This is a genomic window from Jannaschia halovivens, from assembly GCF_046452375.1.
In the GTDB taxonomy this organism is placed as follows: domain Bacteria; phylum Pseudomonadota; class Alphaproteobacteria; order Rhodobacterales; family Rhodobacteraceae; genus Jannaschia; species Jannaschia halovivens.
The window spans coordinates 1-45,169 of record NZ_JBKFDJ010000003.1; the positions used below are offsets into that span (position 1 = coordinate 1).

A 45,169-nucleotide genomic window follows, 5' to 3' on the forward strand; every position below is an offset into this window, starting at 1 on the left:
GCGGGGCGGCCCCCCCCCCCCCCCCCCCCCGCGCGGGGGGGGGCCCCCTCCGCCGGGGGGCCAGCCCCCCGGACCCCCCGGCATGTTTGCCGAGCAAAGACGGGCAAGGCGGCGGGGTCGCCCAGCCGGTGGCGCCCGCCCGATCAGTTGATCTTGACCCAGTTCTGCCGGGCGCAGATAAGGCCGCCGGCGACGCAGCCGCGCAGCGCCATCTGGTTGCCGCTGAGCTGGACCTTGCCGAGATAGACCTTGTCGTTCGACGGGCGCCAGACGCGGCCCTCGTAGGCACCGCCGCCCTGGGCAGCCATGTTGCGGACGATCTGCTTGCCCTTGTTGGGCGAGTTGTATTCGCCGCCGTTCTGGAACGTGCGGGTGATGGTGCCGCAGAAGTTGGCGCCGCAGGGCGCGATGGTCACGTGGGCGTAGGAGCCGTCGTCGACCTCGGTCTGCCACACGCCCTCGATCGGGTCGGCATGGGCGGCGCCGGTCAGCGCGATGGCCGCGATGGCGGTCAGGATAAAGCGTTTCATGGTCTGGTGTCCTCCCAAAGACTGCGCGCTTGGTGCCGTGCGGGAGGACCTCGTGGCAAGCGTGACGTTTCGGCACGGGGTTTCCTGCGGGCCCCGTGTGTTGCAGAACGCGCGCGACCCTGAGCCGCCGGAGTGCCCGCCATGATCCTCTATCCCGCGATCGACCTGAAGGACGGACGGGCCGTGCGCCTCGTCCATGGCGAGATGGAGAGTGCTACGGTCTTCAACGACGATCCGGCGGCCCAGTCGCGCCAGTTCGCGGATGCGGGTTGCGAATGGGTGCACCTCGTGGACCTGAACGGCGCCTTCGCGGGCCAGCCCGTCAACGGGGCGGTGGTCGAGGCGATCCTGGGCGCGGTCGACGTGCCCTGCCAGCTGGGCGGGGGCATCCGCGACATGAGCGCCATCGAGGGCTGGCTGGAGAAGGGGCTCGCGCGCGTGATCCTCGGGACCGTGGCGGTGGAGGAGCCCGACCTCGTGCGCGCGGCGGCGCGGGCCTTCCCCGGACAAGTCGCCGTCGGCATCGACGCGCGGGGCGGCATGGTGGCCACGAAGGGCTGGGCCGAGACGACGGACGTGACCGCGAGCGACCTCGCCCGCCGGTTCGAGGACGCGGGCGTCGCGGCGATCGTCTATACCGATATCGACCGGGACGGCGCGATGGGCGGGCCGAACGTGGCCGCGACGGATGCGCTGGCGCAGGCCGTGTCCATCCCCGTCATCGCGAGCGGGGGCGTGTCGTCACTGGCCGATCTGCACGCGCTGGCCGCGACGGGCCGGATCGCGGGCGCGATCTCGGGGCGGGCGCTCTATGACGGGGCGATCGATCTGGCGGAGGCGCTGGAGGCGCTGCGGGCCTGACCGCGCGGGAGCGTGACGATGACCACACTCGTTTTCTACCTCTCGATCCTCGCCATCGGCGTCGCGCTGTCCTTTCGGATGCGGTCGCGGGTGGGCCGGACGGTCCTGCGATTGGGCAGCGTGCTGCTCGCAGTCGCCTTCGTGGCACTCGCCCTGCTGACGCGCCACTGCGGCGGCGGGCTGGGGTACGGGATCTATGCCTGCGACGAGCCGACGGTCGACCGGCTGGCCGCGCTCTTCCTGCCCTTCCTGACCTTCCCGATCATCGCGCTCGTGGCGCTTGTCGTGCTCGGCGCGATGGAATGGCGCGCGCGGCGATGAAGGCGGGCGGACGCATCCTGCTGGGCCTCCTGGCGGCGGTCGGGGCCTTCGTGGTGATCACGTTCGGGGTAAGCGTCCTCATGGAGCGGGGTGAATGCGCGCTCGGGTGGTTGCCGGGCTGGTGGCCCGACTGGGCGTCGGGCTGCGCCGACGATCCGGCGGTGCAGACCGCGCGCAGCCTTCGGGCGGCGGATTGGCACCTCGCCTTGCCGTGGATGGCGGCGGCGCTGACATTCCTCGCCGTCGCCTATCCGTGGCGCTGGCGCTGATCTATTCGGCGACCGCCGCATCGGTGAGATTGCCGAGCGCGCCGTCGATGCGGGCCGCCGCCTCGCCCGCGGGGTCGATATCCATCCCGGCGAACAGATCCTCGGCCGTCTGGTAGGTCACGGCGGTCCCGTCGCCCGCGGCGTGGACCAGGACCCGGAGCGGCAGCACGAGACCTGCGCGCAGGTCTTCCTGCATGACGGGCGTGCCGGCCTTGGGATTGCCGAAGATGACGAGCTCGGCCTCGGGAAGCTCCATGTCGACGCTGGCGGCGGCCTTGGTGTGCGGCACGCGGGCGACGATGGAGGCGCCCGCCCCTTCGGCGGCGGCGACGAGGCGGTCGGCGGTCTCGGCCACGGAATGGGGCGAGGGCTTGGTAACCATCTCGGCCAGCGCTGGCCCGGCGGTCAGGGCGAAGACGGCGATTGCGGTGCGGATCATGGGAAAACCTCCTCGGGGTTGGTGGCGCACAACCTGTGGCAGGCGGGGGTGCTGTCCAATGCACGTGCGCGTGATCGCGCGCGCCGGTTGCCAAACCGGCCATTCCTCGCCAAACCGCGCCCATGCTGAAGACGCGGATCATCCCCTGTCTCGACGTGGCCGATGGCCGCGTGGTCAAGGGCGTGAACTTCGTGGACCTGATCGACGCGGGCGACCCGGTCGAAAGCGCGCGCGCCTACGATGCGGCGGGCGCGGACGAGCTGTGCTTTCTCGACATCCACGCCACGCACGAGAACCGGGGCACGATGTACGACCTCGCCACCCGGACCGCCGAGGCGTGCTTCATGCCGCTGACCATCGGCGGCGGCGTCCGGAATGTGGACGACGTGCGCAACCTGCTGCTGGCCGGGGCGGACAAGGTGTCGTTCAACTCGGCCGCCGTCGCGGACCCGGACGTGCTGGCGCGGGCGGCGGACAAGTTCGGCAGCCAGTGCATCGTCTGCGCCATCGACGCGAAGACCGTGGCGCCCGGCAAATGGGAAATCTTCACCCATGGCGGGCGCAAGCCCACCGGCATCGATGCGGTGGCCTTCGCGCGGACGGCGGCGGAGCGGGGCGCGGGGGAGATCCTGCTGACCTCGATGGATCGCGACGGGACGCGGGCGGGGTTCAACCTCGCGATGACGCGGGCGATCAGCGATGCGGTGCCGGTGCCGGTGATCGCGTCGGGCGGCGTCGGCAATCTGGATCATCTGGTCGAGGGCGTGACCGAGGGCGGCGCGTCCGCCGTGCTGGCCGCGTCGATCTTCCATTTCGGCGACTACACCATCGCCCAGGCCAAGGCGCATATGCAGGCCGCGGGCATCCCCATGCGGATGGAGGACTGACCATGCACCCGCTCGACGCACTGTGGCAGACCGTGCAGTCGCGCCGCGATGCCGACCCCGAGGAGAGCTGGACCGCGAAGCTTCTGTCCCGCGGACCGGCGAAATGTGCCGAGAAGTTCGGCGAAGAAGCGGTCGAGACGCTGATCGAGGCGGTGCGCGGCGACCGCGAGAAGCTGGCCGAGGAAGGCGCGGACATGCTGTATCATTTTTGCGTCATGCTGGCGGCGGCGGATGTCGATCTGGCGGACGTGATGGCGCGGCTCGAGGCGCGGGCCGGCATATCGGGAATCACCGAGAAGGCCGCACGGCCCGACTAGCCGGCCTCGGTCGACGCGCGATCGGCGCGGCGGGCGCCGCCCACGCCGCTGCCGCGCACCCGTTGTTAACGCGACATTTTTCATCGACCGGAAGAAAGCTGCAAGGCGACGCTCCGGGTGCGGAACCATCGCGTCGCCTTGCGTGTTGCCTTAATGACCAACCTGCAAACAGGTCACCGCGACAACGATCAGGAGACTAAGATGAAACCCGTCCTTGCGTCCACTGCGATCGCGTGGGCGGCCTTCGGCGTGGCCGGAGCCCATGCCCAGGTTGCCGCGAACCCCGCCTTCGTTGCCGGATACGATAGCCCGGCCCTGCGCGCCTCGATGCTCGACGACATGGCGATCTACGCCTCCGAGACGCGGATCGACCCGTCGGCCAGCCTGCCCCCGGGCTTGGAGCGGCTGGGCGAGGTTGACGACATCGTGCTCGGGCCGAATGGCGGGGTCGATGCCGTCATCGCCGACATTGGCGGCTTTCTGGGGATCGGCGACCGGGAGGTCGCGTTCGATATAGATCAACTCGTGATGGTGCCCGCGGCCGAAGGTTCGGACGAGATGGTGCTCGTCGTGATGGCCGCGCGGGACGAGATCGAAAACGCCCCGATGTTCGAGAACACGGCCACCGGCAGCCGCACCGATGGCGCGCGCGCGATCACCAATGAAGGGTCCGGCGTCACCACCGCCGCGTCGGCCAGCGTCGTGACCGTCGAGACGGGCAGCACCGCCAGCCCCCGGTCGGACGGTGCGATGGAAGGGACGGATACCGACACCGCCACGCTCGATGCGGGCACGGTGGTCGCCAACCCGCAGACGCCCGCGACGGCGATCGTCACCGGATCGGGGGTGCAGACGACCGCGCCGGGCACCGATCTCGGCGAGGGCGATGCCGAGATGGCGAGCGGCGCGAGCAGCGACACGCCGCCGGTGACCTATATTCCCGGTGTCGAGTTCGAGAACGAGGCCCCGGCGGTCGCGCGCGACGGCTACACCCCGCGGATGCAGAACACGTTGACCCTGCCCGAGCTCGAGGGGGTGCCGGTCTTCGACGTGACGGAAGAGGAGATCGGCGTAATCTCGTATGCCTTCTCGCCCGGCACCCGGAGTAGCGACGTCACCGTCGTGGTCGTGTCCATCGGTGGCTTTCTCGGGATCGGCGATCACGAGGTCGCGATGCACGCCAAGCGGATGTCCTTCCTCGACGGCGAAAGCGGCATCCGGGCCTATGTGGACGCCACGCGCGACCAGCTCGAGGCGCTTCCGGAATACGACGACTGACAATCCTGACGGCCCGCCCCACCGGCGGGCCGTTTCGCGTCAGAGCTTCGAGCTGATGATGCCGGTGGCGAATCCGCCCTGCCGGAGTTCCCCGAAGAGTCGCTGGTATTCGATCTTGGGACAGCGGTCCTGAATGATCGTCACACCCGCCGCATCGCACATCGCCTCGGCCTCGGGACTGACGACGCCGACCTGCAGCCAGACACACCAGAGCCCGTCGAGGACACCTAATCCTTCCTCGACGAGGGCCGGTACCGCTTCGGGCCGGCGAAACACGTCGAGCACGTCGACCGGCCCCGAAACCGAACCGAGATCGGGAACGACCGTCTCGCCGAAGAGCGTGGTGCCCGCATGGATCGGGTTGACCGGCACGACCCGGATGCCCCGCCGCGCGAGGTAGCGCGCGACGTAGTGGCTGGGCCGGATCGGGTTCGGCGACACGCCGACGAAGGCGAAGGTCTTCGCGCGCGTCAGGACGTCCCGCAGGAGTGCATCGGATGGGGTCGTGGTCATGTGCCAGATTGGGCAGAAAAAAAGGCCCGCGGCAATGAAGACGCGGGCCCGAGGTATGGAACGAGGGACAGTGAACGGAGGGTGGGTGTTCCGAACCCATCTTCCACAGACAATCGGGTAACTGCCCCTCGCCCCAGTTGGTTCCGCCTGGGTCACGACTTTTTTTTCGTGCCAGCGGGTTACGCATCGGCGCGTCAGTCGAAGATGTCCTCGATCTCGTCCCAGATCTCGGACGCGACGGCGCGCCAGATGGATTTCGTCTTCTTGGTCTTTCGTCTTGTCCCCGGCCTCTTCGGCGTCCGCTTCACCTTGGGTGAGGCATCCGCAACCTGGGCCATTTTCAGGGGCTTCATCACGTGGAGCGGTGCACCGCAAGACCCGCAGGCCAGCTCGTGTCCGCCATGGGCGGTATTCCGCAGGATGGTCCGGCGCCCGCAATAACAGCAGGTCGCCTTCTTGGGCTCAAACATCGCGGCCCTCTCGCAGGGCAAAAAGGGCGACCGCCGCCGCGTTCGACACGTTGAGCGAGCCGAAGCCGCCCGCGGGGTCGATCCGGACCATCCGGTCGCAGAGACTGCGGGTGCGGTCGCGCAGGCCAGGCCCCTCGGCGCCCAGAACGATGGCGACGGGCGCGTCGCGAAGACCGGGCGCGGCCTCGCCCAGCGTCTCGGGCGCCTCGCCGTCGAGCCCGACGCAGAGATAGCCCATCTCCTTTAACCGCTCCATCGCGTCGCCCAGGTTGCCGACCCTGAGATAGGGCTGGCGTTCCAGCGCACCGGACGCGGTCTTGGCCAGCGCGCCCGTTTCGGGGGCGGCATGGCGCTGGGGTGCGATCACGGCCCTCGCGCCGAAGACCTCGGCCGAGCGGAGGATCGCGCCCGCGTTATGCGGGTCGGTGACGCGGTCGAGAAGGACCATCAGGGGCGCCCCGCCGCCGGGCCGCGCCACGTCGTCGAGCCGTCCCCAGTCGAGCGCGCGCACCTCGAGGGCCGCGCCCTGGTGGACCGATCCGGGGTCGAGCGGGACCGGGAACTTGCGCGGATCGGCGATCTCGGGCGTCATCCCCGAAGCGGGCACGGCATCGCCCAGCCGGTCGGCGGCGTTCTTCGTCAGCACCAGTCGCAGCCGGTCGCGCAGCGGGTTCTGCAGCGCGTCGCGCACGGCATGCAGGCCGAAGAGCCAGACCGTTTCGCGGGCCGAGGCGCGGCGATCCCGCTCCTTCTCGACCACCCATTTCGGCTTCTGCGCCATGTCCGATCCCCTCGTGCGACCCGAGGCTTATCGCGCGCGTCCGGCCGCTCCACAACACCGCTTGACCCCACCCCATGCCGCCGCTATCCCGCCCGCCAGTGGGCGACAGGCCGCAAGGTGTGGCAGGGGACTGTAACTCCCTCGAGGCGACTCACGCCTGGTTCGATTCCAGGGTCGCCCACCATCGAACATCCGACATCACGAAACCACCGCCCCGGGCGGGCGCGGCACCGGAGGCCCTTCGGTCTGGCGGCAATGGTTCGCCGGATGTTACCGTTCCCCGACACGAAGACTGGGGGGACATCATGCTGAAACTCATCACCTGCGCCGCGGCGGCGTTGCTGGCCGGGGCGACCGTCGTGGCGGCCTGCCCGGATTGGCGCCAGAACGGGGCGGTCGGGCGTTTTTCGGGGGCCGATCTCTGGGAGCCGCGGCTCTTCGACATCACGGCGGGCGGGACCAACAACCTGCGGGCGCAATGCGGATCGATCTACAAGAGCCTGAAATCCGACCGGGGCGACGGCTATTTTCCGACGCCGCCCGACTTCACGATCGAGACGCCGGGGATGTCGGGTTACACGCTGGAGATCGCGGTGGTCAGCGAATGCGACAGCGCGCTGCTGGTGAACACGCCAGCGGGTAACTGGTATTACGACGATGACGACAATGGGAATCTCGACGCGAAGATCACGCTGACCTCGCCGTCCTCGGGCATTCTCGACATCTGGGTCGGTACCCATGACGGGCAGTTCTGCGACGCGGAACTGCGGCTGGAGACCTTCAAGTAGGCGGTCTCGCCGGCGGTCAGGTCACCGCCAGCCCGGTCAGAGCATGGGCCAGCGCGGCGCCGTGCATGTCGCGGTCGCGCGCGCTGCCCTGCACCGCCGGGCGCGGCAGCGACAGCTTCACGACGTGCAGCGCAGGCAGGTCGAAGCGCTTGATCTCCGCCCCGCCGAGACGGGCGGCGAACGTCTCCGTCGGGAGGGCCGCGACGCGGTCGTAGGTCGCGGCGTCGCAGAAGATGTCGATCGTGATCCAGAAGGGCCCCGCGTTTTTCGAACGGACGCGGGCAAGGTCGCCCAAATCAGACATCGAGGATCTCCAGCCGGAAGCCGTCCATCGGGTCATCCAACGCCAGAACATGATGCAGCACGAATTCGTAGCGCGGGCCGAGATCGACCTCGGGCGGCGAGAAGGGGAAGGCGAATGTGGGCATCGGTTCTTCGGGGGTGAGCGGATGGTGGAGGAGGAGCGGGTTCACCAGCTTGGCCACCTCCTGCGCGGTGGCGGCATCGGGGGCGATCACCTGCGCCATGACACCGATCTCGTTGGGGCGGGCCGCGCCGGGTTCGAGCGCGCCGAGTGCGGCGTCGAGACCGATCCGCCGCAGCTCCAGATCGTAGGCGGCACCGGGCATCTGCCGCCCAATGCGGGCGCGGGCACGAGCTTCCAGCGAGGCGCACCAGTCGTCGATTTCCGCCACGTAGCGCGGGTCGCGGATGAGGACGAGGCTCATCACGCCATGCCCGGCGACGCGCGCGGCCTCGAGCTTCACGGTATAGGGCGCAGGCATCCAGACCGCGCCCTCGACCCGCACGGCGCGGCCCTCGGCGCGGTAGGTCGCGGCGGAGGTGTCGAGCGCGCCGCCGGGTTCGTGCAGGACGATCGGGTCGGAATTCTCGTAGAGGAGATGGGCGGCAACCGTCCGCTCGGTGGCGACGCTGATCTCGGCCATGGGGGTCACGGTGAAGCCCGTCCCGTCGAACAGGATCTCGATGACGCCGGTGTCGGGATGCGTGCAGCAGAGTGCCCCGCATTCGCCCACCTTCGCGCCGTGCCAGGCCCCGCCCGCGTCGCAACCCCGCGCCAGCGGCAGGGCCGCGAGGATGGCGGTGTCGGTGGTGCGTCCGCAGATGACGATCCCGGCGCCCGTGTCGAGGGCCGCCTGCACCTGCTCCGCCCCGGCCAGTGCGACGATGTTGGTGCACTCGGCCAAGGCGTCGGCCTCGACGTCCGGCGCGCCCGGCAGGGGTGACACGCGGTTCCATTCGGCGGCCAGCCGATCCGCATCGCGGTCGCAGTAGAGCACGGCGATCTTCGCCCCCTGCCCTGCCTCGGCCAGGACCTCGCGCGTGATCTCGACCAGCCAGTCGACGGCCGTCCCCGCGCCGCAGGTGCCCGCCGTGCCGATGACCAGCGGCACGCCCGCGCCGAGCGCCGCGCGGACCAGCTCGCCCCAGTCGGACTTGACCTGCGCGCGGGAATACTTGGAGACGCCGCGTCCCAGATAGGCCGGCCCGCTATCGGTCGAGCCGCCGTCTATGGCGATGAGATCCGGCCCGCGCGCCAGCCCCGCGGCCAGCGCGTCGCCATCCCAGCCGAGGCCCAGAGCGCCTGCCGGCACGAGGACGCGGCAGGTCGGCCCGGCGGCCTCAGTCGAGGGGCTTGGCATGATCCGGCACCTCGGGCTTGCGGATGATTCGGCGCAGGAACATCGGGGCGATGAACCCGAGGAACGCCGCCACCAGAAGGCCGATCGCGATGGGCGAGGAGACGAGGTAGGTCCAGTCGCCGTCCGAGAGCACCATCGCGTCGCGGAGCTGCTTTTCCATCTTTCCGCCGAGGAGAATCCCGAGGATCACGGGCACCGTCGGGATGTCGAGCTTGCGCAGCACGTAGCCCAGCACGCCGAAGGCGGTGACGAGGAGCAGGTCGAAATAGCTGCCCGTGAGGGCGTAGATGCCCACGAAGCTGACCATCGTGACGCCCGGCATCAGGATCGCAGGCGGGACTTGCAGGACCTTCACGAAGACCTTCACCATCGGCACGTTCATCGCGAGGAGGACGAAATTCGCGATCAGGAGCGAGGCGATCAGGCCCCAGACCACGTCCGGCCGATCGGTGAAGAGCGTCGGCCCCGGCGTGATGTTGAGCGTGACCAGCACCGCCAGCAGCACCGCCGTCGTGCCCGAACCGGGCACCCCCAGCGTCAGCATCGGGACAAGCGCGCCGCCCGCGGCGGCGTTGTTGCCGACCTCGGGGGCCGCGATGCCCTTGGCGACCCCGGTGCCGAAGCCGCCCTTCTCGCCCGCGATGGACTTTTCGGTCACGTAGGTCAGGAACGAGCCGAGCGACGCGCCCGCCCCCGGCAGCACGCCCGCGATGAAGCCGATCACCGAGGAGCGCATCATCGTCCAGCGGGTCGACCAGATCTCGCGCCACGGGACGGTGACGCGGCCCAGCACCATGTTGAGCGCGCCCTGAGCGCCGTGTTTCTCGATGAAGAAGAACACTTCGGAGACCGCAAAGAGGCCGACGATGGCCACGAGGAAATCGACGCCGTCATAGAGATGCAGGTTGCCGCCGGTCAGCCGCGCCATACCCGAATTGGGATCGAGGCCGATCATCGCGATGCCGATGCCGAGAACGCTGGCGAAGGCGGCCTTGGCCTGGTTCTTCGAGGCGACGCCGCCCAGCGTGCAGAAGGCCAGCAGATAGAGTGCGAAATACTCGGCCGGGCCGAACTGGTACGCGATGTTCGACAGGATCGGCGCGAGGAACATCAGCCCGATGGTCGAGAGCGTGGCGCCCACGAAGCTGGCCACGCCCGAGATCACCAGCGCGTCGCCCGGCCGACCGTTCCGGGCCATCGGATGGCCGTCGAGGCAGGTCATCATCGCGGGTTCGTCGCCGGGAATATTGAGGAGGATCGAACTGATCCGACCGCCATACATCGCGCCGTAATAGATCGAGGTCAGCAGAACGAGCGCCGCGACCGCGTCGAGCCCCATGGTGAAGGTGATCGGGATCATGATCGCGACCCCGTTCGACGGCCCGAGCCCCGGAAGGGCGCCGACGATGGTGCCGATGAAGCACCCGAGGACAGCGAGGGCCAAGGTGAACCATGTCAGGACGGAGAAGCCGCCGATCAGGTTGTTGAGGATGTCCATGTCAGAAGAGCCCCCGCGGCAGGCCGAAGAGGCTGAGGCCGAGGACGAAGCGGAAGAGGACGAAGAGCCCGATGCTGAGTGCGAGCCCGGTGACGATCGCCGCCTTCCAGCGGGGCGCGATCTGGAACGAGAGGACGCCCGCGACGATCGCGGTGGGCAGAAGGAAGCCCAGCGGCTTCAGCGCGTAGGCGTATCCGACCAGCATGATCGTCGCGATGGCGAGGGCGCCGACGGATCGCAGCGGCGGCCATTCCGGTTCGTCGTCGGGCTTGAGCACCATGACCACGCCGCAGATCGCCGCGACGATGCCGACCGCCATTGGGAAGGCGCGCGACCCGAGCGGATCCGAGAAGAAGGGCGCGGCGATCTGGGCCGCGCTGGCCACGTAGGCCAGCGCGCCGACGATCACGATCGCGCCGAAGATACGGTCGCTTGCGAGCATGGTGACTATCCCCCGATATCGTCTGTGCGACGGCGGGCCCGTGCGGGCCCCGCACCGGTCGCGGAGGCCCATCCCGTCGGGACGGGATGGGCGGAGGAACGGGCGGTGCGCCCGTTCGGTTGTCGCCGCGAACGGCCCTTACTGGATGACGCCGATTTCCTGGCTCAGCGTGCGGACGTCCTCGATGTTCTGGGCGATGAACGCCTCGAAATCGCTGCCGGTCACGTTGAAGGGCGCCAGACCGTTGGCTGCCATCGCCTCGGCCCATTCTTCGCTCTCGCCGACGGCCTGAAGCTTGGCGACCCAGTCGTTGAAGGCCTCGTCCGAGATGTCCTTCGGAACGTAGAGCCCGCGCCAGTTGACCGCGACGACGTCCACGCCCTGCTCGACGGCGGTGGGGATGTCGTCGAAGCCGGGCACCCGCTCGTCCGAGAGGACGGCGAGGACGCGCACGTCACCGGATTCGATGAAGCCCACGACCTCGGACATGTCGCCCGTCATTCCCTGGGTGAAGCCCCCCACCGTCTGGGTGATCGCGTCCGCGCCACCATCGACACCGATATACTTGATCTGGCGCACGTCCTCGACGCCATGCGCTTTGGCCAGCTGCAGCACCTTCAGGTGGTCGAAGCCGCCCGCAGCGGATCCGCCCGCGAAGGCCACGCTGCCGGGATCGGCGGCGATAGCGTCGAGCATGTCGCCCAGGGTCTGGAAGGGGCTGTCGGCGGCGACGACGATGACGCCCGGATCGGCGCCGATCGCGCCGAGGAAGCGCACCTGGTCGGCGGTAGCGCCGCCATAGGCGTCCTGCGCGAGACGGGTCGCGGTCGCCTGGCTCGCGGCGACGATCAGCTCGGCGTCATCGGTGCGCTCGTTGGCCACGGTCTGATAGGCCAGACCGCCACCGCCACCGGCCATGTTGGTGACCTGCACGGGGCCGTCGACGACGCCGATATCGGTCATGATCTTGCCGATCTGGCGGCAGGTGAAATCCCAGCCGCCGCCAGGATTGGCGGGCGCGATGCACTCGGCCGCGGTGGCGGCCCCGCCGACAAAGAGGGCGATCCCGGTCAGGGCTGCGCGAAACGTGTAGGTCATGGTCTTCCTCCCTTGGGCGCCGACCCTCTCCCGGGGTGGGCGACATGGGGAGCCTAGACGCCTCGCGCGTAACCGCAAGACGTCTCGCGCGAGGGGGACTCAGGCGCGCTTCTCGCCCGGCACGAAGCCTTCGGCGTCGCCGAGGAACAGCCCGACCTTCCGGAACTTGGGGATTGCGTCGCAGATGACCTTCACGACGATCAGCATCGGGACCGCCACGACCATGCCCATCACCGACCAGGTCCAGGCGAAGAACGCGACCGAGAGGAACACCATCGTGACGTTGAGGCGCAGGCGCGTCCCCACGAGCGCCGGGGTCACGAATTGCCCCTCGAGCGAGGTCAGCGCGTAATAGGTGCCGAACACCCCGAGCCCGGCCCAAGGGTCCATGAAGGTCACGAAGGCAATGGTGCCCGCGATCCCCGCGCCGATCACCGCCCCGACGAAGGGGATGAAGTTGAGGACGGTCGCCATCAGGCCGATCAGCCAGGGCGACGGCAGGTCCCACCACCACATCGCAGCCCCGATCACGACGCCGAGGCCGATATTGATCAGCGTGATCGCGCCAAGATAGTTGCCCAGCCGCGCCTCGATGGTGCGGATGGTCTGGACGGTCGTGCGCTTGTCCTCGAACCGGTCGACGACCTGCACGGCCTTCTGTATGAAGAGATCGCCCGAGGCGGTCAGGAAGAACAACAGGCACATCGCGAAGACGACCTGGCTGAGGAGCGCGGGCGCGATGGCGAAGACCGTACTGGCGAGCCCGGAATCCGAGACGACTTCGACCTGCATCGGCCGCTCGGCCCCGGCTTCGGCAAGGACGTCACCCGTTGCGTCGGCGGCGACGGTGAAGGCTTCGAGCGGACCGCCGGGGCCTGTCAACTGGCCCATGACCTGGCTCAGGAGACCCGGAATGTCGGTCACGAACTCCTGGATCGGGTCGGCCGCCATCATGCCCCCGAACACCAGGGCCACGCCGATCGTCACGGTGAACAGCGCCGCCGCGACGGGTGCGGGCACGCCGATCCGGCCGAGACCCCGGCGGGGCGCATTGAGGATGAAATATCCCAGCACGGCGCTGGTGACGGGGATCAGGAACTCGGCCGCGAAGAAGAGGGCCTGGATCAGCAGGAGGATGAAGATGCCGGTGATCGGCACCGCGAGCGGGTGACGCTTGGAGCGCGCGGGCCCACGGATCGCCTCGGTCGGTTCGGCGTCACCGCGGATCGAGTCGACCCGTTCGGGAGTGGCGGTCACGCCACCGGGGTCATCGCGCGGCGCCAATGGTGTCGGCCTTCACGGCCCCCCTGTGGCCCAACGGCTCGCGGTGTCCGGTGGTGGTGTCGCGCGCAGTCTGCGCCTCGATCTCGGAATTGAGCTCGGCCCCGATCAGGATGACCGCCGCCGAGAGCCACATCCACATCAGGAGGACGACGACCCCCGCGATGGACCCGAACGTCTCGTTGTAGGAGCCGAAATTCTGCACGTAGATCGAGAAGGCCACCGACGCGATCAGCCAGACGAGCGCCGCGATGACCGTCCCCGGTGCAATCCAGCGCAACTTGGCGTCGTCGCGGTCGGGGCCGTAGCGGTAGAGGATGCCGAGGCCCAAGGTCACGATGATCGCCAGCGGAACGTAGGAGAGCCATTGCAGAAGCGTCTCCATCGTGGGGCTCCAGGCCAGGAACTCCAGCGCCACGGGCACCGCGATGATGAGCAGGGCTGCGATGAGCACGCCGAGGATCATCGCCAGTGTCAGGCCGATGGTCATCAGCTTGACGCGCACGAAGCCGCGCGTCTCCGTCTCGTCGTAAGCGAGGTTGATGCCTTCGATCAGGCTGCCGACGCCCGCCGAGGCCGACCAGAGCGCGAGACCCAGCCCGACGATCAGGCCGAGCGTCAGCCCACCCTCCTGCGATCCGGCCACGGCTTCGGCCTGATCCAGCATGATCTGGCTGACATCGGGCGGCACCACGGCGGTGATCCCTTCGAGTGCGGCCACCAGTTCGGTCGGCTCGTAGATCAGCCCGGTAATCGACATCAGCGCGGTGATGGCGGGGAAGACCGCGAGCAGGCCGTAGAACGCGACGCCCGCGGCAACGAGGAGCACGTGGTCCGCCGAGATCTCGTCCTTCACGCGAACCGCGATGTCGAGCCATCCGGCCTTGGGGATCTCGGTCGGGCGCGTCGCGTCGCGGCCGCGACCCGGCTGGGCCTCGGCGATTTCGGCCGCGATCGCGTGGCGTCCGGCTTCGGAGATGTCCTCCAGCCGTTCAGACCTGCCCATGGCGTTCTCCAGACGTGATTGTGCGACGGATCAACGCAGGCGGATGACCGCCGGTTCCCGTCCGGGTATGCGAAACTCAGGGCCCCGCGCGGACCCGCAGCAGGAGCGGCAGGTGGTCCGAGCCGACCTCCGGGCCGAGGCGCTTGTCGTGGAGGATGACGTCTTCGGTCACCAACGCCTGGTCGATCGGAAAGCGCAGGATCGGATGGGTTACGTCGAAAGTGGTCATGAGCCCCCGCCCCTCGCGCGTATCCTTGAGGCCCCCCGCCTCGCGCAGTCGGCTGCCGCGCCGCGAGAACGGCACGTCGTTGAAATCGCCGACGGCCACGGCGGGCATGTCGACCCGGCGCATCAGCGTGGCCATCGCCGCAAGCTGGCGGTCGCGGTCATCGGTGGAATTGCCGGGCACGGGCGGCCGGGGATGAAGCCCCGTGACAAGCAGCGGGCCGTCGGACGTGGTGAGGACTGCAGTGGCGATGGGGACGTCCGTGCCCTCGAGCTGGCGCAACTCCGCGCTTTCGACCGGAACGCGCGTGGCGAAGATCATGCCGTAATGGTCGTCGCGGATCTCCTCGCGGCGGGTGTCGTAGCGCGCCAGTTCCTCCGACAATGCGTCGGCCCAGACCTGATCGACCTCCATCAGAAGCAGCACGTCGGGGTCTTCTTCGCGGATCAGGGCGCGCACCGCGTCGTGATCCTCGTTTTCCTGCAAGACGTTGAGTGCCATGATCCCCACGCCACCCTCGCCCGCGACCTGCGGCACGGCGACCGGCATACCAGGCAGGTAGCGCCAGAGCCACGAGCCCTGCCAGCCGATGACTGCGACCATCGAAAGGACGATCGCGCCGCGCCATGTCCCGGTCAGGACGACAGCGGCGACAACGCCGATGACCACGGCGAGCGCGAAGATATGAAGGCGCGGGAACTCCCATCCACGGATCCACCACGCACCGGAGTCGCGCAGCGGCAGAAGCGTGACGACCACCAGCGCCAGCGCCAGCAATCCGAGAATTGCGCGGAGCATCCCGAGCGACCCGGCTCAGGCCACGGTCGGGTCGTCAGGCGCGGCGGGCAGGCCAAAATGCGACCGCAGCAGCGCGACGTTCCGGCGGTTCGCCTTCAACCCGACATCGAAGATATCGCCCACCAGCGGGATCGTCCCAACGACCCAGTCGATCCCGGTATTCGCCGCCATCCTCGCCTTCACATGCGTCGGCGCACCCATCCGGTGCGCCTCGAGCCAGATGTAGCCTGCAGGCGCCAGCGCCGCGACATCGCCGAGACCGGGCACAAGGCCCAGAAGCACGTCCCAACCGAAGCGGATCTGCGTCCCCGGCAGGCGGTAGCGGCTGTCGAGGTTCCAGGCCAGCCGGTCGAGCCGGTCCAGACGGGCAGCATGGTCCGGGGTGGTCTCAGCGTCCCGATGCAACGTTTCGGGTCGGCTCCGCGCCGGGGCCCGTCCGGGGGTGCGGGCGGTGGCGCGGTGCGGCGTGTCGGGCGTGCGGTCCAGATGTTCCATACCCCACCTACGCATGCGCCCCGCACCGGGTTCCCGTACCTGCACCGCGCCGTTAGGGTCGCGGCGAGCAGTCGAGGGGACGGATATGGCGTTGGGAATGGACGGACAGGTCGCGGTGGTGACCGGCGGGGCGCAGGGAATCGGACTGGCGGTGTTGCACCGGCTTCAGTCCGAGGGCGTGCGGGTGGCCAGCTGGGATGCCAATGGCGACACCAATGCCGCAATGGCCGCCGAGACCGGGGCCGTCGCCGTCACCTGCGACGTCTCGGACCTCGCATCGGTCGATGCCGCCTATGCCGAAACGGTGGCGGCGCTGGGCGCGCCCCAGATCCTCGTGAATTCGGCGGGCATCGCCGGGCCGAACCGCCCGGTCGCCGAATACGACCCCGGCGACTGGTCGCGGATCGTGGCGATCAACCTGACGGGCACCTTCCTCGTGAACCGCGCCGTCGTGCCCGCGATGACCGAAGCCGGCTACGGCCGCATCCTCAATATCGCATCCATCGCCGGCAAGGAGGGCAACCCGAACGCCTGCGCCTATTCGGCGTCCAAGGCGGGGGTGATCGGGTTCACCAAATCGCTCGGCAAGGAACTGGCGGGGCACGACATCGCGGTGAACTGCGTCACACCCGCCGCCGCGCGCACGCCGATCTTCGACCAGATGAGCCAGGAGCATATTGACTACATGCTCTCGAAGATCCCGCGCCAGCGCTTCCTCGAGGTCACCGAAGCCGCCGACATGATCGCCTGGTGCGTCTCGCCCCAGAACGCATTCACCACGGCGGCCGTGTTCGATTTGAGCGGGGGACGGGCGACGTATTGACCTGCGCGCGGTAGGGGATCGGGGTGGTGCCCCCACACGGACTCGAACCGCGGACCTACTGATTACAAATCGGTTTTCGCAGGTTCCCATAAATCTTCATTTCAGAACTTTTTTCGCTTCTATATCAGTGCTTACGCTGTATCATGAGAACATGGCTGACTACTGATTGTCACTTCTACGCACGCGATTTATGAGCCTAAAATGAGCCTAACGGACCTACAGATTAAGCGCTTGAAGGTCCCTGAGAGGGGGCAGAAGACATACTACGACCCCTCGCTGCGAGGCTTCGGGGTACGTGTCTCGCAAGGGGGCACCAAGACTTTTGTCGTTCTATTTGGTCCAGATCGCCGCCGCCGATCGCTGGGTCGCTATCCGGACATTTCACTGGCTGAGGCACGGGTGCTTGCAAAGCAGGCTCAGCTTGATATCGCGCTCGAAGCATTGCATCCGAAGGTCTCGGTACCGAAGCTGACTTTCCCCATAGCCAGAACGAAGTTCCTATCTGACTGCGAGACGCGCACCAAGCCGCACACCGTGGGAGAATATCGCCGCCTGTTGAACCGTCACTTTGATTTCGAACAGGAGATCTCCGCCCTGACGCGGCGCGACATTGGATCGGCCATAGACAGTATCAAGAAGCCCTCCGAGCAGCACCACGCTTATGTTGCCATCCGCACGATGCTTAATTGGTGTGTGAAGCGCGGCTTTCTGAATGCTTCACCAGTACCACCAATGACGTTCAGGGCCCGCGCCCGAGAACGAGTGCTGTCCGAACAGGAGCTGGCCCTGGTCTGGGATCGGGCTGAGCACTTCGGGTATCCTTACGGTGCAATCGTGCAACTGCTTATCCTCACCGGTCAACGCAAGGGGGAAGTGGTGGGACTACGAGCCAGTTGGATCTCGGATGATAGGATTGTCTACCCATCTGAATTTGTTAAGAATCAGCGGTCCCATACTGTTCCCTTGGGAAGGCGGGCATTAGACTTGATCGCCGCCCTCCCCGGCCAAGCTGACGTACTTTTTCCGTCTCGTCTGGACGATGAGAAGCCATTTAACGGATTTTCGAAGTGCAAAGCAGCGTTCGATCAGGACTTGGAAGTCGAGCCCTACACACTGCACGACCTTCGCCGGACATTTAGCAGCAACATGGCTAGGCTTGGCACACCGATCCACGTGACAGAACGGATCCTGAACCATGTTTCGGGCACAATTAGCGGTGTCGCGGCCGTCTACAACCGACATGCATATATTGAGGAGATGCAGAGTGCCTTTGCGGCCTACGAAGCATACCTTACAGACGTCCTAGCCAAACACTCAATACTTGATCGGCACTCAGATCCTGCTAACCTGACAGCCCCTCGGGGAATTTGTTGAAACCCGAGCATCGCGATGCTCTCCTACTACGGAGAGATCGTGATGAGGATACTTTCAAAACGCCAGGTCAAGGAGCTGGTTTTGTACTCGCCACAGCACATCGCACGCCTGGAAAAGGCAGGCCAGTTCCCCAAGCGGGTACAGCTAGGCCCGAACCGCGTGGGCTGGGTGGAAGGTGAAGTGCTAGACTGGCTTGAAAAACGGCTTGCGCAGCGCGAAGTGCCCAACTGACGCTCCCTTGAAAGGGAGCTGGGTGGCCGGGGTTGCAAATCCGGCCACCCGACTATCAAGTATCTCTCCGGCTTCACGACGACGTTGTTACGTCTGGCTACGGTAGTCAGATCAACATCGATTCTTAGCCTGTCTTGGATGCTATATCTGGTGCGTAGGATCATCAGCACAGCCTTTGTCCTCAGTGGTCACTAAAGCTCACCGCAAAGCCGTTCTCGACAGGCTTCCGGTGCGCAATGCAGTACCTTCGACGTGGTCGTCCTCCTGCCATCTGACGATCGCAATGCCTATCAGTTCGGTCCCGTCGTCGCTGACGGCCCTGGAGGGATGGCACCTGCCCTTTGCGATTTGGCCTAGCACCGACGCGACACGGTGGCCCGATAGTAAGGTGCCCACTATCGTAGCCAAGCGCTCCCGGCTTAAGTCGTCGATGACGTAACGACTGCGGACGCGGCGGCCGTCTTTCCGGTTACCTGACCTGAAGTTTAGCGAGCGAAGCTGGTTCCGACCCTGGGGGATCGCCATCGGTAATCTGCTTCACCACGCGTACTCTGCGCAACGAAGCCCGTCTAGTAAAAAAGGCGGCTTGCGAATCTTTGCCATCGGGTTAGGCTCGCTTTAGGCAGATTGGCCGAGCTCTATAAGAATTTTCGACACTCAAGGTAATTACAAGAAGTCAATATGCGAAAGAATGACTGGAAGAAGCGGGTAATATATCGCGAATTGCCAAGAGAGTCCGATTGGGACCCCTCAAAGAAGGTTTTCGTGGGCATATTTCCGCGAAACTCACCAGTCTGGCTGGGAAGTCGGAGTTTGAACCAAAATCGGCTCCGCGACCTCGCTTCGAACGCCCCCTCAGAGGTCGCCGCTTCAATCTCCTCCGCCCTAAATTTTGCGTCTACTGACGATGCGATTGTAAAGGAGTTATCGGCGTGCTGGAACAACGGCGAATTCCTAGTAAATGTTGCTGAACATACGGCGAATATGAGTGGCTGTCTCGAGCAAGAGAGTGTACGTAAGATCCTTTCTTCCTTTGGAGAGCGCACTGGCGACAGCGCAGCAAGATTGTTTGCAAAATATGGCGCGGCAATAAGTGGGTCGGTTATCGACAGATTGATCGAGGCAGGACGCCTCCATAGCAAGCATGACGTTGTTTTTGAGGAATATGCATATGTCTGAGATTGTAATTGTAGACAATGATGTTCTTTCGGCTCTAAGCCATCAGGCCGTTGCCAGCGGCACTGATGCGCTTGATGGGCTATATTCTCCCTCCACTCAGATTGTTATTACGTCAACGGTCTATGCTGAAGCTACCGATGGTCGCTTTCGCCACGCCGCCTCAGCGGAGCGGTTTAGATGGATTGAGGAGGGCTTAAGTTCGGGCAGAATAGAAATTGTTGATACGCCGGATTACGTTGCTGGAGCCTACAAGGACGTCGGAGATGATAGCATCATGTCCATTGCGGACAATTATCCAGATGATAACGTCACCATAGTTACAAACGATAACGGACTTACTGCCAGGGCCTATACCGAAGCAGCCAATGATGTAGATGTCGACAATATCCAGCAGAGTCTTCATGCCAACCTCCTTTCGGGAGGCATAAGCTTCAACGAATATTTCGTATATTCAGAGAATGCAAGAGTTGATACAGGTATTCCACCTGTTGTCGAAGATTTTTCGCTTATCGGTGGATCGAACGGCGCAATTATTTTCGCGATACCCAGTGTTGGCCTTGTCCTGGGAAGGGAAGCAGACGGCAGCATCAAGGTGATCGGCGGCTATGAACGATTCGAGATTGATGAGGATGGAAATATCAACTTTTTTGGTATTTACGATCCAATATCAGGTGTTTTTTCTCTTCATCTTTCGGATATAACTGATATGTCGTATGCCTTTGAGGGCGACATTAGGTTGTCCTCAGAGGTCATCTCGGCTCTTAGTTGGCTCCTATCCCTTCTTAAAGATCCCCCAGTCTCCCCCCTCGTCCTGGATCTCGACGGTGACGGGATCGAGCTGACTGCGGTGGAGGGCGCGACGGCGTTCTTCGACATGGATGTCAATGGGTTCGCCGAGGCCACGGGTTGGGTGGCGTCCGATGACGGGCTGCTGGCACTTGACCTCGATGGCGATGGGCGGATTGACGACGGATCGGAGCTTTTCGGCGACCAAACAGGCCACACCCACGGCTTCCTCGCCCTGGCCGAGCACGATGCCAACGACGACGGCGTGATCGACGCCGCCGACGCGGTCTTCGCCGATCTGGTGATCTGGCAGGACCTCAATGCCGACGGGATCAGCCAGGCTGTCGAGATGCGCGGGCTGGCCGAGATCGGCATCACGTCGATCTCCGTGCAGGCCGCGACGACCAGCTATTGGGTCGAGGGCAACGAGATCCGCTACGAGAGCAGCTTCATCTGGGACGATGGCAGCATTGGCGTCGTCGGTGACGCGTTCTTCGAGACCGACCCGATCCGGACCGTCGCGTTGCTGCCGGACGATTTCGAGTACCACCCGGACGTCTTCAAGCTGCCGGTTCTGGCCGGGGCCGGTTCCCTGGCGTCGACCTGGGTCGCGATGTCAACGGACGACGCGCTGCGGCAGCAGGCCACCGATCTCGTCGCGCAGGCGAGCAACGGCGACATCCAGGGGTTCATGCGAGCGTTCCATGAGTTCGTGTACGACTGGGCCGGCGTCGGATCGGTGCCGCCCGGCTCTCGCGGGGATCATGTCGATGCCCGCAACTTGGAGTTCCTGGAAGTCGTCTTCGATCAGCCATTCGACCCGAGCAACGGAGAGCCGGGGGATCCGGAGCATTGGGCGGCCGCGGACCTCGACGAGGGGATGGGGGGTCTGATCTCGGCAATGGCCGGAGAGTTCCTGTCGCAAGTCGCGGTCTCTGACGCGCTGCTGAATTCCACAGACGCCGCGTCCTACGAGGCCCGGCTGGCCGCCAATCTGCTCGTGCCAGCCGCCTCTGGCGAGGGACAAGAGGCCAACGGCATCGCGGCCATCTTCGCGTCCGTCGAAGGTGGGACGCTGTCGAATGTCGATGCCGCCCTGCTGCTCAGCACGATGGGGAGCGCCTCCGCCCAAGGCGTCGATACATATGCGCTGCGGGTCGAAAGCGAGGCGCAAAGCCGCGGCAGCGCCTCGGCCATCGCGGTCGCGACGATCCTCCAATCCCTGACCCACGGCCAGCAGGTTCATGGGACACATGCCATTGACGCCTTGGATATGAGCGAAAGCTTCGCGGACTCGATCATCTTCGGCAGCGAGGGTAACGACATTTTGTGGGGTGGAAGAGGCGCGAACATCTACATCCACTCTGCCGGCGACGGCTCGGACACGATCAGCGAGGGCAATCAGACCTCCACGCCAACGGACAGGTTGGTGATCACGGACGAGAGCGTCGATGACGTCCAGTTCGAGACAGTGGGAGACGACCTCTTTGTCACGCGGGCAAACGGAGAGGTCATCACGATCAAGAACCAGTTTTACGGTCGGGATTACGCGGTCGATGAGATGTCGTTCGCGGATGGAACCGTTCTCGGCTGGTCGGATATCGCCAACAAGTCGGTCGCAGACCAAAGGGCCTCGGGTCAGATCATCGGGAGCGCCCAGGCCGAGACCTACTATCACGCGGCTGGCGATGGATCGTATACCATCACCGATTATCGCAGCTCTGGCGACAAGCTGATCTTCACGGATCTTACCTCCGATGATGCGGTGTTCGGCCGGGCCGGCGATGACCTGACACTGACGCTGAGCTCGGGTGACATCGTAACGATCTATGAGCACTTTGATAGCGCTGGAACGTTTAGCTTCGACCAGATCGAGTTCTCGGACGGCACAGTATTATCCGGGACGGCCATTGCGAACCGATCCGTAGCCGATCAAAAAGCATCTGGCAGCGTGATCGGAAGCTATCTAGGAGAGACTTACTTTCACGCGGCCGGCGATGGATCGTATACCATCACCGATTATCGCAGCTCTGGCGACAAGCTGATCTTCACGGATCTTACCTCCGATGATGCGGTGTTCGGCCGGGCCGGCGATGACCTGACACTGACGCTAAGCTCGGGTGACATCGTAACAATCTATGAGCACTTTGATAGCGCTGGAACGTTTAGCTTCGACCAGATCGAGTTCTCTGATGGTGCGACATATAGCGGTGCCGAAATCGGCGATCGCGTAGCACTCGATGCAGAACGCGATATCATAATTGGAACTGCGGCGAACGATACCCTCGCTGGTGGTTTAGGCTCCGATACGATAGACGGAGCCGCCGGTGACGACGCGATAGACGGTGGAGATCATGCCGACTCGATTACAGGAGGGGACGGCTACGACACGATCGATGGCGGGTCTGGCCATGACACCGTCTATGGCGGACTTGGCGGCGACCTCATCTACGGTGGCGACGGAAACGATCTTCTCTGGGGCCAAGATAATAACGACTTTCTCTCGGGCGGCGCTGGTAACGATACGCTTCATGGAGGCAGCAGTTGGGATACGCTTGAAGGCGGTGCCGGTGACGACCTCCTCATCGGTGACGGCGGCTTGGAGCAGTTCCTGTTCTCTGGCGAGTTCGGTCATGACACGATTTCTGGCTTTCATCTGTCGGAGGATGAAGATCTCGACCTAACGGGGCTTTCGAATATCCATGAGACGTCCGACATTATCTTCGAGTCGTCAGGCGGATCGACCACTCTAAGGTTCGATCAGGACGACGACGGTGTCGTGGACACCCATAGCTCGATTACCCTGACAAACGTCATTCTGACCGCCTCGGATGTCGGTCAATTCAAGTTTGCGGCCAGTGGTACCGCAGGTCTAGTGATTGATGGAACGGATGGTATCGATATCCTTGCTGGCACCGCGGGCAATGACACCATCTCTGGCCTGTTGGGAGATGATGAGATCTCGGGCGGAGACGGGCATGACTGGATTGCTGCCGGCGGACAAGGAGATCTGATCGCAGGTGGCTCCGGCGAAGACACCATCTACGGCGAAGACGGAAACGACAGCATCCTCGGCGGAGCTGGTGACGATACGATCTACGGGGGTACTGGCTGGGACACGATCGATGGCGGTACCGGCAATGATCTTCTCATCGGAGAAGGTGGCCTTGAGCAGTTCATTTTCTCGGGTGAGTTTGGCCAGGACACCATCTCCGGTTTTCATCTAGCAGATGCTGAGAACCTCGATCTGCGTGGTCTGACAAACGTTCATGATGTAGGTGATATCGACTTTGAGTTTCTTAGCGGGAATACCGTTCTACGGTTCGATCAGGATGCGGATGGGAACCTAGATGCCCATAGCTCGATTACGCTGACCGGGACGGCTCTCACGCCAGCGGATGCAGCGCAGTTCATATTCACGCCAGACGGTCTGACCGGTTCAGACATTGTCGGAACAGTCGATGTCGATACACTGTCTGGAACAGCGGGGAATGACACGATCTCCGGGCTATCCGGCTCCGATGTTATTGACGGACATGACGGACATGACTCGATCGACGCAGGTCACGGAAGCGATACCGTTCGCGGCGGTGCCGGTGACGATACAATTGCCGGCGGAGACAATTACGACAACCTTTCGGGTGATGCTGGCAATGACGACCTTAACGGTGGGAAAGGTTGGGATACGATCAACGGCGGTACCGGTGACGATATCCTCGAAGGCGAAGGAGGCTATGATCTCTTCGTCTTCGAAGATGGTTTCGGTCACGACACGATCACTGACTTCAACATCTCGACATCTGAACTGATCGATTTCACCGCACTGGCTGGCGTGTCGGCGACGTCAGATCTGATCTTCGATACCAATGCCGGCTCGACTGTGTTGCGGTTCGACCTAGACAATGACGGCGCGGCTGATACCGACCTTTCCATCACACTGACAGGGATGATCCTGACTGCCGCGGATCAAGATCAGTTCGTGTTCTAAGGTTGCTGAAAGACTGAGGGCGCGTGAGAACCAACGCGCCCTCCTCAGTGGCTGCGAACTTTCGAACTAGTTTCCGAGCGCCTACCCTTCGCGGAACGCCCTGTTGAAATAGTCCGCGAGCGGCTTCACGAGATATCCGATGGGCGTGCGGTCCTCGGTCCGCAAGTAAGCTTCAACCGGCATGCCTGGCAGCAGAACTTGATCGCCGAGTTTCACGATCTCGCCCTCGTCCGGCAGGACCTCCGCTTGGTAATAGCTGGCTCCTGTTGCTTGATCGAGGAGCGCGTCGGGCGAGAGGCGGACGACAGTGCCAAAAAGCTCCGGGGTCGTGCGTGCGTCGAAAGCGGGGAGCCGAAGGGTCACCGGCTGACCCGGAAACACCTGATCGACATGGATCGGCTCCACGCGGGTTTGGATCACAAGGGGGCGATCTTGCGGGACGATGTAGAGGACCGGATCGGCAGGCCGTATCACGGAACGCTCGGCAAAGACCTGCATATCGTGCACGATCCCGGATACCGGTGCTGTTACGACCAGACGCGACAGTCGATCTTCGAGCGCTCGTAGCTGCTCGACCATTTCGACACGTCGGAACTGGAGATCGCGAAGATCGCTGATGGCTTGCTCCCGTGCTCGGGTGCGCAGTTTCAGACCCTCCAGATCCATCTGAGTAGCCTCGCCTTCCAGCTCGGCAACACGCGAGACAAATTCGCCGACCTGGCCAAGAAGGCGCGCTTCTTCACGCTGGAGCGCCAGCACGCGCGGCGCTTGAGCGAGACCCCGATCGAGAAGCTCTGTCTGGTCTTCCAGCTCCTCACGCAGAAAACCCAATTGGAGGTTTAGCGCCCCTTGCTGGGATACGATGCCATCGATCTGGTTGCCAATCTGTCCCTTGCGCCGCGTTAGCTGCTCCATCTCGCCGGACATCGCCTCACGACGTGCCTCGAAGAGGTTTCGTTGCCCTTGAAGGATCTCGGCCATCTGACCATCGACCCGGCCCAGTCGCTCAACCTCTTCTGGAAACGCCAGATCAGTCTCGTCGCGCTCGGCCTCGAGCCGGGCGGCGCGAGCCGTCATCTCCCGAAGCTGATCAGCAATGATCTGCCGATCCGATGCCAGCCCGGCAGCGCTTAGACGGAGCAACGGTTGATCGGTGACGACACGATCGCCTTCTCGGACGAGAAGCTCTTGGACGACGCCGCCGTCAGGATGTTGCACGACCTGCCTGTTGCTCTCGACCGCAACGCGCCCGGACGAGATGATCGCGCCCGAAATGTTGGCTAGTGCCGCCCAAGATCCGAAGCCTCCGAAGAGCACCAGAAGCGCGATAAGGCCGATGATGACTTGCCGTCTTGCGTTCCAAACTTGGACGTCCATCACGAAACCCCTCCTGCCGCAGCTGGCGCGACCGCGATGCTCTCGTGGTTCTTGACGACCTTCGTGAGAACGTCGCGGGTCGGTCCAAAGGCTTCGACCATCCCGCCATGCAGCTTCAAGAGAAGATCGCACTCCTGGATGGCGGCTGGCCGGTGCGCGACGATGATCACCGCACCTCCACGCGCTTTGATTGCCTTGATGGCGTCATTCAGGGCAGCGGTGCCGAGGTTGTCCAGGTTGGAATTGGGCTCATCAAGGACGAGGATCTTGGGAGCACCAAACATCGCGCGTGCCAATCCGATCCGCTGCACCTGACCACCCGAGAGGCGGCCACCGATTGCAGTCAGATGCGTATCATAGCCATCTGGCTGCTGAAGGATCATTTCATGCGCCGCAGCAGCCTGAGCCGCCGCTACAACATCGCCCGGATCGGCGGATGCATCCAAACGAGCGATATTCTCCGCGATGGTGCCGTCGAACAAGGTCACCGTCTGTGGAAGGTAGCCGATGTGCTTTCCAAGGATATCCGGGTCGTATTGATCGAGTGTCGCCCCCGCTAGTCGCAGCTTACCTGCGGCGACGGGCCAAACTCCAGTGATCGCCTTGGCCAATGAGGTTTTTCCCGCCCCTGACGGGCCGATGACGCCAAGCGCCTGGCCCGGTGCGACAGAGAATGAGACGCCCCGGAGCGTCGGCCGTGTCTCCCCAGGCGGTACGACTACGATCCCGTCGGCGAGCAGTCGCGCTTCGGGCGCGGGAAGCGGTGTATGGGGCGTATCGGGGGGAACCTGGCTAAGAAGGGAAATGACGGCTGCCCGCCCTTTCCGAGCCGCCTGCACTACCTGCCATTGCCCGATTACCATCTCGACCGGCGCCAAGGCCCGTCCCATCAAGATCGAGGCGGCGATCATGGCGCCAGCAGTCAACTCGTTTTGCAACACGAGGTAGGCGCCGAGCCCGAGGATGGCTGATTGTAGGAAGAGACGGAGCGTCTTGGTTGTCACTGTAAAGAGACCAGACCGATCCGACGTCGAAATGGATTGCTCCAGAGACACGCGCCGCGCTTCAATCCAACGCGCGAAAGCCGCCTTTTGCATACCAAGAGACTGCACCAACTCTGCATCTGCCGCCAGTTGATGCGCTGTCAGTTCGGCATGCGCCGAAGCTCGGGAGGCGTCTGCAATCGGACCTGCAGTAAGCCATTGGTTGAGGATCGCTATTGCGACCAGAACAGCACCGCCCGTGAGTGCCAGAAATCCCAACCAAGGATGAAAAACGAAGATCGCAGCCAGAAAAAGCGGTGTCCAAGGGACATCGAAGAGGGCCAAGAATACTGGTGACGACATCAGGCGCTGCACAGCCTCCAGGTCACGCAGCGGTGCACGGCTGCCACCCCCGCCCGATCGGCCGGCTGTGCGCCTGAGATGCGCCTGAAACACGCGTCCATCCAGCAACGACTGGAACCTCGCCCCGACTCTCGCCGTGATCCGCCCCCGGATGTGGTCGAGTATGCCCATCATGAGGAACAGGAACGCCACCAAGATCGACAGCGCCATCAGCGTCTCTTCCGAACGAGACCCGAGCACGCGGTCGTAGACCTGCAGCATGTAAATCGGGCCTGTGAGCATCAGTGCGTTCACGGCGACTGAAAGCAGGAAGACCAAGAACAGTAGGCTGTTTGACTTCTTTCGAATGGCAGCGACTTCCTTGCGTCCCGAATGCGGCCGTCCGTCGCTAGGCTTGGTCATGATGCATCCTGTATCGCGGCTGTAGAGTACGTCGCAGCTCAGAAAGACGATAGAGATGCAGGCAAATGATCGCTACCGCGTTATCAGCACGTTGTTCTGAGCGAAGCGCGGGCAACGGACCAAGCGCTGCGGCTTCGACACACCGCGCAGCAATCTCCAGGAAGGCCATGTTTACTACGACTAAAACCTCCTAGTCTGACACCGCAAGTCGGTACACTCGTGCTCATGTGGCTCGCGAACTGATCAGACAAGTCGGAACGGGGATATTTGGTGTCACGGTCTCTCGCCTATATCGCACCAATCGCCGTAGGTTTCTTAATAACCTCAATTGGTACGGCAATTGCAGATACAACGGACCGTAATGTCCAGCCTATCGAGCGGCTTGAAATTTGCGGCAGTCACCAACCGAACACGAGCGACAAGACGTGCATCGTTGACGGGGACACCCTTTGGCTCAACGGAGTCAATATCAGACTGCAAGGCTTCGATACCCCCGAATCGCGAACCAATATTTGCGGCGGCTTCACCGAAATCGATCTAGCCAATGCTGCGACGGATCGATTGCAAGAACTCTTGAACAATAACCCCTGGAGTATCGAGTTATATGGCGTCGATGGAACAGGAACGCGGCGCCTCGCAACGATAAGGGTAGCTGGCGAAGACGTCGGGGAGACGCTGATCCGTGAGAGGCTCGCCCGATACTGGCCAGACGGCCCGGAATTTTGGTGCAGATGAAAAGCGTCTTCTTATACATCGGGCTGACATTTCTACTGCCCCTATCCGCCTACGCCGAGAGTGCAGTTCCGCTAGAGTCTAGAACTGGCACCTCGCTTAGCACTCCTTCTACTGTTGACCTCTTTTGGTCTAGCATTCGCGATCTACAAGACCAGGACGCCCTCTATTCAGCGTCCTGCTGCAAGGTTTGTCGGAAAGGCAAGGCATGTGGCGATAGCTGCATCAGTCGGAGCTACACCTGTCGGAAAGGTGTCGGTTGCGCTTGCGACGGATAGGTGAAGTACTCAACTGGTCATCGTCCTCGACTTTTCGTTGTCGCGGCTGATGCGCCAGTTCGCTCGCTCTAAACCCACAAGGTCGGATCTTGGCGGGTAGTCTGGCACCTGAGAGTTAGTACTCGCGTGAACCAGAGATGCCCATCGTGGAAGCTCATGTGGGGATGTCTCGCGGGCAAACTCCCCGCGAACGAGGATGGCGGCCTGGAGGCTGCCCTACAAAGCTACTCTTTGAGCAACCTATACAGAGGCGTTCCGCCGAAATTAAAGAGCTGAACCGTGTGCGCTCCCTTCACGCGAAAAACCACCGAAGCCATTGCAGTAGTTACGGTCGTTGCACTTGGCGCCCCCAGGAAAAAGCCCTCGCCACAATCAGACGGGGAAACTGGAACAAAAGCTCGGTATCCACCATCCTCTAGGTCCTCCAGGTCGAACTCTGCAAACTCCACCATACAGTTTGCGTAGTGAGAACCCGCCGCTGAAAATTCATACTGGAAATCGACCGAAACGGTTTTTCCCACATTCTCAACTAAGAAGGTTTCCAAATCTGAGTTCGCTTGTAGACAGGTTTGGCTGGGCGTAGAGCAGACCACTTCTCCCGCAAAGCTAGCGCCCCTCGGCGACACAATTTCCGCAATCAGATTGCGTAGATCTGAGATGCTGACAATGGCCCCAGCAGCTCCACCAAGAAGTGTCAGAAATAGCAATGGCTTCCAATTTTGCAGTTTTTCCATACTCAACTTGTCAAACCGCCGCCACGCATTGCTGTTGCTCTTTAGCATGCCTGTTTGCTATCCTCAAATCCAGCACACGAAGGCCTGCATAGCCAAAGATCCACGCTTGTCGATCACTGCGTCGAGGTATGGAAGCGCCGACGGCCGATATCCGCCATTGAGTTGGGAATGTGGTTCTGCAGTGTAGCTTTCCATAAGGGGACATTGACAGAGCAGCTTCCTGCTGCATTTCGGCGAACGGTGATCGACGCGCTTCACATCCTGAACAGCGAGGGGCGTTAGTAGCTTCGTCGGCTCAGCGTGAAAGAAGGCGGCTAAGGCAGTTGTCGGCAACACGTTTGTCGCAAATCAAGCCGAAGCACACAGTAGTGACTCGCCACAGTCGCGTGTCGACGCCTCTGCAAATAAGGGCAGAACACCTATCGAGCGGCTTATTTCCTCTGTGACTTCTTTGAGCAAAGCAGCCTTTCAACCGAAAACATAGGTTCACGGCCCAGCTTTAATCCCAATAGAACGATAAGGCAAAAGGGCCAGTAGTTCGCAACGAAACTGCTCGCCGCTCGGATGGCGTTCCTAATCGGCCTCGCTTCGATTTCTGCCAATTCCGCATTTCGCTTTTTGAGGGTAGATTCGGCGTCGAGCAGGTCAGCACTCGCGCTTACTTGCAGCGCTGCAACGCGATTACCTTCGTCCGCTAGCGCAGCCTCAAAAGATCCAGCTTGTCGCAACTTGCCGGTTAGACCGACGTAGGAACGCACCAGGGCCAACGTCTCATGATATCCACGGGCTTCCCCATCGATGACCGCGAAGTCTGGAATATCGATCACTTCATTCGCCGTGTTTCCCAGCGTCTGCCAGACCCTTGATAGCGCGGAATAGGTCTCAACGGACGCAGCGCGGCCTGCGATTGGTCGCGCACGAGTGATATCGGTCTCGCAGGCGGCGATTTGTGAATCCAAGGCGCCAATCTGAATTTGGACCATGTCGACCACCAAAGGCACTGTCCCGGGAGTTTCCCCACCAAGGCTATTTTCAGCAAGTCGTTGCTCGGCCACCAAACTCCACTTGAGCGCATTCGCCGATGGGACGATCTCCAACTCGCACACCGATGCGCGTGCTCGGACTTGCTCAGCCTCGGGAGATACGAAGGCTACCGACGCAAGTTGAGGCGCGAGATCTCGTTCCGCTTCTTGCACACTCCGCATGAGAGGGTCTGCGAGTTCCTCTTCGAATTGCTTCTTGTCGTTGAGCGCAATCTCTCGGCCTGCCGATAGACGCAGGATCTGAGTATCTAGATCGTCTACGAGCACCCTCGCCGATTCGAGTGAATTTTCGGCGGCGCTGACCTCATTCTCCTTGTCGGTGACTTCCCTAATAGGTATCTCGGAGACGTAGTAAAGCGCCGCCCCAGCGATAGCCGCAGTGTAGTAGATTGCGTCAACCGAATTGGAATTGAGCGTGTCTCCACGTATCGCGAACAGCTGTGAGAGGAGGACCACAGCGAGACCTCCGATGCCAATGGACCACTCAGGCTCCAGACCCAGAAATAATATTACCGCCAACGCTATAGCGCAGAGTGCGACAAAGAGAGCAATGCGTAGCACTGGATACTCCAATCAGAACGGGTCTAGCTACGATCTTGCATTGGTCGCAACCTGACAACAATCGCCAAGCGGCGATGTATGATGCGGCCCAATCCGGACCTTCGAGCCGCCGTCAAGATGCTGCGGTCGCAACCCGCTTTCTAGACATTCGCCGCAAGAGCATACTGGGCGACGATTCGACCTCGCAGGCTGGGGGAAGAAGAGCGCTTGAAGTTCAAACATCCAATTAGCCGTTCGGCTTATTTCATCCTGCGGTCTGATAGCGGCTCTTTCGCCTTTCGCCGAGATCAAGCTAACTTGGGCAATCTGAGTGGCTGAACAAATCCTTGAATGTGAACTGGACGAGAATAGTGCTCCGCAAGATACGATAGGACTCGCCAGTTCAGATCGATTGCCCATCGTGTCTTGGCATCTGTGAACACACGATCCTCATCTCGGTGAACGTTCGGAATGTTCACGTTCGACTGGATGTGGATTTTGTTTCGATATTTTCGGAGCTTATGAAGTTCGTCATAAATGTCCGCATCCATTCCATCTAAGATGTGATATTTTCGCAAGTTGTCGATCACCACAGCAAATTTATCGATTTGCTTGTCTTCGATCTCTTGTCGATCTGCTTCCGACACGTTCGGAACGCCTTCAAGATTATAGTTTTGAGCCCGGTAGAAGATTTGAATGGCGGCGACCTCAATCAACGAGGCCGCTTGGAGAAGAATGGGCTTGTTGAACTTGCCGCCTTCGTTCGCTTCCACCAAATTACTCAGAAGCTCAGAGTTGTAACCGGCGTTGTCCCCAGCTTTGAAATCCCCGAAAATGTTACATTCAAGCTCGTCTAATTCAAAAGGCATCAATCAATCCATTTTCCAGGAGGCCATGCATTCCGTATTGAGCAAAGTCGTGCGCTGGTGAATTATTCACATTTCAGGATACGCGCTCTAGCGCGTAACTGTCATTAACTTGCCGCTTTCGGTAGGTGAGCATCAAACTGACGAAATAGGTCCGAGAGCGCTTCGTCAGTCTCAGAGAGCTTTCGGAGCAACTCCCATGTCCGATCACCACCGATCTCCTTAATGATCTTCAGACGTGTATCGCCACCTTCGATGTCTGCAATCTCCAACATGCTTGCAAGCAGGTCCACGTAAGCCGCGCGGCACTCTAGGAATACTTCACTCCACGTCATCGCTCGGATTCGCCTGTCATTCGCTTTGAAGTTTGTCGTGTTACCAACCAAAATCCCCGAGAGCTGTGCCTCAGCACGCTGCGCTTGGATGAAATCCAAGTAGGCGACGAGCTGTCTCTCTTGCTCCACGCCAAGTGGTAGGTCTGGTTTCTTGATTTCAACGACCTTTATTGTCTGGTCGTTCGGTGAGGTCAAAAAGACGAAGTCGGCTCGCTGTTCCGCCGACATCCCTTGAATAAGCTGCGCGGGATCGTAGCGACCCGCGTCATCAGCTGCGGCAGCAGCTGCATCAATCGTCGTCTTAAGATGTCGGTCTGCCGTCAGGAGGTCACCGCGAGGCTGCAGTATCCAGGGAAACTCAGTAACAAGTTTCTGCAAGTCCGTTTCGGACCGCTGGTATACGAGATCATGCAAAACCGTCAGTGCGAATGCTCGCTGCGAAAATGTGAGGGCTAGCCCCATCTTTTCCGGTACAGAATTAGAGGAAAGCTGCTCGACAACTCGGCCTATTTGATCAGGAGAAGCATCGGCTTCCAATAGGCTTGCCCAAAGATCTCCGAGAAATTGACGAGTTGGTTGGTTGATCCAAGCTTTAGAAACGGCGATCAACAATTCTTCACGCGTTTGCTCTGCTGACTTTGTTTTTCCAATGGCTCTCGTGGCGTCAGAAACCAAACCAACAATTTGCTCATTCTCCGAGGGAGAATATGTGTTGACGCTGCCACTAGATCGCAGAACGGCCGCTTGGTTTCTAACTTCCTGATCTTGCTTACTCTTTCTGTGCTTCTCGTATTGAGATATCCAGCTACCCACCTTCGCTTGACCCCAAGCATAGAATTCGCTCAGTTCAGCATGACTCCAGTCCACCGACGTCCTATCGGTCGAGATCAAATCATTTTCAACTTCATCGATCCAATCGGCTTCCACTACTGCGTACAGATAGCGCTGAAAGACCTCCTTGCCTTTTGATCCGAAGAAGAAAGGCCGAGACTGGGCGATTTTGTTATGCGCGAACACGCCTACTCCGGCCTGGTCTGAAGACCATTCCGCTTTTTCGACAAAACCCACCCAGAATTTGACCTCTTTGCCGCCCACATTTTCGGTGATCTGCCCGCTTCCCTCCGGAATCCGAAATTCAAACTTCGGCAGTGCTTCAGCTTCGCTTAAACGGTCACCATCAATCGAAACGACAAAGTCATCGCGCAACAAGACAACTGTGAAACGACTTCCGAGCTCCGATGCAACTTCGCTTTTTGATGGAAGATGATTTGCATCAATCGATGACAAGATAACAAGCGTACCAGTCTTTTCAGCGTCATCGAGGCATAGTTCCACAAAGCCCGCCACTCGCTTGGAGATGTAGTCGTCTTCCCAGGCAATACCAGAACTTAGTTCTGCTTCCCGGACGTGAAATTTGGGTGGGTAGGCCCCTTGTTCTCCGGCTTTGAGGATTTCATCGAGGTCCAAGGTAAACCAGTTCAGAACTCCATCTGAGATAGTTGCAACATCCACTACTCTCGCAATCCCAAAGGGCGCGAGCTTTCCAAGGCCCTTTCGTCCCATTGGCTTTCGTCCGCCTGCCGAGGTTTCGCTTGGCCTGCGGCGTTTGGGCTTTCCAACGTGGAGGTAATGATCCTTGATCTTGGCGTATGACATGCCGCAACCGTCGTCGCTGATTATGATACACCCGTTGCCCAGAAGACCACCGTTTTGGTCTAAAGTAATCTCTACATTCTTTGCATCCGCATCCCAGCAATTCGCCAATAACTCGGCGAGAACATTCCCCGTCTTGTTCTTGTAGAGCTTTATTCCAAGGTGCTCGATTACATTATGGGAAAACCGAAGTTCAGCATCGCTGTCGCTACTCATTGAAAAACGTATCCTAAAATTGCGTCATGAACGAATGTGCGCTGCAAGGTTATTGCCTCTTAATTGACGTAAAGCCAGACTCCCTCATCATGGTGCCGTCTTTTTCGATACGCGTCATCCTTTGGAGGTCCGCTCCTTCATAGCGAGCAGAGAAGTGTACATCAAAGATCTCCGCCTCCCGCCCGCCGAAACACCTGTGCATAGCGGAGAGTATCCCGACCTTCTCAATAGGCTGAGGTTTCGGCTGCGGATTATTGCGAGGAGACGGCACCGTCGAAGGGAACATATAGATACAAGGCGGTGGTAAAGCGTAAGGTCCAATCTGCTGAATGCGCTCAGGAGAACTCAACAATTTCGGACAGGGTCTTCCAACTGTTCCGCAGACAAAGTCCCAGACTACTACTCCGTCGATCCGTTGATCTCTGTCAATCATTTCGGCGCTGAGCCGAGTGTGGAGTCCAGACCAGACATTTTTCTCTGGGTCCGCCGAAGCGTTGGTGCACACCGACCAGATGATAAACTCATCAGCGTGTGGCGGCCTGGTGAAAATGTTTGTGTTGTTCCCGTCCAAACAGCCCTTGAGCTCAATGGCTGCTGTTGAGCCGTCATTCAGAGTAACGGAGTAGTCGTGTCTGTTTGCCGCCCCTGCAGAGAGCCAATCCTTTATGTGCCCTTCGTCACCCATGTGGTTCAATACATGAGCCACAAATTCGCGCTTAGGTGTCATCGACGCGACAAACTCGCCGCGGATCTGCTCAACCGCTCCCCTGAACAAACCGCTATTGTAGAATTCGTGCTCGTCTAGTCCGTGATTGCCCAAGGTGTGGGCTTGTGTCTTTAAGACTTCAGCTAGTTCGGAAACTTGTGCCTTCAGGGCAGCATTCTTCTTGCATGGTGTTGCCCCGGCCATTCGTAAAATCCCCATCATTGCCTTTGCACTTGACGATTGGCTCGAAGATGCTTTTCGCAATATGTCGAACTACTGGCACGGCAACCCCGTCACCTGTCAAATGATATGCCTGATTGTACTTTTCAGGCAATTTATAGCTATCAGACAAACCCATCAACCGAGCGGTTTCACGCGTCGATATGAGTCGAGACCTAATCTTTTTGCCTTCAACAATCATAATCAGCTGCCGAGAAGAGCCCCCGGCGGGCGTTCTCAAACATCCAGCTATATCATCGAAACGGATTTCTGCGCGTTGAACCTTAATGCCGTGTTCCCATCTAGTCCGCTTATAGATGGTGCCAACCATTCGTTTCTTGGCTGCTTTGGCCGTTTCGACCTTTGCAAGATTAACCTCACTCATCATGGAAAGCAGCGCCGTTGTCTCTGCAGAAGAATGCCATTCAACGCTGTCCGGCCGATCTTCGACAAGATCTGCGAAATCCAAGGTCCTCTTTCTGGGTTTGGGCATGGACCACCAAATCCAATCTTCGCGGAGTTCTCGAGGTAAGTTTTCGAATGCTCGTTTCAGCGCCGAGGTATGCCACGGATGTTCTGGGCTACTACCTTGAAGACCAAGCGGAATGGTCACGCTATTATGAACCGCGATTACAAAAAGACGCGGCCTGCTTTGAGGTACAAACAAGGCGGCGTCCGCCACAAAGGCTCCAAATCGATAGCCTAGCTCCTTTAAGACCCGACAAATGGCTTGGAAGTCTGAGCCCCCATGCGAAGTGAGCGTACCAACAACATTTTCCAAGGCTATGATCTTAGGTGCTCTGCCACCTTCGTTGAGCTCGCGCATTATCGACATGAAGGGGTAGAAAGTACCGCTACGGTCACCCTTCAGCCCAGCACCACCACCGGCGAGAGACAAATCCTGACACGGAAACGAACCCCAGACCAAGTCCGCCACTCCAGGCAGATCAGCAAGACCCACATTTCTAACATCATCGACGATCAGATGGTCGGCACCCCAATTCTCGGCATACGCGCTGCCCTTTTTCGCATCGAAGTCGTTCGCAAATTTGCAGGTCCAACCTGCTCCCAAACCGGCACGGACCATCCCTCCGCCAGCGAAAAACTCAAAAAAAGTTGGCAATGCCCAAACCTCAATTTTTGTTCATGTAAAGCACACTCGATCGGCTGTGCCAACATTTTCTGGTGCATGAAGGATGATATGTTCTTAATTTGTTCCAGTCGAACGCAAAAGTCAATCTGAAGAGCTGCGGCATAGACAGCTTCGCTGACTGAGCCAACGACCGCTTGCTTATTGAGCAGAACATCCTTTTGCGCCCGCGGCGAACTTCCGCTTCCCGCCCATCTAAACCAGGTCAAGCTCATCAACCAACGAAGCGGATACATACCATGACAGGAAGGATGATTCGCTAGCGCAATACCGGAAGCGACGCTCACCCGGTTCGAGCAGGGACGAGAACTGCGTCCTCCGCCTTGCGTTCGTGAACACCCACAGTACGGCCAGGTTCGACTTCAGCCCCCAGTGCCGTCGGTAAAGTCGATCGTTAAGGACCTGCTGATACTGCATCACTGACTTCTGCAGCGACTTTCTCGCCGCGCGGGACCGGACTGGCTCGCTGCCTCTATCGACCTCAAGCGCGAAGGCACGATACCCAGCGGGGTACTTGATCGCGAAGAGTTGGTCGGGGATCAGCGTGAACTTGTTGAGCGGTAGCCCCATCGACGAAGTCGTGATGGCTAAGATCTGTGCTGCCGGGATGTAGCTCAAGTCCGCCCGTGCTGCTTTGATCTCGACCGCGCTTGAGACTGCCGACACCCAGTAGCAATGCCACCAGTGGCCAGTGGGGCGGCAGTGGCGTTCCAGGTTCTGATGATCCGCCAGTACCTCCCAGCCAAGCCTCGAGAGATCATAAACATACGGATTGAACTCCGCCTTCGCGATCTGCCGCTGCTGCCGCGGCAAGAGCAGATACCCCGCTTCTCTCAGCGCTTGCAGGCGACGTAGGGCCGAATCTCGGCAGCGATGCGTGTTTCGCGTCAGTTCGTATAGGAACTTAGATGACTGAGGTCCATGTCGATCGATATGGCCAAACCACCGTATCTCACGGAGCGTCGGACGGACATCCAACCGAAGATGGGGCGGGGAAGAGAACTTGCGCGTCATGCGCCGAAGATCGCATCCCGCTACAACTCCGGGGAAGGTGCGAGCGGGTCGTCTTCTTGTTTCTTTGGCGCAATGGCATCGGGTTCTGCGTCGTCTGGATCGCTATGTTCAGCGTTCATCTCCCAGGGTTGCGCATAGGCGTTTCGGCTGTGTTGCAAGATCGCGGCACGTTCGTCTTTTGTTGTGCGCGGCAAGCTCTCGAGCTCGAAGAACGGAAATGCGATCGGGACCGCCCTATCGGTTAGCCCGCGCAGATACGTCGCGAACGAGCCCTTGGGCTGCTGCTGGATCAGTTCGGGCGTCGCATACATCTGGCTCGCTAGCGCACGGGCGTCTCGGCTCGACACGCCACCAGCCAGTTTGATTGAAGTGTTGGCTTCGAAGGCTTCTGCCAGACCGCTGGAGAGTTGCCCGAGAAACTGATGAGCCATCACCATTCCCACGCGATACTTGCGGGCCTGCGAGAGGATCACACCGATATTGGCGTCGAAGTAGTCCTGCGCCTCGTCGACATAGATCATGGCCGGGAGACGGGCCTCCTGGCGCAGCACCGCCCGCTCCTGCGCGGCTTGGGCGATAAGGGATATGAAGAAGCGGCCGAATATCTCCGTGCCTTGCTCCTTCAAGAGTGACTTGCTGGTGTTGATGAGGATTAGCTTGCCGGCATTGAGCTCGGTAAACATGTCGAACTTCGAATTCGGGTTTGAGAACATGCGTTCGAAAGTCTGGTTCTCCAGCACACCATACAGGCGACGGAGCACCTGGGTTTTGGTAGCAGCAAACTCCTTGCTTTCGAACTCGGTCTCGAAGAACCGGCGTGGGGTGCCTTCGAGCTTCGAAATATACTCTCGATATTTCGCGGTCCCGCCGGGCTCCATCAGGTCACGTAGCGTGTGGATGGTCGCGTCCGGGATATGAAACATCAGGCGGGTGACGTAGCGGAAAACGACGCTCTGTTTCGCAGTCATTCCAGCTGAAAGCAATGAGCCGAGCACAAAATCATAGAGCTCGATAATTGAGTTGGTCAGCCGTTCGCGCTCGAGCGGGGAGTAGCCATCAAGACGATCCTGGCCCACCGAGAATAAGTTCAGAGATACTGGAAACGCGATATCCTCAGGATTGATGAGGACGATATTCTCAGGGTCGAGGTGTTTTGCCCGTAAGATTGTCCCGATCAGGTCGCCTTGGCTGTCAATCACCACAACCGATTTCGCGCCAGCCGCAACATCCGGTAGATCTTTTGCGATGAGGTATTGCAGCGTCTGTGTTTTCCCGTGGCCGCTACCCGCTACGATATGAGTATGCTCAAAGCGAAGCTCTTCGGGAATGGCGAACGGTGTACGCAAGTCGAATAAATCGCGGAGTGGCGTGTTGGCCAGATAGGTTTCAATCGCATCGTCGCCTCGATAATCGCGCGGGAATATCGGATTTGTTCTGTGGGTCTGGCGCAGATTGTGATCTAGCTGTTGGCGTAGCGCCCTGAAGTGATTGTATCCATTGTCATGGAAGAACGGCGTGACGATTTGGTCGACGACGAGGTTGTGCGGTGTCAGGAACTGCGAGACTGACACCAGAACGTCACCTGACATCGGTGGAGCTGCTGTAGCTATCGGAGCGAAGGCTTGCGAGATCACGTCGAGCGCGGATCGCAGCATCTCCGGGTCGTTCCTCGCCTGCCCTTGTTTGGCCAAGAGATCGCGATAGCGACCACCTTCGACCGTGTTGCAGAGATGTGGCGGCGGAGGAATGCTCGGGCTCAGCCCTTCCGCGTCGAAGAGCGCGCGCCCTACCCTAAGAAGCTGCATTTTGAGTTGGTCCGGAGTATGGGCTGGCCAATGCGCGGCTAAGGCGTCGTCGATCTGCGCCTCGCTCACCTGAACGCGGCCCGCCAGCGCGTGATCGTAGAGCTGCATCGTCTCCGTCTTGGCCAAACGCTCGGCCCGAGCCGGGCTCTCAAAATAGAGCCGACCGCCCGCATACGCGGCGAGACCAAGCAGGAATATCGGCGTGACCAGGAGTGCGGCCCCCAGCAGAAGGCCGATGATCAGAGCTGATATGACAAGGCTGGAAACACTGTCCGACAGGTCGCGGCTCATCAGAGTTCCACCACTATGCCTTCACTCGTCTCGGCGTTGTCGTTGATCCAGAGTTTCAACTGAGACAGGGTATGTAGCATCCGGTCTTCGTATCGCTTGGCATCCGACGGCGTCGGGCAGAGAAAGCGATCTTCCTTGCCGTTGATGATGTCCTTGACGAAGAGATCGAACTTGTCGTCCCGGTCATCAACCTTGGCGTTGGCCGGTCGGCGGTCCAGAAGCTTGGTCGCAAGCAAGTTGCGTTGCCGGATGATCTGGAGCTCCTCGTGGCTCATCAGAACGGCGACCCGTACCTCGTAGAATGTCTTCTTGAAGATGGCGCCTCGGGTAACTGTTTCATGTTTGATCGAGACGCGCATGGCCGGTTGATGATCCTAAGTTGGTCGACGCGAGACGTGCGGGTTGGAATTTAGGGAGGTAGGGTTACTCACCTGGAAAAGCAGGTGAAGTCAGGCATCCAGGTTAGAGGATCCGTTCCCTGCTGCTCTGCAATGTTCGGCCCCGAACCCCACACTCGACCCCCATAGGGGGTGGGGGTCCGTATGGGGGTCACGTTTCGCTGTCGGTCGCTGATCCGCTTCGATGTCTGACCGCATCGACGCGAGACCCAAATTCCTGATCCCCGACAAAAAACACTCCATCCTTATAGACGATCTCCTCTCGCTCAGGTGGGAGGAGGACCTGCTCATCTGTTGCAATGGCCCGGGTAGATGTCTCGCCACTTGATCCAATAGCAGACGGAGGCGCTGTGGTCGGCTGGGGCGCAGGGGAGGCTCCCGGTTGATCGGCATAGGACGCGCCGTTTGCCTCAGGCCTACTCGGCGCCGACTGAGCGGCCACGGCCGATACCCGGCTCGCAAACGACGCTGCTGTCGTTCGATGCACCTCAAGGGCTTGCTTAGAAAGTTCGAGCTGATCGCGTGAGACTTTCAGCGACTGCTGGGCATACTCAGCCGTATCGACCGATGCCCGGCCCATCTGCACGAGCGCCAGCCCAAAGGCTCCGGCCACACCCATTATAATTCCCGGGGCCGCACCAATCAAAAACTGTACCTCACTACCGCCACGCCCGATGCCCTGCGTGGCGGTCCCCCCAATGATCGCAACGACGGCCCCGAGGGCAACTACAACCCACGCACAGAGACTAAGGAAACTAAACAGGCGGCGAGCGGCTTCGTATGATTGCATTTCACAACGTCCTTACCAAACGTCAAGACGCTGCAATCTCGCTCCGCAATGAGTCAAGGAATTTCACTATGGATGGCCATGGTACGAGAAACCGCCCCCTAAGGGACGGTTCGTTCAGTTCGTTGGACGGGCCAAGCTAGCCCATTGCGGCTGCGAGCCGCGTCGGTGGCCCTCGCAGCACCTCAAGCGCTAGAGCAAGTGCTTCAAAGAGCACCATGCCCCGCGGCTCGAAGTCGAAGATCCGGCGCTTCTGTCCCGGCAGGTAACCTGCGATCTCAGGATACTCGGATGTCAAAGCTTCGGCTTCTTCGAACTTCGAGGCAAAGCTTCGCGGTCTTGGCACTGAGACATCGAGAACCGAGTTGTGACTGGCGAGTTCGGCGACCGAGCGGATCAGCCGTATGGCTCGGTCGCCCTTCCGGCATCCCGGGCCACAGTCTTCGGTCACGACGATATCCGGGCGGAGTTCGCTAATCAGGCCTTGCACAAAACCGACTAGGTCACGTCCGCTCTTGGCGGCCTTCACCGTGATGCCCCAGTCCTGCAACCGGCCGTCATGTAAGAAGACGTATCCAACCTTTCCTGAGGCGACCGCGATTGCCAAGACGCTAAGCGCGGCCATGCTCGATCTGGCTGGCCAACCGCTTCTTCAGACGCGAAAGCGAGTTGGCACGGTTAAACGTATGCGCCGTCGGCTTTCTGATCTCTGGTAGACGCCCGAGACGCACTTGAAGGGTTGTCTGTCGCTCTGTCAGCAGTTCGGCAAAGAAGCTCTCGAACGAGCGTCCGTAGATCAACGATAACTCGATAATCTGTTCGAGATTAGGGCGCCGGCGACCTTGTTCGAGATCCGACACCAGGGACTGATGGCCAGACAGGAGATGTGCAACATCTCCTTGGGTATAGCCCGCCTTCCTGCGCGCAAGGCGAAGGTCGAGGGCGAATTGGGTACTCATAGACTTATTGTTAGCGATTAAACGTCTAGAGCTTCAGTCTAAGGTGAGAAAGATTAATACCCTAGCAGGCAGGGCATCGGATGGGATGATGCGGTGAATGGAATTAGGTATTGGGACGAACATGAGGCGAAAAGCGGAACCAGTGGGACCAGAATACGAACCGTATTCTGGCGGCAAGATCCCGTCTCACTCTTCAGTTTGACCCGAACGAGATTACAGATTGGCAGTGCAACAGAAGGCGACTGATGCAGACAACCAGAAGCGAGGCGGCTGACCACGGTTCAAGCTGTCTACGTCTTGACGAATTTCTGACCAGAATCTTTCAACGATCTTCCAATACGGCATGAAAACGCTGCCTCGGCTAGGAGGCAGCGTATCGCTAAAATAGATTGAGTTGTCGGCTCTTCTCCAAAAAGTCCTTCCACGCCACGCTACCAGCCGCGTCATCGAGAAGCCATTGAACGAATCCCTCGATCTCCGCCTCGTCTAGGAACTGTTCTTCGGGAACGAACATGGACCGATAACCAGTATCCGTTAGAGGCAGCGGTTCTGCACATCGCAGCTCGATATGCCAATGTCCTGATCGAAGCCAATTCGCCTCATAGGACACGGTGATCACGCGTTCCATCCAGACCATGTCGAAGGACGTGTAGCCCCCGCTCATCAGTATTCACTGCTGAGCATGATGGTCAGGACCCGGTGGGTCAGCAAGCCATCCGCAGGGTCTTCCGAGCCCTTGGTTCGCGACAAGTCGTAGTAGTCGATCTTGAAGAAGATCTTCTGACCCTCAACCTCGATCGCGCCAAAGTCGTGCTCTCCCCAGGGATCATTATCCTCCGAGAAGTCATCAAACTCGCAAACCGCCCTCACCACGGCTGCAAGAAAGGCATCCCCGAGCGACTGCACGCCGCTGGTGAGGACAACCGATCCATTGCCTCGACCGCATCTGCGGAGCTGGTCGTTGAGTTCTCGAATCTGTTCTGTTCTCGGGGTTGTTTCGGCTTCGCTGTCCATATCGCATCTCCTTTCGATAGGGCGCGTCCAAGCGAGAGGCTTGGCCGGGCCCGACGAAGGGCGATGGCAGGACCAAAGAACGGATCTGACCCCAGTATGCCGCATCTTCCCTGACCGACAAAGCAGTCAGCAGATCGTCTCAGCCGATGGGCGAGCTGCTAGGCACATGGAAGCGACCGCGCGATGATCGTCTGATGCAGCCATCAAATCGATACACGCTGGGCCTCGCATACAGGCGCTACCAAGCCCCATGCCCGTTTGGTCTCGCAACGAAAGACCGCCTCCAGCATCTCTACATCATCGGACAGACCGGCACGGGGAAGTCCACGCTACTGCAGAACCTAGCCCATCAAGACGCTGAGCACCGCACTGGCTTCTGCCTGATCGATCCGCACGGGGATGTCGCGGAGAGCCTGCATCAAGACCTGAATATCCCACATTTCTACTGGGATCTGGCGGACCCAAGCTGTCCGCTTGGTTACAATCCGCTAGCGAAGGTCGCGGCCATGCACCGGCCGCTGGTCGTGTCCGGCCTCATCGAAACGCTCCAGAAGCAGTGGCCGAACGCATGGGGGGCTCGTATGGAGCACATCCTACGGTTTTCGCTCTTGGCTCTGCTGGAGCTGCCGCAAGCTGACCTCCGCGACGTCCTGAAGCTCCTGACCTACAAGGGCTTCAGACGTCAGGTGGTAACCGAAATATCGGACCCACAGGTCCAGTTCTTCTGGAAGGTCGAGTTCCCGGCTATGAACTATCAGGGTAGCGCCGACGGGGTCGCCCCAATTGCGAACAAGCTCGGCGCCTTCCTGGCGCAACCCACAGTCCGGGACGCCCTCTGCGCCCCACGGCGGCCACTTCGCTTCCGCCATCTGATGGATACCGGTCAGATCCTAATCGTGAACCTCGCTAAGGGGCGGCTCGGAGCCGATATCACAAACATCTTGGGCGGATTGATCACATCAAACCTGATGCTGGCCGCATCGACTCGCCACGGCCTCCCCGAGGCCGCTAGGAGGCCGTTCTTCCTCTATGTCGACGAGTTCCCTAGCCTTACGACCAAGTCCTTCGCTGGCATGCTTTCCGAGGCGCGCAAGTACGGGTTGGGGTTGGTGCTCGCGCACCAGCACCTCTCGCAAATTGATGGGGGCGTATCCGATGCCATCTTCGGGAACGTGGGCAGCTATGTGGTCTTCAGGGTCGGAAGCAAGGACGCGCCAATCTTGGCGCGTGTCTTGGCGCCGCTCCGGGTGATCGACCTCCAGAACCAGCCTAACCGCCGGGCAACCGTGCAGGTCATGCACCACGGCGAACGCGTCGAACCGTTTACGGCGTCGATGTATCCACCATATCGCAGCGCCATATGAGGTGCCTGCTACTTCGAACCATTGCGCGGTATATCATTGAGCGATGACCGACGAGGAACATCTCAAACGGCACTTGGAGCTCTGCCAGATAATCTACGAGCGGCTGTTAGCTGAGGGGAATTGGCTGTGGACAGATTCGCAATTTCCGGAGGATCTGCTAGAGTCTGAAGACCTAACCTTTGATTTATGAAGCGATGTTTTGGATACATTCGAGTGTCCACCCAGAAGCAAGGAGAGGGGGTCTCACTCGAAGCGCAAAGAGCGGCAATTACGGCATTTGCGAGCCAGAACGATTTGACGGTCACAAGATGGTTCGAGGAGAAAGAGACCGCCGCAAAGACCGGGCGTCCGCTTTTCGGACAGATGCTTGGCCAGTTGAAGCAGGGCAAAGCCGATGGCCTTATCATGCACAAAATTGATCGTTCAGCGCGAAATCTTCGCGATTGGGCGCTAATCTCAGAGCTACCGAAGTTTGGGGTGAAGCCCTACTTCGCGGCTGATGGTCTCGACTTTGAGACCAGAGGGGGACGGCTGTCGGCGAATTTGCAGGCCGTGATCGCGGAAGACTTCATCTTCAACTTACGCGAAGAGACGATCAAAGGGATGAACGGGCGGCTGAAGCAGGGTCTGTTCCCTTGGAAAGCGCCTCCAGGGTATCTCGACTGTGGTAGCGGGAAACCGAAAGCCCCCTGTCCTAAGGTTGCACCACTCATCCGCCTCCTCTTCGATCTCTATGCCTCAGGTCAGCACTCCTACGTGACCCTTCTCAAACAAATGCATCAGCAGGGCCTCCGTAACATGCGGGGTGGTCAGCTGACGCTCTGCGGGCTTGGGAACATCCTTCAGAACCCCTTCTACATCGGTCTGATCTACATAAAGAGCAGCGGGAAGACCTACCAGGGCGTTCACAAGCCTATCGTATCACCCGCGACATGGCAGCGAGTTCAGGCTATCAGGAGCAGCCGATCTGGGCCAAAAGTGACGCGGCATCACCACCTGTTTCAGGGTCTGTTCAAATGTGGACTATGCGGGGGACCAATGGTGCCGGAGAAGCAAAAGGGCCACGTCTACTACCGATGCAAGAGGCCAAGCTGTCCCACCAAGACGATACGAGAAGAGGCTCTCACTAAAGCTATCATCCAAGAGCTCGAAATACTTACACCTTCGCTCCCGAGCACTAATCTCATCGATGCTCAAACAGCTCCAGATGGTCCAGACAGGGAAGATGATCTACGTCAGTCCCTTAATCTCAGGATTAGCGACGAGCAGCGTCGCCTGGATCGTTTAGAAGACCTACTAATCGATGGCACGATCACCGACGAAACCTATAGCCGCAAGTGCAAGACAATAAAGATTAGGCTCTCTACACTGCAAGAAGAAGCCGCTAAGGCCCCAACCCTGAAAAAGTTGGCGAAACACCAGGAGCAACTGGCCGAACTCCGAAAGAACCTTGCTCTGCTTTATAAAATCGCGAACCGTGTAGAAAAACGCCTAATCATCGAAAATGTGTGGCCGAACCGGACCGTGATCCGAGATCAACCTTCGTTTGAGCCCTACAATTGGGTATCGGGGCACGAAAAACCCCCGCCCCTCCTAC

At 60.7% G+C, this 45,169-nt stretch carries 43 protein-coding genes and 1 tRNA gene; 15 read left to right on the forward strand and 29 right to left on the reverse strand.

Annotated elements, in window-relative coordinates; translation table 11 throughout:
* Nucleotides 1–143 precede the first annotated feature (143 nt).
* Nucleotides 144–530 (reverse strand): DUF2147 domain-containing protein, encoded by a 387-nt coding sequence (locus ACK8OR_RS17630; protein ID WP_298430709.1) that lies wholly within the window; start codon nt 528–530, stop codon nt 144–146.
* Nucleotides 531–671: 141 nt separating this feature from the next.
* Here ACK8OR_RS17630 and hisA point away from each other — a divergent pair, with 141 nt between their 5' ends.
* From hisA to ACK8OR_RS17645, 3 genes are read left to right on the forward strand one after another with little or no spacing between them, the layout of a single operon-like run.
* Nucleotides 672–1,391 (forward strand): 1-(5-phosphoribosyl)-5-[(5-phosphoribosylamino)methylideneamino]imidazole-4-carboxamide isomerase, encoded by a 720-nt coding sequence (hisA, locus tag ACK8OR_RS17635; protein ID WP_410190708.1) that lies wholly within the window; start codon nt 672–674, stop codon nt 1,389–1,391.
* An 18-nt stretch (nt 1,392–1,409) separates the two neighbouring features.
* On the forward strand, nt 1,410–1,712 hold the full coding sequence (locus ACK8OR_RS17640) for a hypothetical protein (protein ID WP_410190709.1): 303 nt from the start codon (nt 1,410–1,412) through the stop codon (nt 1,710–1,712).
* Nucleotides 1,694–1,981 carry a hypothetical protein gene (locus tag ACK8OR_RS17645; RefSeq protein ID WP_410190710.1) on the forward strand — a complete coding sequence of 96 codons (288 nt, stop codon included), beginning with the start codon at nt 1,694–1,696 and terminating at the stop codon, nt 1,979–1,981. Before ACK8OR_RS17640 ends, ACK8OR_RS17645 begins: the two co-directional genes overlap by 19 nt.
* 1 nt (nt 1,982) lies before the next feature.
* On the opposite strand, the gene ACK8OR_RS17650 is transcribed toward ACK8OR_RS17645, so the two are convergent.
* Complete coding sequence (locus ACK8OR_RS17650) at nt 1,983–2,420, reverse strand: DUF302 domain-containing protein (protein ID WP_410190711.1); 438 nt, start codon at nt 2,418–2,420, stop codon at nt 1,983–1,985.
* 122 nt (nt 2,421–2,542) lie between these two features.
* Between ACK8OR_RS17650 and hisF the strand changes: the two genes are divergently transcribed.
* The 3 genes from hisF (at nt 2,543) to ACK8OR_RS17665 (ending at nt 4,902) form a co-directional block, all read left to right on the forward strand.
* Nucleotides 2,543–3,307 (forward strand): imidazole glycerol phosphate synthase subunit HisF, encoded by a 765-nt coding sequence (gene hisF / locus ACK8OR_RS17655; protein ID WP_410190712.1) that lies wholly within the window; start codon nt 2,543–2,545, stop codon nt 3,305–3,307.
* Between the two features lie 2 nt (nt 3,308–3,309).
* Nucleotides 3,310–3,624, forward strand: a complete 315-nt coding sequence (locus ACK8OR_RS17660; protein WP_410190713.1) for a phosphoribosyl-ATP diphosphatase — start codon at nt 3,310–3,312, stop codon at nt 3,622–3,624.
* Between the two features lie 201 nt (nt 3,625–3,825).
* Nucleotides 3,826–4,902, forward strand: coding sequence for a hypothetical protein (locus tag ACK8OR_RS17665; RefSeq protein WP_410190714.1), 1,077 nt, complete (start codon nt 3,826–3,828; stop codon nt 4,900–4,902).
* Nucleotides 4,903–4,941: 39 nt separating this feature from the next.
* Here ACK8OR_RS17665 and ACK8OR_RS17670 read toward each other — a convergent pair whose 3' ends face one another.
* From ACK8OR_RS17670 to rlmB, 3 genes are all read right to left on the reverse strand, one after another.
* Nucleotides 4,942–5,415 (reverse strand): CoA-binding protein, encoded by a 474-nt coding sequence (locus tag ACK8OR_RS17670; RefSeq protein WP_410190715.1) that lies wholly within the window; start codon nt 5,413–5,415, stop codon nt 4,942–4,944.
* Nucleotides 5,416–5,609: 194 nt separating this feature from the next.
* Nucleotides 5,610–5,885: a hypothetical protein gene (locus tag ACK8OR_RS17675; protein WP_410190716.1), complete on the reverse strand. Its 276-nt coding sequence runs from the start codon at nt 5,883–5,885 to the stop codon at nt 5,610–5,612.
* Nucleotides 5,878–6,666, reverse strand: a complete 789-nt coding sequence (gene rlmB / locus ACK8OR_RS17680; protein WP_410190717.1) for a 23S rRNA (guanosine(2251)-2'-O)-methyltransferase RlmB — start codon at nt 6,664–6,666, stop codon at nt 5,878–5,880. Before rlmB ends, ACK8OR_RS17675 begins: the two co-directional genes overlap by 8 nt.
* A gap of 100 nt (nt 6,667–6,766) precedes the next feature.
* Between rlmB and ACK8OR_RS17685 the strand changes: the two genes are divergently transcribed.
* Together ACK8OR_RS17685 and ACK8OR_RS17690 are read left to right on the forward strand one after the other, a co-directional pair.
* Nucleotides 6,767–6,850, forward strand: a tRNA-Tyr gene (locus tag ACK8OR_RS17685).
* Nucleotides 6,851–6,971: 121 nt separating this feature from the next.
* Entirely contained in the window at nt 6,972–7,454 is a 483-nt protein-coding gene (locus tag ACK8OR_RS17690) for a hypothetical protein (protein WP_410190718.1), read from the forward strand.
* 16 nt (nt 7,455–7,470) lie between these two features.
* Here the strand turns inward: ACK8OR_RS17690 and ACK8OR_RS17695 are convergent, their stop codons facing one another.
* The 9 genes from ACK8OR_RS17695 to ACK8OR_RS17735 all read right to left on the reverse strand — a co-directional run bounded on the left by ACK8OR_RS17695 (nt 7,471) and on the right by ACK8OR_RS17735 (nt 15,962).
* On the reverse strand, nt 7,471–7,758 hold the full coding sequence (locus ACK8OR_RS17695) for a DUF4387 family protein (RefSeq protein ID WP_410190719.1): 288 nt from the start codon (nt 7,756–7,758) through the stop codon (nt 7,471–7,473).
* On the reverse strand, nt 7,751–9,118 hold the full coding sequence (locus ACK8OR_RS17700; protein WP_410190720.1) for an acyclic terpene utilization AtuA family protein: 1,368 nt from the start codon (nt 9,116–9,118) through the stop codon (nt 7,751–7,753). The genes ACK8OR_RS17695 and ACK8OR_RS17700 overlap by 8 nt, the downstream gene beginning before the upstream one ends.
* Nucleotides 9,099–10,616: a tripartite tricarboxylate transporter permease gene (locus ACK8OR_RS17705; RefSeq protein ID WP_410190721.1), complete on the reverse strand. Its 1,518-nt coding sequence runs from the start codon at nt 10,614–10,616 to the stop codon at nt 9,099–9,101. The genes ACK8OR_RS17700 and ACK8OR_RS17705 overlap by 20 nt, the downstream gene beginning before the upstream one ends.
* A gap of 1 nt (nt 10,617) precedes the next feature.
* Nucleotides 10,618–11,058, reverse strand: coding sequence for a tripartite tricarboxylate transporter TctB family protein (locus ACK8OR_RS17710; RefSeq protein WP_410190722.1), 441 nt, complete (start codon nt 11,056–11,058; stop codon nt 10,618–10,620).
* Between the two features lie 138 nt (nt 11,059–11,196).
* The gene (locus tag ACK8OR_RS17715; protein ID WP_410190723.1) at nt 11,197–12,156 is read right to left on the reverse strand and encodes a Bug family tripartite tricarboxylate transporter substrate binding protein; all 960 of its coding nucleotides are present in this window, start codon (nt 12,154–12,156) and stop codon (nt 11,197–11,199) included.
* A gap of 99 nt (nt 12,157–12,255) precedes the next feature.
* Nucleotides 12,256–13,413, reverse strand: a complete 1,158-nt coding sequence (locus ACK8OR_RS17720) for an AI-2E family transporter (RefSeq protein WP_410190724.1) — start codon at nt 13,411–13,413, stop codon at nt 12,256–12,258.
* A 10-nt stretch (nt 13,414–13,423) separates the two neighbouring features.
* Entirely contained in the window at nt 13,424–14,443 is a 1,020-nt protein-coding gene (locus ACK8OR_RS17725; RefSeq protein ID WP_410190725.1) for a YihY/virulence factor BrkB family protein, read from the reverse strand.
* A gap of 76 nt (nt 14,444–14,519) precedes the next feature.
* Nucleotides 14,520–15,467, reverse strand: coding sequence for an endonuclease/exonuclease/phosphatase family protein (locus ACK8OR_RS17730; RefSeq protein ID WP_410190726.1), 948 nt, complete (start codon nt 15,465–15,467; stop codon nt 14,520–14,522).
* A gap of 15 nt (nt 15,468–15,482) precedes the next feature.
* Nucleotides 15,483–15,962, reverse strand: a complete 480-nt coding sequence (locus ACK8OR_RS17735) for a DUF4112 domain-containing protein (protein ID WP_410190727.1) — start codon at nt 15,960–15,962, stop codon at nt 15,483–15,485.
* A gap of 97 nt (nt 15,963–16,059) precedes the next feature.
* Here ACK8OR_RS17735 and ACK8OR_RS17740 point away from each other — a divergent pair, with 97 nt between their 5' ends.
* The 4 genes from ACK8OR_RS17740 (at nt 16,060) to ACK8OR_RS17755 (ending at nt 24,343) form a co-directional block, all read left to right on the forward strand.
* The gene (locus ACK8OR_RS17740) at nt 16,060–16,785 is read left to right on the forward strand and encodes an SDR family NAD(P)-dependent oxidoreductase (RefSeq protein WP_410190728.1); all 726 of its coding nucleotides are present in this window, start codon (nt 16,060–16,062) and stop codon (nt 16,783–16,785) included.
* A gap of 201 nt (nt 16,786–16,986) precedes the next feature.
* Nucleotides 16,987–18,159, forward strand: a complete 1,173-nt coding sequence (locus tag ACK8OR_RS17745) for a tyrosine-type recombinase/integrase (protein WP_410190729.1) — start codon at nt 16,987–16,989, stop codon at nt 18,157–18,159.
* 15 nt (nt 18,160–18,174) lie between these two features.
* Entirely contained in the window at nt 18,175–18,390 is a 216-nt protein-coding gene (locus ACK8OR_RS17750; protein WP_410190730.1) for a helix-turn-helix transcriptional regulator, read from the forward strand.
* Between the two features lie 1,171 nt (nt 18,391–19,561).
* Nucleotides 19,562–24,343 (forward strand): calcium-binding protein, encoded by a 4,782-nt coding sequence (locus ACK8OR_RS17755; RefSeq protein ID WP_410190731.1) that lies wholly within the window; start codon nt 19,562–19,564, stop codon nt 24,341–24,343.
* Between the two features lie 81 nt (nt 24,344–24,424).
* On the opposite strand, the gene ACK8OR_RS17760 is transcribed toward ACK8OR_RS17755, so the two are convergent.
* Nucleotides 24,425–25,720 (reverse strand): HlyD family type I secretion periplasmic adaptor subunit, encoded by a 1,296-nt coding sequence (locus ACK8OR_RS17760; protein WP_410190749.1) that lies wholly within the window; start codon nt 25,718–25,720, stop codon nt 24,425–24,427.
* Nucleotides 25,720–27,468 (reverse strand): type I secretion system permease/ATPase, encoded by a 1,749-nt coding sequence (locus ACK8OR_RS17765; protein WP_410190732.1) that lies wholly within the window; start codon nt 27,466–27,468, stop codon nt 25,720–25,722. Before ACK8OR_RS17765 ends, ACK8OR_RS17760 begins: the two co-directional genes overlap by 1 nt.
* Nucleotides 27,469–27,738: 270 nt before the next feature.
* On the opposite strand from ACK8OR_RS17765, the gene ACK8OR_RS17770 reads away from it, so the two are divergent.
* Entirely contained in the window at nt 27,739–28,203 is a 465-nt protein-coding gene (locus tag ACK8OR_RS17770; RefSeq protein ID WP_410190733.1) for a thermonuclease family protein, read from the forward strand.
* A 499-nt stretch (nt 28,204–28,702) separates the two neighbouring features.
* Here the strand turns inward: ACK8OR_RS17770 and ACK8OR_RS17775 are convergent, their stop codons facing one another.
* The 13 genes from ACK8OR_RS17775 to ACK8OR_RS17835 all read right to left on the reverse strand — a co-directional run bounded on the left by ACK8OR_RS17775 (nt 28,703) and on the right by ACK8OR_RS17835 (nt 42,208).
* On the reverse strand, nt 28,703–29,260 hold the full coding sequence (locus tag ACK8OR_RS17775) for a hypothetical protein (RefSeq protein WP_410190734.1): 558 nt from the start codon (nt 29,258–29,260) through the stop codon (nt 28,703–28,705).
* 383 nt (nt 29,261–29,643) lie between these two features.
* On the reverse strand, nt 29,644–30,711 hold the full coding sequence (locus tag ACK8OR_RS17780) for a hypothetical protein (protein WP_410190735.1): 1,068 nt from the start codon (nt 30,709–30,711) through the stop codon (nt 29,644–29,646).
* A 392-nt stretch (nt 30,712–31,103) separates the two neighbouring features.
* Nucleotides 31,104–31,664 carry a hypothetical protein gene (locus ACK8OR_RS17785; protein ID WP_410190736.1) on the reverse strand — a complete coding sequence of 187 codons (561 nt, stop codon included), beginning with the start codon at nt 31,662–31,664 and terminating at the stop codon, nt 31,104–31,106.
* Nucleotides 31,665–31,768: 104 nt separating this feature from the next.
* Nucleotides 31,769–33,865: an ATP-binding protein gene (locus ACK8OR_RS17790; RefSeq protein WP_410190737.1), complete on the reverse strand. Its 2,097-nt coding sequence runs from the start codon at nt 33,863–33,865 to the stop codon at nt 31,769–31,771.
* A 49-nt stretch (nt 33,866–33,914) separates the two neighbouring features.
* The gene (locus ACK8OR_RS17795; protein ID WP_410190738.1) at nt 33,915–34,775 is read right to left on the reverse strand and encodes a hypothetical protein; all 861 of its coding nucleotides are present in this window, start codon (nt 34,773–34,775) and stop codon (nt 33,915–33,917) included.
* Complete coding sequence (locus ACK8OR_RS17800; protein ID WP_410190739.1) at nt 34,711–35,913, reverse strand: DNA cytosine methyltransferase; 1,203 nt, start codon at nt 35,911–35,913, stop codon at nt 34,711–34,713. The genes ACK8OR_RS17795 and ACK8OR_RS17800 overlap by 65 nt, the downstream gene beginning before the upstream one ends.
* 222 nt (nt 35,914–36,135) lie before the next feature.
* Entirely contained in the window at nt 36,136–36,954 is an 819-nt protein-coding gene (locus ACK8OR_RS17805; protein ID WP_410190740.1) for a replication-relaxation family protein, read from the reverse strand.
* 20 nt (nt 36,955–36,974) lie between these two features.
* Nucleotides 36,975–39,050, reverse strand: coding sequence for a type IV secretory system conjugative DNA transfer family protein (locus tag ACK8OR_RS17810; protein WP_410190741.1), 2,076 nt, complete (start codon nt 39,048–39,050; stop codon nt 36,975–36,977).
* Nucleotides 39,050–39,409: a hypothetical protein gene (locus ACK8OR_RS17815; protein ID WP_410190742.1), complete on the reverse strand. Its 360-nt coding sequence runs from the start codon at nt 39,407–39,409 to the stop codon at nt 39,050–39,052. The genes ACK8OR_RS17810 and ACK8OR_RS17815 overlap by 1 nt, the downstream gene beginning before the upstream one ends.
* Before the next feature lie 965 nt (nt 39,410–40,374).
* Nucleotides 40,375–40,860: a hypothetical protein gene (locus ACK8OR_RS17820; protein WP_410190743.1), complete on the reverse strand. Its 486-nt coding sequence runs from the start codon at nt 40,858–40,860 to the stop codon at nt 40,375–40,377.
* A complete protein-coding gene (locus ACK8OR_RS17825) occupies nt 40,847–41,194 on the reverse strand; it encodes a helix-turn-helix transcriptional regulator (RefSeq protein WP_410190744.1) in 348 nt (115 codons plus the stop codon). The genes ACK8OR_RS17820 and ACK8OR_RS17825 overlap by 14 nt, the downstream gene beginning before the upstream one ends.
* A 379-nt stretch (nt 41,195–41,573) precedes the next feature.
* Nucleotides 41,574–41,858 (reverse strand): hypothetical protein, encoded by a 285-nt coding sequence (locus ACK8OR_RS17830; protein ID WP_410190745.1) that lies wholly within the window; start codon nt 41,856–41,858, stop codon nt 41,574–41,576.
* Nucleotides 41,858–42,208, reverse strand: a complete 351-nt coding sequence (locus ACK8OR_RS17835; protein WP_410190746.1) for a DUF3768 domain-containing protein — start codon at nt 42,206–42,208, stop codon at nt 41,858–41,860. Before ACK8OR_RS17835 ends, ACK8OR_RS17830 begins: the two co-directional genes overlap by 1 nt.
* Before the next feature lie 146 nt (nt 42,209–42,354).
* Between ACK8OR_RS17835 and ACK8OR_RS17840 the strand changes: the two genes are divergently transcribed.
* Both ACK8OR_RS17840 and ACK8OR_RS17845 read left to right on the forward strand, forming a co-directional pair.
* Nucleotides 42,355–43,572 carry a type IV secretory system conjugative DNA transfer family protein gene (locus tag ACK8OR_RS17840; RefSeq protein ID WP_410190747.1) on the forward strand — a complete coding sequence of 406 codons (1,218 nt, stop codon included), beginning with the start codon at nt 42,355–42,357 and terminating at the stop codon, nt 43,570–43,572.
* Nucleotides 43,573–43,785: 213 nt separating this feature from the next.
* Nucleotides 43,786–45,169 (forward strand): recombinase family protein (locus ACK8OR_RS17845; RefSeq protein ID WP_410190748.1); only part of this gene is annotated, 1,384 nt, incomplete at its 3' end.

What these genes read in the sequence shown, in the direction of transcription:
- ACK8OR_RS17760 (WP_410190749.1), bottom strand. Translation starts at nt 25,720, where the DNA reads ATGGACGTCCAAGTTTGGAACGCAAGACGGCAAGTCATCATCGGCCTT.
- ACK8OR_RS17755 (WP_410190731.1), top strand. Translation starts at nt 19,562, where the DNA reads ATGTCTGAGATTGTAATTGTAGACAATGATGTTCTTTCGGCTCTAAGC.
- ACK8OR_RS17840 (WP_410190747.1), top strand. Translation starts at nt 42,355, where the DNA reads ATGGGCGAGCTGCTAGGCACATGGAAGCGACCGCGCGATGATCGTCTG.
- ACK8OR_RS17750 (WP_410190730.1), top strand. Translation starts at nt 18,175, where the DNA reads ATGCTCTCCTACTACGGAGAGATCGTGATGAGGATACTTTCAAAACGC.
- ACK8OR_RS17765 (WP_410190732.1), bottom strand. Translation starts at nt 27,468, where the DNA reads ATGACCAAGCCTAGCGACGGACGGCCGCATTCGGGACGCAAGGAAGTC.
- ACK8OR_RS17675 (WP_410190716.1), bottom strand. Translation starts at nt 5,885, where the DNA reads ATGTTTGAGCCCAAGAAGGCGACCTGCTGTTATTGCGGGCGCCGGACC.
- ACK8OR_RS17690 (WP_410190718.1), top strand. Translation starts at nt 6,972, where the DNA reads ATGCTGAAACTCATCACCTGCGCCGCGGCGGCGTTGCTGGCCGGGGCG.
- ACK8OR_RS17825 (WP_410190744.1), bottom strand. Translation starts at nt 41,194, where the DNA reads ATGAGTACCCAATTCGCCCTCGACCTTCGCCTTGCGCGCAGGAAGGCG.
- ACK8OR_RS17745 (WP_410190729.1), top strand. Translation starts at nt 16,987, where the DNA reads ATGAGCCTAACGGACCTACAGATTAAGCGCTTGAAGGTCCCTGAGAGG.
- ACK8OR_RS17665 (WP_410190714.1), top strand. Translation starts at nt 3,826, where the DNA reads ATGAAACCCGTCCTTGCGTCCACTGCGATCGCGTGGGCGGCCTTCGGC.
- ACK8OR_RS17790 (WP_410190737.1), bottom strand. Translation starts at nt 33,865, where the DNA reads ATGAGTAGCGACAGCGATGCTGAACTTCGGTTTTCCCATAATGTAATC.
- ACK8OR_RS17630 (WP_298430709.1), bottom strand. Translation starts at nt 530, where the DNA reads ATGAAACGCTTTATCCTGACCGCCATCGCGGCCATCGCGCTGACCGGC.
- ACK8OR_RS17705 (WP_410190721.1), bottom strand. Translation starts at nt 10,616, where the DNA reads ATGGACATCCTCAACAACCTGATCGGCGGCTTCTCCGTCCTGACATGG.
- ACK8OR_RS17775 (WP_410190734.1), bottom strand. Translation starts at nt 29,260, where the DNA reads ATGCTAAAGAGCAACAGCAATGCGTGGCGGCGGTTTGACAAGTTGAGT.
- ACK8OR_RS17670 (WP_410190715.1), bottom strand. Translation starts at nt 5,415, where the DNA reads ATGACCACGACCCCATCCGATGCACTCCTGCGGGACGTCCTGACGCGC.
- ACK8OR_RS17835 (WP_410190746.1), bottom strand. Translation starts at nt 42,208, where the DNA reads ATGGACAGCGAAGCCGAAACAACCCCGAGAACAGAACAGATTCGAGAA.
- ACK8OR_RS17700 (WP_410190720.1), bottom strand. Translation starts at nt 9,118, where the DNA reads ATGCCAAGCCCCTCGACTGAGGCCGCCGGGCCGACCTGCCGCGTCCTC.
- ACK8OR_RS17795 (WP_410190738.1), bottom strand. Translation starts at nt 34,775, where the DNA reads ATGGCCGGGGCAACACCATGCAAGAAGAATGCTGCCCTGAAGGCACAA.
- ACK8OR_RS17810 (WP_410190741.1), bottom strand. Translation starts at nt 39,050, where the DNA reads ATGAGCCGCGACCTGTCGGACAGTGTTTCCAGCCTTGTCATATCAGCT.
- hisA (WP_410190708.1), top strand. Translation starts at nt 672, where the DNA reads ATGATCCTCTATCCCGCGATCGACCTGAAGGACGGACGGGCCGTGCGC.
- ACK8OR_RS17735 (WP_410190727.1), bottom strand. Translation starts at nt 15,962, where the DNA reads ATGGAACATCTGGACCGCACGCCCGACACGCCGCACCGCGCCACCGCC.
- ACK8OR_RS17815 (WP_410190742.1), bottom strand. Translation starts at nt 39,409, where the DNA reads ATGCGCGTCTCGATCAAACATGAAACAGTTACCCGAGGCGCCATCTTC.
- ACK8OR_RS17785 (WP_410190736.1), bottom strand. Translation starts at nt 31,664, where the DNA reads ATGCCTTTTGAATTAGACGAGCTTGAATGTAACATTTTCGGGGATTTC.
- ACK8OR_RS17740 (WP_410190728.1), top strand. Translation starts at nt 16,060, where the DNA reads ATGGACGGACAGGTCGCGGTGGTGACCGGCGGGGCGCAGGGAATCGGA.
- ACK8OR_RS17830 (WP_410190745.1), bottom strand. Translation starts at nt 41,858, where the DNA reads ATGAGCGGGGGCTACACGTCCTTCGACATGGTCTGGATGGAACGCGTG.
- ACK8OR_RS17725 (WP_410190725.1), bottom strand. Translation starts at nt 14,443, where the DNA reads ATGGGCAGGTCTGAACGGCTGGAGGACATCTCCGAAGCCGGACGCCAC.
- ACK8OR_RS17640 (WP_410190709.1), top strand. Translation starts at nt 1,410, where the DNA reads ATGACCACACTCGTTTTCTACCTCTCGATCCTCGCCATCGGCGTCGCG.
- ACK8OR_RS17715 (WP_410190723.1), bottom strand. Translation starts at nt 12,156, where the DNA reads ATGACCTACACGTTTCGCGCAGCCCTGACCGGGATCGCCCTCTTTGTC.
- ACK8OR_RS17710 (WP_410190722.1), bottom strand. Translation starts at nt 11,058, where the DNA reads ATGCTCGCAAGCGACCGTATCTTCGGCGCGATCGTGATCGTCGGCGCG.
- rlmB (WP_410190717.1), bottom strand. Translation starts at nt 6,666, where the DNA reads ATGGCGCAGAAGCCGAAATGGGTGGTCGAGAAGGAGCGGGATCGCCGC.
- ACK8OR_RS17650 (WP_410190711.1), bottom strand. Translation starts at nt 2,420, where the DNA reads ATGATCCGCACCGCAATCGCCGTCTTCGCCCTGACCGCCGGGCCAGCG.
- ACK8OR_RS17695 (WP_410190719.1), bottom strand. Translation starts at nt 7,758, where the DNA reads ATGTCTGATTTGGGCGACCTTGCCCGCGTCCGTTCGAAAAACGCGGGG.
- ACK8OR_RS17730 (WP_410190726.1), bottom strand. Translation starts at nt 15,467, where the DNA reads ATGCTCCGCGCAATTCTCGGATTGCTGGCGCTGGCGCTGGTGGTCGTC.
- hisF (WP_410190712.1), top strand. Translation starts at nt 2,543, where the DNA reads ATGCTGAAGACGCGGATCATCCCCTGTCTCGACGTGGCCGATGGCCGC.
- ACK8OR_RS17660 (WP_410190713.1), top strand. Translation starts at nt 3,310, where the DNA reads ATGCACCCGCTCGACGCACTGTGGCAGACCGTGCAGTCGCGCCGCGAT.
- ACK8OR_RS17645 (WP_410190710.1), top strand. Translation starts at nt 1,694, where the DNA reads ATGGCGCGCGCGGCGATGAAGGCGGGCGGACGCATCCTGCTGGGCCTC.
- ACK8OR_RS17805 (WP_410190740.1), bottom strand. Translation starts at nt 36,954, where the DNA reads ATGACGCGCAAGTTCTCTTCCCCGCCCCATCTTCGGTTGGATGTCCGT.
- ACK8OR_RS17820 (WP_410190743.1), bottom strand. Translation starts at nt 40,860, where the DNA reads ATGGCCGCGCTTAGCGTCTTGGCAATCGCGGTCGCCTCAGGAAAGGTT.